Annotated in this window: 58 protein-coding genes and 1 pseudogene (1 of these 59 cut by a window edge); 38 read left to right on the forward strand and 21 right to left on the reverse strand. The window is 59.9% G+C overall.

Annotation, left to right across the window (positions count from 1 at the left end; all coding sequences use genetic code 11):
* Positions 1-66 precede the first annotated feature (66 nt).
* From PYR71_RS15835 to PYR71_RS15855, 5 genes are all read right to left on the reverse strand, one after another.
* Entirely contained in the window at positions 67-1899 is a 1833-nt protein-coding gene (locus PYR71_RS15835; protein WP_275620015.1) for a M10 family metallopeptidase C-terminal domain-containing protein, read from the reverse strand.
* Positions 1900-2672: 773 nt separating this feature from the next.
* A complete protein-coding gene (locus PYR71_RS15840; RefSeq protein WP_275620016.1) occupies positions 2673-3125 on the reverse strand; it encodes an Imm50 family immunity protein in 453 nt (150 codons plus the stop codon).
* Positions 3126-3289: 164 nt separating this feature from the next.
* The gene (locus PYR71_RS15845) at positions 3290-3622 is read right to left on the reverse strand and encodes a hypothetical protein (RefSeq protein ID WP_275620017.1); all 333 of its coding nucleotides are present in this window, start codon (positions 3620-3622) and stop codon (positions 3290-3292) included.
* A gap of 137 nt (positions 3623-3759) precedes the next feature.
* Positions 3760-4071 carry a hypothetical protein gene (locus PYR71_RS15850; RefSeq protein ID WP_275620018.1) on the reverse strand — a complete coding sequence of 104 codons (312 nt, stop codon included), beginning with the start codon at positions 4069-4071 and terminating at the stop codon, positions 3760-3762.
* 260 nt (positions 4072-4331) lie between these two features.
* Positions 4332-4775 carry a DUF3597 domain-containing protein gene (locus PYR71_RS15855; protein WP_275620019.1) on the reverse strand — a complete coding sequence of 148 codons (444 nt, stop codon included), beginning with the start codon at positions 4773-4775 and terminating at the stop codon, positions 4332-4334.
* 100 nt (positions 4776-4875) lie between these two features.
* Between PYR71_RS15855 and PYR71_RS15860 the strand changes: the two are divergent.
* Positions 4876-5186, forward strand: a pseudogene (locus PYR71_RS15860) (hypothetical protein); the annotation flags it as partial.
* 160 nt (positions 5187-5346) lie between these two features.
* Here PYR71_RS15860 and PYR71_RS15865 read toward each other — a convergent pair.
* The 4 genes from PYR71_RS15865 to PYR71_RS15880 all read right to left on the reverse strand — a co-directional run bounded on the left by PYR71_RS15865 (position 5347) and on the right by PYR71_RS15880 (position 9608).
* Positions 5347-6120 (reverse strand): amino acid ABC transporter ATP-binding protein, encoded by a 774-nt coding sequence (locus tag PYR71_RS15865; protein WP_183915851.1) that lies wholly within the window; start codon positions 6118-6120, stop codon positions 5347-5349.
* A gap of 18 nt (positions 6121-6138) precedes the next feature.
* Entirely contained in the window at positions 6139-7284 is a 1146-nt protein-coding gene (locus tag PYR71_RS15870) for an amino acid ABC transporter permease (protein ID WP_275620020.1), read from the reverse strand.
* Between the two features lies 1 nt (position 7285).
* The gene (locus PYR71_RS15875) at positions 7286-8488 is read right to left on the reverse strand and encodes an amino acid ABC transporter permease (RefSeq protein WP_275620021.1); all 1203 of its coding nucleotides are present in this window, start codon (positions 8486-8488) and stop codon (positions 7286-7288) included.
* Between the two features lie 94 nt (positions 8489-8582).
* Positions 8583-9608 carry an amino acid ABC transporter substrate-binding protein gene (locus PYR71_RS15880; protein WP_183915845.1) on the reverse strand — a complete coding sequence of 342 codons (1026 nt, stop codon included), beginning with the start codon at positions 9606-9608 and terminating at the stop codon, positions 8583-8585.
* 352 nt (positions 9609-9960) lie between these two features.
* Between PYR71_RS15880 and PYR71_RS15885 the strand changes: the two genes are divergently transcribed.
* Complete coding sequence (locus tag PYR71_RS15885) at positions 9961-11151, forward strand: cystathionine beta-lyase (protein ID WP_275620022.1); 1191 nt, start codon at positions 9961-9963, stop codon at positions 11149-11151.
* Between the two features lie 36 nt (positions 11152-11187).
* On the opposite strand, the gene PYR71_RS15890 is transcribed toward PYR71_RS15885, so the two are convergent.
* Complete coding sequence (locus tag PYR71_RS15890) at positions 11188-12336, reverse strand: FAD-dependent monooxygenase (protein WP_275620023.1); 1149 nt, start codon at positions 12334-12336, stop codon at positions 11188-11190.
* Between the two features lie 28 nt (positions 12337-12364).
* Positions 12365-12610, reverse strand: coding sequence for a zinc-finger domain-containing protein (locus PYR71_RS15895; protein ID WP_008526950.1), 246 nt, complete (start codon positions 12608-12610; stop codon positions 12365-12367).
* 158 nt (positions 12611-12768) lie between these two features.
* Here PYR71_RS15895 and PYR71_RS15900 point away from each other — a divergent pair, with 158 nt between their 5' ends.
* The 6 genes from PYR71_RS15900 (at position 12769) to clpA (ending at position 18632) form a co-directional block, all read left to right on the forward strand.
* Positions 12769-13554 (forward strand): alpha/beta fold hydrolase, encoded by a 786-nt coding sequence (locus PYR71_RS15900; RefSeq protein WP_275620024.1) that lies wholly within the window; start codon positions 12769-12771, stop codon positions 13552-13554.
* Positions 13555-13682: 128 nt separating this feature from the next.
* Positions 13683-14516, forward strand: a complete 834-nt coding sequence (cysE, locus tag PYR71_RS15905) for a serine O-acetyltransferase (protein WP_275620025.1) — start codon at positions 13683-13685, stop codon at positions 14514-14516.
* Between the two features lie 139 nt (positions 14517-14655).
* Entirely contained in the window at positions 14656-14859 is a 204-nt protein-coding gene (locus PYR71_RS15910; RefSeq protein WP_038688627.1) for a DUF3126 family protein, read from the forward strand.
* Positions 14860-15130: 271 nt separating this feature from the next.
* Positions 15131-15502 (forward strand): phasin family protein, encoded by a 372-nt coding sequence (locus tag PYR71_RS15915; RefSeq protein ID WP_183915836.1) that lies wholly within the window; start codon positions 15131-15133, stop codon positions 15500-15502.
* Positions 15503-15778: 276 nt separating this feature from the next.
* Positions 15779-16132 carry an ATP-dependent Clp protease adapter ClpS gene (gene clpS / locus PYR71_RS15920; protein ID WP_008526939.1) on the forward strand — a complete coding sequence of 118 codons (354 nt, stop codon included), beginning with the start codon at positions 15779-15781 and terminating at the stop codon, positions 16130-16132.
* Positions 16133-16142: 10 nt separating this feature from the next.
* Positions 16143-18632, forward strand: a complete 2490-nt coding sequence (clpA, locus tag PYR71_RS15925) for an ATP-dependent Clp protease ATP-binding subunit ClpA (protein WP_275620026.1) — start codon at positions 16143-16145, stop codon at positions 18630-18632.
* A 95-nt stretch (positions 18633-18727) separates the two neighbouring features.
* On the opposite strand, the gene PYR71_RS15930 is transcribed toward clpA, so the two are convergent.
* The 4 genes from PYR71_RS15930 to PYR71_RS15945 are packed head-to-tail and all read right to left on the reverse strand — an operon-like array spanning position 18728 to position 21895.
* Positions 18728-19414 carry a transporter substrate-binding domain-containing protein gene (locus PYR71_RS15930; RefSeq protein ID WP_275620027.1) on the reverse strand — a complete coding sequence of 229 codons (687 nt, stop codon included), beginning with the start codon at positions 19412-19414 and terminating at the stop codon, positions 18728-18730.
* Between the two features lie 11 nt (positions 19415-19425).
* Positions 19426-20190 (reverse strand): 4-hydroxy-2-oxoheptanedioate aldolase, encoded by a 765-nt coding sequence (hpaI, locus tag PYR71_RS15935; protein WP_275620028.1) that lies wholly within the window; start codon positions 20188-20190, stop codon positions 19426-19428.
* Between the two features lie 7 nt (positions 20191-20197).
* Positions 20198-20980 (reverse strand): 2-oxo-hept-4-ene-1,7-dioate hydratase, encoded by a 783-nt coding sequence (gene hpaH / locus PYR71_RS15940; RefSeq protein WP_275620029.1) that lies wholly within the window; start codon positions 20978-20980, stop codon positions 20198-20200.
* A 21-nt stretch (positions 20981-21001) separates the two neighbouring features.
* Entirely contained in the window at positions 21002-21895 is an 894-nt protein-coding gene (locus PYR71_RS15945) for an intradiol ring-cleavage dioxygenase (RefSeq protein ID WP_275620030.1), read from the reverse strand.
* A 251-nt stretch (positions 21896-22146) separates the two neighbouring features.
* Here PYR71_RS15945 and PYR71_RS15950 point away from each other — a divergent pair, with 251 nt between their 5' ends.
* The 10 genes from PYR71_RS15950 to PYR71_RS15995 are packed head-to-tail and all read left to right on the forward strand — an operon-like array spanning position 22147 to position 29502.
* Entirely contained in the window at positions 22147-22884 is a 738-nt protein-coding gene (locus tag PYR71_RS15950) for a GntR family transcriptional regulator (RefSeq protein ID WP_275620031.1), read from the forward strand.
* Positions 22884-23705: a sugar phosphate isomerase/epimerase family protein gene (locus PYR71_RS15955; RefSeq protein ID WP_275620215.1), complete on the forward strand. Its 822-nt coding sequence runs from the start codon at positions 22884-22886 to the stop codon at positions 23703-23705. Before PYR71_RS15950 ends, PYR71_RS15955 begins: the two co-directional genes overlap by 1 nt.
* Positions 23706-23752: 47 nt before the next feature.
* Positions 23753-24421 (forward strand): amino acid ABC transporter permease, encoded by a 669-nt coding sequence (locus tag PYR71_RS15960; RefSeq protein ID WP_275620032.1) that lies wholly within the window; start codon positions 23753-23755, stop codon positions 24419-24421.
* A gap of 10 nt (positions 24422-24431) precedes the next feature.
* Complete coding sequence (locus PYR71_RS15965; protein WP_275620033.1) at positions 24432-25082, forward strand: amino acid ABC transporter permease; 651 nt, start codon at positions 24432-24434, stop codon at positions 25080-25082.
* 40 nt (positions 25083-25122) lie between these two features.
* Entirely contained in the window at positions 25123-25947 is an 825-nt protein-coding gene (locus PYR71_RS15970) for a transporter substrate-binding domain-containing protein (protein WP_275620034.1), read from the forward strand.
* 18 nt (positions 25948-25965) lie between these two features.
* The gene (locus tag PYR71_RS15975) at positions 25966-26727 is read left to right on the forward strand and encodes an amino acid ABC transporter ATP-binding protein (protein ID WP_275620035.1); all 762 of its coding nucleotides are present in this window, start codon (positions 25966-25968) and stop codon (positions 26725-26727) included.
* A gap of 18 nt (positions 26728-26745) precedes the next feature.
* A complete protein-coding gene (locus PYR71_RS15980) occupies positions 26746-27594 on the forward strand; it encodes a shikimate dehydrogenase (protein WP_275620036.1) in 849 nt (282 codons plus the stop codon).
* Between the two features lie 15 nt (positions 27595-27609).
* Positions 27610-27978: a 5-carboxymethyl-2-hydroxymuconate Delta-isomerase gene (locus PYR71_RS15985; RefSeq protein WP_275620037.1), complete on the forward strand. Its 369-nt coding sequence runs from the start codon at positions 27610-27612 to the stop codon at positions 27976-27978.
* A 31-nt stretch (positions 27979-28009) separates the two neighbouring features.
* Positions 28010-28486, forward strand: coding sequence for a type II 3-dehydroquinate dehydratase (gene aroQ, locus PYR71_RS15990; RefSeq protein ID WP_275620038.1), 477 nt, complete (start codon positions 28010-28012; stop codon positions 28484-28486).
* Complete coding sequence (locus PYR71_RS15995; RefSeq protein WP_275620039.1) at positions 28465-29502, forward strand: Gfo/Idh/MocA family protein; 1038 nt, start codon at positions 28465-28467, stop codon at positions 29500-29502. Before aroQ ends, PYR71_RS15995 begins: the two co-directional genes overlap by 22 nt.
* Before the next feature lie 16 nt (positions 29503-29518).
* Here PYR71_RS15995 and PYR71_RS16000 read toward each other — a convergent pair whose 3' ends face one another.
* The 4 genes from PYR71_RS16000 to PYR71_RS16015 form a co-directional block, all read right to left on the reverse strand.
* A complete protein-coding gene (locus tag PYR71_RS16000) occupies positions 29519-29950 on the reverse strand; it encodes an HIT family protein (protein ID WP_183915809.1) in 432 nt (143 codons plus the stop codon).
* A gap of 54 nt (positions 29951-30004) precedes the next feature.
* Positions 30005-31195: a GNAT family N-acetyltransferase gene (locus tag PYR71_RS16005; protein WP_275620040.1), complete on the reverse strand. Its 1191-nt coding sequence runs from the start codon at positions 31193-31195 to the stop codon at positions 30005-30007.
* 77 nt (positions 31196-31272) lie between these two features.
* Positions 31273-31992, reverse strand: coding sequence for a glycerophosphodiester phosphodiesterase (locus PYR71_RS16010; RefSeq protein WP_275620041.1), 720 nt, complete (start codon positions 31990-31992; stop codon positions 31273-31275).
* Complete coding sequence (locus PYR71_RS16015; RefSeq protein ID WP_168294793.1) at positions 31989-32459, reverse strand: RidA family protein; 471 nt, start codon at positions 32457-32459, stop codon at positions 31989-31991. Before PYR71_RS16015 ends, PYR71_RS16010 begins: the two co-directional genes overlap by 4 nt.
* 136 nt (positions 32460-32595) lie before the next feature.
* Between PYR71_RS16015 and PYR71_RS16020 the strand changes: the two genes are divergently transcribed.
* The 14 genes from PYR71_RS16020 (at position 32596) to lpxB (ending at position 46954) form a co-directional block, all read left to right on the forward strand.
* Entirely contained in the window at positions 32596-33432 is an 837-nt protein-coding gene (locus tag PYR71_RS16020) for a cell envelope integrity EipB family protein (RefSeq protein ID WP_183915804.1), read from the forward strand.
* Between the two features lie 296 nt (positions 33433-33728).
* On the forward strand, positions 33729-34496 hold the full coding sequence (gene rpsB, locus PYR71_RS16025) for a 30S ribosomal protein S2 (protein WP_008526906.1): 768 nt from the start codon (positions 33729-33731) through the stop codon (positions 34494-34496).
* Between the two features lie 240 nt (positions 34497-34736).
* Positions 34737-35663, forward strand: coding sequence for a translation elongation factor Ts (tsf, locus tag PYR71_RS16030; RefSeq protein WP_183915801.1), 927 nt, complete (start codon positions 34737-34739; stop codon positions 35661-35663).
* A 96-nt stretch (positions 35664-35759) separates the two neighbouring features.
* Entirely contained in the window at positions 35760-36482 is a 723-nt protein-coding gene (gene pyrH / locus PYR71_RS16035) for a UMP kinase (protein WP_183915799.1), read from the forward strand.
* A 159-nt stretch (positions 36483-36641) separates the two neighbouring features.
* The gene (gene frr / locus PYR71_RS16040) at positions 36642-37202 is read left to right on the forward strand and encodes a ribosome recycling factor (protein ID WP_004678618.1); all 561 of its coding nucleotides are present in this window, start codon (positions 36642-36644) and stop codon (positions 37200-37202) included.
* A gap of 37 nt (positions 37203-37239) precedes the next feature.
* Positions 37240-37983, forward strand: coding sequence for an isoprenyl transferase (locus PYR71_RS16045; protein ID WP_275620042.1), 744 nt, complete (start codon positions 37240-37242; stop codon positions 37981-37983).
* Entirely contained in the window at positions 37983-38813 is an 831-nt protein-coding gene (locus PYR71_RS16050; protein WP_275620043.1) for a phosphatidate cytidylyltransferase, read from the forward strand. The genes PYR71_RS16045 and PYR71_RS16050 overlap by 1 nt, the downstream gene beginning before the upstream one ends.
* Before the next feature lie 36 nt (positions 38814-38849).
* The gene (gene rseP, locus PYR71_RS16055; protein ID WP_275620216.1) at positions 38850-39974 is read left to right on the forward strand and encodes an RIP metalloprotease RseP; all 1125 of its coding nucleotides are present in this window, start codon (positions 38850-38852) and stop codon (positions 39972-39974) included.
* A 196-nt stretch (positions 39975-40170) separates the two neighbouring features.
* Positions 40171-42510, forward strand: a complete 2340-nt coding sequence (bamA, locus tag PYR71_RS16060; RefSeq protein ID WP_275620044.1) for an outer membrane protein assembly factor BamA — start codon at positions 40171-40173, stop codon at positions 42508-42510.
* Positions 42511-42560: 50 nt separating this feature from the next.
* Positions 42561-43628 (forward strand): UDP-3-O-(3-hydroxymyristoyl)glucosamine N-acyltransferase, encoded by a 1068-nt coding sequence (gene lpxD / locus PYR71_RS16065; RefSeq protein ID WP_275620045.1) that lies wholly within the window; start codon positions 42561-42563, stop codon positions 43626-43628.
* Positions 43621-44088 (forward strand): 3-hydroxyacyl-ACP dehydratase FabZ, encoded by a 468-nt coding sequence (fabZ, locus tag PYR71_RS16070; RefSeq protein WP_064709042.1) that lies wholly within the window; start codon positions 43621-43623, stop codon positions 44086-44088. The genes lpxD and fabZ overlap by 8 nt, the downstream gene beginning before the upstream one ends.
* Entirely contained in the window at positions 44085-44903 is an 819-nt protein-coding gene (gene lpxA / locus PYR71_RS16075) for an acyl-ACP--UDP-N-acetylglucosamine O-acyltransferase (RefSeq protein ID WP_275620046.1), read from the forward strand. Before fabZ ends, lpxA begins: the two co-directional genes overlap by 4 nt.
* Positions 44904-44906: 3 nt before the next feature.
* The gene (locus tag PYR71_RS16080; RefSeq protein ID WP_275620047.1) at positions 44907-45788 is read left to right on the forward strand and encodes an LpxI family protein; all 882 of its coding nucleotides are present in this window, start codon (positions 44907-44909) and stop codon (positions 45786-45788) included.
* On the forward strand, positions 45785-46954 hold the full coding sequence (lpxB, locus tag PYR71_RS16085; RefSeq protein ID WP_275620048.1) for a lipid-A-disaccharide synthase: 1170 nt from the start codon (positions 45785-45787) through the stop codon (positions 46952-46954). The genes PYR71_RS16080 and lpxB overlap by 4 nt, the downstream gene beginning before the upstream one ends.
* Before the next feature lie 35 nt (positions 46955-46989).
* Here the strand turns inward: lpxB and gltA are convergent, their stop codons facing one another.
* On the reverse strand, positions 46990-48279 hold the full coding sequence (gene gltA / locus PYR71_RS16090) for a citrate synthase (RefSeq protein WP_008526864.1): 1290 nt from the start codon (positions 48277-48279) through the stop codon (positions 46990-46992).
* Between the two features lie 290 nt (positions 48280-48569).
* Between gltA and PYR71_RS16095 the strand changes: the two genes are divergently transcribed.
* Complete coding sequence (locus PYR71_RS16095) at positions 48570-51002, forward strand: ComEC/Rec2 family competence protein (protein WP_275620049.1); 2433 nt, start codon at positions 48570-48572, stop codon at positions 51000-51002.
* On the opposite strand, the gene lexA is transcribed toward PYR71_RS16095, so the two are convergent.
* A complete protein-coding gene (gene lexA / locus PYR71_RS16100; RefSeq protein ID WP_275620050.1) occupies positions 50983-51702 on the reverse strand; it encodes a transcriptional repressor LexA in 720 nt (239 codons plus the stop codon). The two genes, PYR71_RS16095 and lexA, sit on opposite strands and share 20 nt — an antisense overlap.
* A gap of 194 nt (positions 51703-51896) precedes the next feature.
* Here lexA and PYR71_RS16105 point away from each other — a divergent pair, with 194 nt between their 5' ends.
* The 5 genes from PYR71_RS16105 to pdhA form a co-directional block, all read left to right on the forward strand.
* Positions 51897-52793: a VOC family protein gene (locus PYR71_RS16105; protein WP_275620051.1), complete on the forward strand. Its 897-nt coding sequence runs from the start codon at positions 51897-51899 to the stop codon at positions 52791-52793.
* Complete coding sequence (kdsA, locus tag PYR71_RS16110; protein WP_275620052.1) at positions 52790-53635, forward strand: 3-deoxy-8-phosphooctulonate synthase; 846 nt, start codon at positions 52790-52792, stop codon at positions 53633-53635. Before PYR71_RS16105 ends, kdsA begins: the two co-directional genes overlap by 4 nt.
* Before the next feature lie 141 nt (positions 53636-53776).
* Entirely contained in the window at positions 53777-55051 is a 1275-nt protein-coding gene (gene eno, locus PYR71_RS16115) for a phosphopyruvate hydratase (RefSeq protein WP_183915775.1), read from the forward strand.
* 135 nt (positions 55052-55186) lie between these two features.
* Positions 55187-55507, forward strand: coding sequence for an FtsB family cell division protein (locus tag PYR71_RS16120; RefSeq protein ID WP_183915773.1), 321 nt, complete (start codon positions 55187-55189; stop codon positions 55505-55507).
* A gap of 145 nt (positions 55508-55652) precedes the next feature.
* Positions 55653-55905 carry the beginning of a pyruvate dehydrogenase (acetyl-transferring) E1 component subunit alpha gene (gene pdhA, locus PYR71_RS16125; RefSeq protein ID WP_183915771.1) on the forward strand. It continues 794 nt past the right edge of the window, so 253 of the gene's 1047 nt are visible here — the first part of the coding sequence; it begins with the start codon at positions 55653-55655; the stop codon falls past the right edge of the window.

Here is a 55905-nt window from a genome sequence, read left to right on the forward strand (position 1 = left end):
TTACTCCGCCGTCGACATATTTCCGGATTGTTGTGGCGATCGGATGACCGCCACAACGGGTATTAGTTAGAGGAGAAAATCGCCTGCCCCCAGCTGGACGTGGCCCTGCAGCTGAATCTCGAAGTCATGAACACCGTCGCCGTTCAAATCGGCCTGGATAACGGTATGGTCGTCCTCGTAGTGCCACGCAAGCGCGCCAGCCTTCTTGTCGAACAAGGCATTCTCCTGCGCCTGGAAATGGAAGGCTGCATCGCCCTGCGCAGAGCCATTCGCGTCGATCGCGGAGAGATCGATCTTATCGACGCCATGCTGGAAGTCGGTGATGAGGTCGCGGCTCCAGCCGGACCCGGTCTCCGTTGGTGCCTTGAAGGTAAAGGTATCCGAGCTGGTGCCACCGCTCATGATGTCCCTTCCGGCACCACCGATGAGGACGTCCGAGCCGGCGCCGCCCTTCAACACGTCATTGCCGCCGAGACCCTTGTAGGTTTCGTTGCCGCCGTTGGACTGACCGGTGTGTGGCAGGTAGTCGTTACCCTCGGTGCCGGTGTATACCTTCGTCGATGTGGTCGGCGTTGTCGGTTGCGTCGGCGTGGTCGGCTCTGTCGGCGCTGTCGGCGCTGTCGGCGCGGTTGGTGCTGTCGGCGCGGTTGGCGCTGTCGGCGTGGTTGGCGCTGCCGGCTGCGTCGGGGTGCTTGGCGTTCCCGATACCGGTGAGGAGCCCGATTCATAGGCACCCATATCGACAGTTCCAACGACGCGAGCGTCGCCGTCCAGATCGACCGAGTCGACGCCGTACTTGACGGTTCCGCTGTCGATTGCCGCCGAGCCGGAGGCGAGGTGGAAGTCGCCGCTCGATGCCCCCACGAAATGCGGGTCGACGCCGAGCTTGTTGCCGTTCGCCGTGCTCGGCATCGCGTTGCCGCCGTCGGTCTTGACCGATGCCTGGCCGGCCGTGCCGTTGTAGGTCATGTTGTTGGCCCAGACGACGTTGGCGTTGGTGTAGCCGCCGTACGACGTGTTGTCGACCGCAGTGTTGTTCTTATTGACCGATGGGTCCGCTACGGCCACGTTGTTGACCCAGGTGTTGTTGCTCGACTGCGCGTTGCTGAGCTCGCCGCGCCAGGTGCCGTCGTTCAGCAGGTCCTGGTTGTTGTGGTATGCGGTGTTGTTTTTCACCGTGACGGAGTCGCTCCAGGTAACTTGGATGCCTTTGCTGCCGTTCTCATAGACGAGGTTGTTGTCGACCAGGGTCTTAAACGTGTAGTTCGGATGACCGCTCGTCTGCGTGCTCTGGAAATCGTCGATGATGATGCCGTTGCCATCGGTGTGCGCACCCGTCTTCGTGACGTTATCGTGCGAGATGTTGTTCCGGATGATGTTGCGGAAGGTCCCATCGTCCGGCGCCCCGGTGATATTCCGGTTCTCGTAGAGAGAGATGCCTGAAAACCAGCCGGCACTCGCATTTTTGTAAGTCTCGTTCCCTTCGATCGTGATGAAGTCGGATCTGGCGAAGGCGATGCCGGACGCACCGTTGTCGTGGGAAACGTTATTGGCGATCTTCACATGGTGGACGCCCTCACCAACAATGCCGTGCGAATCGCTCCCGTAGACCTCGAAGCCCTCGACCGCCACATAGTTCGCAGTGATGTTGATACCATTTGCGCCGCCCGATGCTGAGTGTATCACCGCTCCACCCGGTACCTCCGACCGCAAGGTAATGTAGCCGGCCGCGGATCCATCCTTGTACATGTTCACCGACTCATTATAGACGCCCGCGCGCACCACGACCTCGTCGCCTGGCTTAAGGTCAGCCGCCATCGCCTGACCGATCGTGTGAAAGGGAGAAGTGGCACTGCCGTTGCCGCCGCTGCTGCTCGCCGATACGTAGTATGTTGTCATAGTCCTGTTCCTCAACTCTGACGTTGTGTTTGTCAGTTAATATTTTCTAGCTAATTAGCCGTTACGGCGGGGGTTATAGGACGTCATCCCGGGGAAGTGCAACAGCATCGCGACAGTAAGTACTTGAGAAGTATGGCCATATTGCTGCCATAATGTCCCGATCACTCCGGAGTTACATTTTGAAATATTTGCGGAATTTTGAGTCGCTGAAATTGTGGCAGTATTTCTATCACGCACACCGCGAATTATTCTTTCTGCAACTACAGCGGCATGCTCGGATTGAAAACATTACGAAAATTTGATGAGTGCGAGCGGATTCCTCCGGCCAAAGGCCGAATCTGCATTTTTTTGTGAATCTAGGCTTTTTGGGCAGATTCGCCCTCAAAAGTGATACTTATCGACATGGTAGGGGAGGCGCATGATCATAGAATCGCCCACACCTCGAACTTTAAAATGCCCCCCGATCAAGGGAATTGCCGCTAAGGCAATCCTCTCGTGATGAGCCCGATACAACGATCGAGATACTCGGAAAGCTGCTGCAGGCATGCCGCAGGGAACCGCGCTAGCCACTCACTCGAGCGGGGCTGAGCCAATTCCCAGCTATCCGCAGAGCAGGCGATCGCTTTGGATCGATCGTCAACATTGCAGCATGAACCGCAGCACTCGCATCACTCGGTTAATTGCTCACCGCCCAACCCGTTGCCGACTGATGTCACAGGAGAAGCGCCAGATCAGGTTAGGAGTTGGGACAAAGTCGAGAAACAAAGATTTCCTCAAGGGACCGGTGCGGCAGTTAGTCCGTCGTCAGCAGGCCGCCCCGGACGGAACGTAACGGTGACTTTCTTCGCGCTGATGTAGCCAGGCCGTAACAGGGTCGGAGCTCGATTTCGATGTCTTCCGGTCCTTTTTGGAAGGGCATAGTAGCCAGCTCGACCGCGATCCGTTGCGTAGCGGAGGATGAGACCATTGATCACGTTCTGGTGGCTGAAGCCGTCCAACTGCAGGTCCATAATATCTTCGAAGGCGAAAGTGACGACTGCATGCTTGTCAAGGATCCGGTATCCATCTTGATCAACAGCATCGGTGTCGATCCAGCCGTGAATCATCAACTCGCTGGCCCCAGTGCGATTGAGCGAGAGGCTCAGAATTGCCGCGTCATGAAAGGTCGGGTTCTGTCCGAACCAGGCCAGCAGTTCCGGACCTCCTGCTATCTTCTCGTAGATCATCTCTGACCTCACACGTCATTCGGTGCTGCCGCACGATAGCAATCTCAGACGGTGTGACAATCGGCTCCGAGTGCACGATGTCCGTCGCTTTCTGGGCGGCTTCGCTCGGATGAGTTGTCGACGGCTTGCGAGCTCGAGGCCGCAAGCGCGTCGCGCGATCTTGTTTAGCGACCTTGGAAAATTTTGATGATCTTCGGAGTAAAGCGGCGTTGTTTGACGTCGACGACATCGTCATAGGTAATGCGGCCGGAAACAACGTCGGCAACAAATCGCTCGCATGCAACCCGCGGAGCGTCTTTGTCCGAAACGTTTGTCACAAGCCCAGCGCCGCGACGTCCGCTTGCATCGAATCCCTTCGCGCAGTCTTTCACCGCTTCACTTCTTGCCCTTGCGCTGCCCTGCAGCAGTGTGACGTAGGCATCGTAGTCCTGACGCGTAGGGACGCAGGCGGTCAGAAGACCCGCGGCAACCATCATTGTTACGGCATGAGCGCGCATTTAAATAATATCCGCTTAATTGCCCACCGATAGGCGTCGGATATCTATTTCGATTCGTGCGGCGCGCGAAAGACTACAGCTCAAACCCTATGGAATGCCGAAAGGTGGAATAAATCGCTGTTAGCCGAAAGTTCTTTTCAGCGATCCAGGAAATGATCGAAGTAAACCTTGGCAATGGGGTAGGCGTAGACGCCTCGGTCGACGAAGCCGCGTCTGTAAAGGCAGTTTCTGAGCGCCGCGTTGTAATGCAGGCTTTGTGGATCCGGCGAGCCGCGTCGCCATGAACCCGCTTCCGGAACGCACCAGCGGAGTGCCTTGTCGTATCGAGCCAGGAGGACGGGATCCGTATCGACCCGAACGCCGCTATAGGATTGATAGTTTGAAGGAGATTCTGCGGCCGAAATACAGCCCAGGCCAAGTGCAACGCCAACGACTGCCATCAATCTCATTGGATTTAATTCTCCCTTGATCGATCATCGAAGTAATCGAACGGGAGGTTATTTGTTTCAACGCCTGCGGGCAAGAGGGGAGCACTGCTAGAGCATGATGCCGAAAAGTGCGAGCGATTTTCGGACGACATGATGCTTTAACTCTTTATTTTAGAAGAAGATTCGGATTTAGGCCGACCCGGCCTAAAATCATCCTGTTCCAGGTCTGGCCGGATGACGACCGCCGCAGCGTCGCGGCAGTCATCCCTCCTCTCGGTGGCTCAATCCAGGAGATCGGCCGGCACCTTGCCGCCATTTTCCGAAAGCCGCTTCATCAGCGCCTTGTGCAGCCACATATTCATTTTCGCGGAATCGTTGGTGTCGCCGGTATAGCCGAGTTCGGCGGCAAGTTCCTTGCGCTCGGCCAGGCTCGCATCCATCCCGACGGCTTTCATCAGGTCGACGATCGAGTGACGCCAATCGAGTTTCTGGCCGCTCTTTTTGACAGCGGCGTCGAGGATAGGGACGATATCGACCGCGGCGGCTGTGGCTGGGGCGCTGGGCGGTTTGCTCTGAGCGGGGGAGGCCGTAGGCGCCGGATTGGGCGCTGCCGACGGCGAAACGGGAGCCTGGGCGGGCGGCGTCTTTGGCGCGCCGGCTGCGGCCGGTTCGGCTGCTTTTGCTTCTCCGAAGATTGCATGTTTGATCTTGTCGAAAATGCCCATCCTTGAATCTCCAGTTTCACTAAATGAGAACATGCTGAAACATGGAATTCCGGACGGACTTATCCAGACGAAAGAGAAGCTATTTTCGCAGGTTCAATCGTCGGCAGACGTCAATGCCCGGCTCGGCGGTTCCGATGGAATGACGCCAATGCCATGGCTTCGATCGGACGCGGCAGCCGGGTCCATGCCAATCTCGCCCTCGGCGGGGCGGAGGACCAAGGCGGCAACAGATCCGCGGCATACGGCACCCTCAACACCTCCGAGGCGCGTATCGTGGAACTCTTCCGCAGCAGGCCCGTCGAAGAACAGCGCAAGATGATCGCGCGTTGTGTCGATCTCTCCGCGTCAGGCGGTGGCGATTCCGGTCTTGCCGGTCTCTGTAGTCTGTTGCAGGCGACGGTCTCCCGCTGAACATGAAAGACCCGTCGAACCCAAGGGCGCGGCGGGTCTTAAACAAATTATGCCTGTCGCTCGGAAGTGTGGAGCGGTTCCGGGACAACGACATGCATAAAACAAAGAGCTAAAGCGCGTCGCATGAATCAATTTGATGCGACGCGCTTTGGCGTTTCGGTCAGTGCAGGATCTGGCTCAGGAACAGCTTGGTGCGTTCGTGCTGCGGATTGTCGAAGAATTCCGCCGGCGAATTCTGTTCGACGATCTGCCCCTGATCCATGAAGATGACGCGGTTGGCGACCTGGCGGGCAAAGCCCATTTCATGCGTGACGCAAAGCATGGTCATGCCTTCCTCGGCAAGCCCCACCATGGTGTCGAGCACTTCCTTGATCATCTCGGGGTCGAGCGCCGAGGTCGGCTCGTCGAACAGCATGATTTTCGGGTTCATGCAGAGTGACCGGGCGATCGCCACGCGCTGCTGTTGGCCGCCGGAAAGCTGCCCGGGATATTTGTTGGCCTGTTCGGGGATCTTGACGCGCTTCAGGAAGTGCATGGCGATCTCTTCCGCCTGCCTCTTCGGCATCTTGCGCACCCAGATCGGCGCCAGCGTGCAGTTTTCGAGGATCGTCAGATGCGGAAAGAGGTTGAAGTGCTGGAACACCATCCCGACTTCGCGCCTGACTTCGTCGATCTTCTTCAGATCGTTGGTGAGCTCGGTGCCGTCGACGATGATCTGCCCCTTCTGATGTTCTTCCAGCCGGTTGATGCAGCGGATCATCGTCGACTTGCCCGAACCCGACGGGCCGGCGATGACGATGCGTTCGCCGCGCATGACCTTCAGGTTGATGTCGCGCAGCACGTGGAAATCGCCGTACCACTTGTTCATGTTGATAATTTCGATCGCCACTTCCGTTGCGGAAACGGTGAGCTTTTTAGCTGGAGCTTCAGCCATGATTGTTTTCCCTCATTCTTATCGTTTGTGGCCGGTGTCGAGGTGACGTTCGATGAATGCTGAATAGCGCGACATGCCGAAGCAGAAAAGCCAGAAGGCGAATCCGGCGAATATCAACCCCGTGAGCGGCGTTACCGCGGTTGCCCAGTTCGGATCGACGAAATTGAGGCGAACGATGCCGAGAAGATCGAACATGCTGATGATCGACACCAGCGAGGTGTCCTTGAACATGCCGATGAAGGTGTTGACGATGCCGGGGATCACCAGCTTGATTGCCTGCGGCATGATAACCAACCGCATCTTCTGCCAGTAGCCCAACCCGAGCGAATCCGCCCCCTCGAACTGACCCTTGGGAATGGCCTGCAGGCCGCCGCGGATGACTTCCGCCATATAGGCGGAGGCGAAGATCGATACCCCGATGATCGCGCGCAAGAGCTTGTCTACCGTCCAGCCGGCCGGCAGGAAAAGCGGCAGCATGACGCTCGCCATGAACAGGACCGTAATCAGCGGCACGCCCCGGACGACTTCGATGAAAACGACGCAGAAGGTGCGGATGACCGGCATCTGCGAGCGCCTTCCGAGCGCCAGGATGATGCCGAGCGGGAAGGAGACGGCGATGCCGACGAAAGAGAGCACCAGCGTCACCAGCAGCCCACCCCAGAGTGGGGTCTCGACGATTTCCAGGCCAAATCCGCCGTAAAGCAGAAAGAAGGAAACAATCGGCAGCACGCCGAAGAGCAGGAGGGCATTGGCGCCTTTGCGCGGCGCCGAAGGGATGAGCATCGGCACCAACAGGAGTACGAAAAGAATACCGACCAGCGTCGGGCGCCAGCGCTCGTCAAGCGGGTAACGTCCAAAAATGAACTGGTCGAATTTGGCATTGACGAAGGCCCAGCATGCACCGTTCCAGCCGTCTGGCTGGATTCCGCCCTGCACGGCAGTGGCACAGAAGGTGCGGTCTGGGCCGCTCCAGACAGCCTGCACGAAAAGCCAGTCGATCGCGTGGAGCATTGCCCAGGAGAAAAAGACCAGCGCCACGATGGTAAGAACGATGTCTTTCGGCGTCGCAAGCAGATTGCGGCGAACCCAGGCGACCGCGCCCTTTTCTCCCGGTGGAGGCGGCTCCGGCGCGAGTATGGCCGTTCTGACGAAACTGTTGCTCATCTTACCTCTCCACCAGCGCCATCTTGGCATTGAACCAGTTCATGAACAGCGAAGTCACGATACTGAGCGCGAGGTAAACGACCATCCAGATGAGGATCACCTCAATGGCCTGACCGGTCTGGTTCAACGTCGTGCTGCCGACGGCGACGAGATCGGCAAAACCGATGGCGATCGCCAACGATGAGTTCTTGGTTAGATTGAGATACTGGCTGCTCAGCGGCGGAATGATGATGCGGAAAGCCTGCGGAATGACAACCAGCCGGGTGATCGACGAGGGATGAAGCCCAAGTGCGCCTGCCGCTTCCGTTTGTCCCCTCGCCACGCCGCGAATGCCCGCACGCACGATCTCGGCGATGAAGGCTGCGGTGTAGAAGGAAAGCGCCAGGAAGAGCGACATGAACTCAGGCCCGACGACGGAGCCGCCGGTGAGGTTGAATTTACCCACGATCGGATAGTCGAAGGAAAGCGGCGCGCCTGCGAGCAGGAAGGCGATCAGCGGCAGGCCGATCAGCAGGCCGATCGAAGCCCAGATCGTGTGGAACGGCTGACCAGTGGCCGCCTGCCGGCGATGCGCCCATCGGGCCGTCGCGATGACGGCGATGATCGCAATGACGAAGGCGACGAGGACGAGCCAGAAACCCTCACCGAAAATCGGCTTGGGAAAGGCAAGGCCGCGATTGTTCAGATAGGATCCGAGCGGCAGATGCAGCGACTCGCGCGCATTCGGCAGAACCGCCAGAACGCCCGAATACCAGAAGAAGATCACCAGCAGCGGCGGAATATTGCGAAAAACTTCCACATAGACCGTGCACAGCTTGGCAATCAGCCAGTTCCGCGACAGGCGGCCAATACCGATGATGAAGCCGATGATGGTGGCGGTGATGATGCCGGTAACGGCGATCAGCAGCGTGTTCAGAAGGCCGACAAGCAGCGCGCGGCCGTAGGTCGAATCGCTCGAATAGGCGATCAGCGACTGACCGACCTCGAAGCCGGCACGGCCGTTCAGAAAGCCGAAGCCCGACGCGATGTTGGCGCGCGCCAGATTCACGGCAGTGTTGTGCGCGACCCACCAGACGAAGACGACCAGGAGGACGATGGTGAGAACCTGGAAGAAAATGCCCCGAATTGTCGGGTCGTAGAGGGCGGACTGAAAGCTCCAGCCGCTTCTGGATAAACGTGTTGAATCCAAAGCCTGATGCGTCATGCTTGGCCAATTCCCCATTATGCTCCTTTTCGGAGCTTTTTTATTGGAGGAGGAAAGGCGGTTGCCCGCCTTTCCGGCTTTCCTGCGCGGCCGGTCAGCGAACCGGCGGAGCGTACTGGATGCCGCCCTTGTTCCACAGGGCGTTAAGGCCGCGTGCAATCTTGAGCGGGCTGCCCTGGCCGATATTGCGCTCGAAGACTTCGCCGTAATTGCCGACGTTCTTGACGATATTGTATGCCCATTCGTTGGTGAGACCCAGATCGGTGCCGATCTTGGTGTCGGCCTCGACGCCGAGGAAGCGCTTGATGTCGGGGTTCGGCGAATTCTTCATGTCGTCGACATTCGCCTGAGTGATGCCGAACTCTTCAGCATTGATCATGGCATAGCCGACCCAGCTGACGATATCGAACCACTGGTCGTCACCCTGGCGAACAGCCGGCGCGAGCGGCTCCTTGGAGATGATTTCCGGAAGGATCGCATGCTCGTCGGGGTTCTTCAGGGTCAGACGCAGCGAATAGAGGCCGGACTGGTCGGTCGTGTAGACGTCGCAGCGACCGGCATCATAGGCGGCGTTAACCTCGTCCAGCTTTTCGAAGACGACAGGATTGTACTGAAGGTTATTGGCCTTGAAGTAATCGGCAAGGTTGAGCTCGGTGGTCGTGCCGGACTGGACGCAGACCGATGCGCCGGAGAGCTCGAGCGCCGACTTCACGTTCAGGCTCTTGCGAACCATGAAGCCCTGGCCATCATAATAGTTGACGAAGCGGAAGTTCAGCCCGAGAGCAGTGTCGCGATTGATCGACCAGGTCGTATTGCGGGCCAGAACGTCGATTTCACCGGACTGAAGCGCCGGGAAGCGGTTGGCGGCGCTGAGGGGGGTGAACTTCACCTTCGTGGGGTCGCCGAAAACGGCGGAAGCGACGGCCTTGCAGAAATCGACGTCGAAACCGGCCCAATTGCCGGAAGCGTCGGGTGCGGCAAAGCCGGCCAGGCCGGTATTGACGCCGCATTGTACGAAACCCTTCGCCTTGACGTCACCGAGAGTGGTGGCCGAGGCTGCCGATGCGCCAAGTGCCAAAACCGCTGCGCCGATGGCGGTGGACAGGAGCTTATTCTTCATTTTCCCAACCTTTTTCCATTGTCTTATCTTTATCTTGTGGGGAGTGCGCCCGAACGTTGCGTCGGCCTCCCCAATCGCCTCGACACCCTCCCGGCGCGAGTGGGTCTATCACAGTCGCAAATGTCACTATGGTCAAGTGTCGCCATCAATAATTGCGGCAAAATTCAGAAATTTGGTCAATTGCGCCGCATTCATGGGCGGCTGGTCAGGAAATGGGCGTCCGATTGCGGAAAAATAACGCGAAAATCATACTTTTCGATGGAATCCGCCCAAGGTCCCAAGGGGTTGACCGGAGGTGGCAGGGCGTCCAAAAGTCTCGCTTTCGCGTCCCTTGCCAAAGGCTATTCCCGACATGAAAGACAAAGACAGCTTGCTGCAGAATGCCGGCATCAACACCCGCCTGAGCCATATCGGCAACGATCCCTTCGACTATCACGGTTTCGTCAATCCGCCGGTCGTGCATGCCTCGACGGTGCTGTTTCCGAATGCCCGGACGATGGAGACGCGTTCCCAGAAATACACCTACGGGACCCGCGGCACGCCGACGACGGATGCGCTCTGCGAGGCGATCGACGCGCTCGAAGGTTCGGCCGGCACCATCCTCGTTCCCTCGGGGCTTGCGGCCGTCACCATTCCGTTCCTGGGTTTCGTTGCCGCCGGCGACCATGCCCTGGTCGTCGATTCGGTTTACGGTCCGACCCGCCATTTCTGCGACACGATGCTGAAGCGCCTCGGCGTCGAGGTGGAATATTACGACCCATTGATCGGCGCCGGCATAGAGGCGCTGTTCCGGCCGAACACGAAGATCGTGCACACCGAGGCTCCGGGCTCCAACACCTTCGAGATGCAGGATATTCCGGCTATCTCGGCGGTTGCCCACCGCCACGGCGCCGTCGTCATGATGGACAATACCTGGGCGACGCCGCTTTACTTCCGGCCGCTCGATCATGGCGTCGACATCTCCATCCACGCGGCGACGAAATATCCGTCCGGCCATTCCGACATTCTGCTCGGGACGGTGTCGGCCAATGCCGAGCATTGGGAGCGTCTGAAGGAGGCGAACGGCGCGCTCGGCATCTGCGGCGCGCCCGATGATGCCTATCAGATCTTGCGCGGATTGCGCACCATGGGGCTGCGCCTCGAGCGTCATTATGAAAGCGCGCTTGCTATCGCCGAATGGCTGGAGGGCAGGGAGGATGTCGCGCGGGTGCTGCATCCGGCGCTGCCGAGCTTCCCCTCCCATCATCTCTGGAAGCGCGATTTCAAGGGGGCCAGCGGCATCTTTTCCTTCGTGCTTGCCGCCGATGATCCCGAGCAATCCAGGGCAAAGGCGCATGCCTTCCTAGATGCACTGCGGATCTTCGGCCTCGGCTATTCCTGGGGCGGCTTCGAAAGCCTCGCTTTGCACGCCTATCTCAACGACCGCAGGGTCGCCAAGGCCCCGACCGACGGTGCGGTCATCCGCCTGCAGATCGGTATCGAGGATGTGGCCGACCTCAAGGCCGATGTCGAACGCGGCTTTGCAGCGGCAAGCGCCGTCTGAGGGGAGGCGTGGAGCGCCGCTGTCGCTTGCGGCGCTCTATGGCCGCATGGCGCGATAGCCATAGATCCAGTCGAGATCCGCCGCCAGGCTCTGCGGCGGCTTCAGCCCGAGAACGAGATCGCGGCCGATCCGGATCGGCCCTCTCGCATGATAGGCAAACCGGTTGAAGGCGCCGCGCTGGCGAAGCTTGGCGATGCGCGGCGCGCGATGCCTTTCGAAATGCGCCAGCGCTTCGGTCACGGGACGATCCGAAAGACAAGCGGCAAGTTCGTAGGCATCTTCGATTGCCATCGCCGCGCCCTGGGCCGCAAAGGGCATCATCGCGTGAGCGGCGTCGCCGATCAGAACCGCCCTGCCGTCCTGCCACGCGCCTGACGTGGTTTCGAACAGCGGCCAGAAAGTCAGCTTCCGCTGTCTTTCGAGCAGCGAGACGATGGCCGCGTTCCAGCCGGCAAGACGTGATCGCAGCTGCGCGCGCTGCTCTGCCGTCGGCTCGCTTTGCCAGGCCTGCGGCGCAATGTTGCCGTCGGTGATTGCCACCATGTTGAAGCTGCCGGTCTCCTTCAGCGGATAGCTGACCAGATGCGCCGACCCGCCGAGGAAAGCGGAAACGCTAGTCCGATCGAGGAAACCGGGCGCTTCATCCTCGGCAATGGTGAAGCGGTAGGCGATATTGCCGGAAAAACGCGGCGAGGGGCTGTCCGCAATAGATTGCCGCAGCTTCGACCAGACGCCGTCGGCGCCGATCACGACATCGGCCGGCCGTTCGGAAGGTGGCGGACCCGCTTCCATGCGCATGCCGAGATGAAGCCGGCAGAGCGGCTCGGCTTCGACCGCGGCGAGCAGCGCTTTCTGCAGCGTGGTGCGATGCAGGACGCCATAGGGCGCGCCCCAGCGCTGCCGCGCGAATTTGCCTGCCGGCACCGCCGCAAGCTGGCGCAGCGAACTGCCCGAAATCAGTCGGATGCTCTCCGGTTCGAGCCAGATCCTCGAAAGCGTGTCCAGAATGCCGAGCCCGGCAAGAATGCGGGAGGCATTCGGCGAAAGCTGCAATCCGGCGCCGACTTCGGTGAGTTCGTCCGCCTGCTCGAAAATCTCCGAGCTGATGCCCCGGCGCGAAAGCGACAGCGCAGCCGTCAGCCCGGCAATTCCGGCGCCGATGATGACGGCATGATCGACGGGCATTGCCAGTCCGTTCCGGATTCTGGTCGGGTTATGCCGCCTTCACATGGAAAACGCAGCCGGCCGGATTGGTCTGGCTGGGCTTAAGGGAAGAATTGAAGCGATAGAGCGTCGAGCAATAGGAGCAGACCTTCTCGTTGTCGTCGCCCATGTCGATGAAGATGTGCGGGTGATCGAAGGGAGCCGAAGCGCCCGTGCACATGAATTCCTTGACACCGACTTCGATGACGCGATGACCGCCGTCGTTCTGGAAGTGAGGAATGTTGTGGCCGGCCATGTCGCTCTCCGAATGCTTTCAAATTTGCGCGAACCTTATAAGCCTTCGCCGCAAATGTGTAGAGCCAAAGCGCCGCGGCAGGCACAGTTTTCAGCCACGGTTTTTGGCTTCACGCTGGCGGGCGGCTCAATTATGGTCGCGCCAAAAAGGAAGACCCGATGAACCTGAACACTCCAGTTTTTTCAAGCTTCACCCATGACGGATTGCGGTTCGCCTTTTTCGACGAAGGCGATCCCTCCGGTGTGCCTGTCCTGCTGATTCACGGCTTTGCCTCGACGGCAAACGTCAACTGGGTGCATCCGGGGTGGCTGAAGACGCTCGGCGATGGCGGCTACCGGGTGATCGCCATCGACAATCGCGGCCATGGCGCGAGCGACAAGCCGCATGATTCCGAAGCCTATCGTCCATGGGTGATGGCCGCCGATGCGATCGCCCTGCTCGACCATCTCGGCATCGCCGAAGCCAACCTCATGGGGTATTCGATGGGCGCGCGCATTTCCGTCTTTGCCGCGCTCGCCAATCCGCATCGCGTCCGATCGCTGGTGCTCGGCGGTCTCGGCATCGGCATGACCGACGGCGTCGGCGACTGGGACCCGATCGCCGATGCGCTGCTGGCTCCCTCACTGGACGTCGTGACGCATGAGCGGGGCCGCATGTTCCGCGCCTTCGCCGAACAGACAAAAAGCGATCGCACTGCGCTCGCCGCCTGCATTCGCGGATCGCGCGATCTCGTCGCCCGCTCCGATATGGCCAGACTCGATATGCCGGCGTTGATCGGCGTCGGCACCAAGGACGATATCGCCGGCTCGCCGCAGCAGCTGGCGGCACTGATGCCCGAGGCCGAGGCGCTCGACATTCCCGGCCGCGATCATATGCTCGCCGTCGGCGACAGGGTTTTCAAGCAGGCGGTGCTGGCCTTCTACGCAAGGGTCGCCGAGGGCTGACATCATCGTGATGCCGAAAAACCGTTCTAAAAAACCGTGGTGACGGCACCCATTTATGTTATTGGCGTTTTCCACTATATACTGGCATTGCGAAAACGGCATTCCTGTTGGTAACGAGGAGAGCGGCGATGGTCGCCAAGACAGACATTCGTGCTTTTGAAACAGGCCATCCATTGAAAATGATGGATCCCATCTGGGACAGCCTGCGCGAGGAAGCCCGCACTGCCGCCGAAACGGATCCGGTTCTCGCCGCCTTTCTCTATTCGACGGTGATCAATCACCGTTCGCTCGAAGAATGCGTCATTCACCGCATCTGCGAACGCCTCGATCATCCCGACATGCAGGCGATCCTCCTGCGCCAGACCTTCGAGGAAATGCTCGCCGATTGGCCGGAATGGAGCTCGATCCTGCGCGTCGATATCCAGGCGGTCTATGACCGCGATCCCGCTTGCCTGCGCTTCATGGAGGCGGTGCTCTATTTCAAGGGCTTCCATGCGCTGCAGACGCATCGTCTGGCCCATTGGCTGCTGAACCGCGGCAGGCGTGACTTTGCCCTCTATCTGCAAAGCCGCTCGTCCAGCGTCTTCCAGACCGATATCAATCCGGCCGCCCGTATCGGCAAGGGTATCTTCCTCGATCATGCCACCGGTCTCGTGATCGGTGAAACGGCTGTTGTCGGCGACAATGTCTCGATCCTGCATGGCGTCACGCTCGGCGGCACCGGCAAGGAGGGCGCTGACCGCCATCCGAAGATCGGCAGCGGCGTCATGATCGGCGCCGGCGCGAAGATCCTCGGCAACATCGAAATCGGCTTCTGCTCGCGCGTCGCCGCCGGTTCCGTCGTCCTCAAAGCAGTGCCGCCGAATAAGACGGTTGCCGGTGTGCCTGCCAAGGTCGTTGGCGAGGCCGGTTGTTCCGAACCATCGCGCAATATGGACCAGGTGATCGGCGCCGATATCTGAGCGCCTGTTGGAAAAAGGATAGGAAAAGGCGGCAGGAACCGAGCGGGAACAGCCACTGCCCAAGCAGCAGCCCGCCTTTACACCGCTGCTTTTCCTGTGCAAGAAGCGGCCAATCAAGACCGCTTACGGAGATGACAGAGTGAAGCCTGAAGAAATCAAGAAGCTCGACGCCTATTTCAAGCGCATGTTCAACCCGCAGATGATCGTCAAGGCGCGTCCGCGCAAGAATGATTCTGCGGAAGTCTATCTCGGCGAAGAATTTCTGGGCGTCGTCTATATCGATGACGAGGACGGCGACCGCTCCTACAACTTTTCGATGGCGATCCTCGACGTTGATCTTTGATCGGGCTCGAACGTTTCAAGAGGACCGGGCGGCGCATTCCGCCCGGTTTTTTTGTTTTTTTGATTCTAAAACAAATTTTTTTAAAATCTGTGGTTGCACCTATCTGATATATATTAGCAAAAACAGTTAAAGACGTACGTGCCCCGGCCCGCGGCCTTTGTTTTATTATTGTCATGCAACCTATGGGTTGTTTTGCGTCGCACAAGACTACTTGACTATTTGTGCGTTGCGGCTACCCTGCCGCCATCCCACAGCCCAACGGAGGACGGTCATGTTCAACTTTGACGATGCAAACAGGAAGAGCAAGGAGGCCGTCGATACGGCGCTGAGAACCTATACCGATACGGCGAGGGGCTTTCAGGCAATCGCCGCCGAAGCTGCTGAATATTCGAAGAAATCCTTTCAGGATGCGGTGACGCATTTCGAAACGCTGGCCGGGGCGAAGAGCTTCGAGGCGGTGTTCGAACTGCAGACCAGCTACGTCAAGTCCAGCTATGAGAGCTTTGTCTCCGAAGCGACCAAGCTCGGCGAAATGTACGCCGATCTCGCCAAGTCCGCCTACAAGCCTTACGAGGCTCCAATCGCCGCTGCCGTCGCCAAGACGGGCAGGCAGGCGCCGCAGGCAACGCCTGCTGCCGCATGAGTTGATTGCGACGGCGCAACCTGCGCGACATATTGAAATACCGGGGCCGGCTACGCATCTGTAGCCGGTCTTTTTTGTTTCCATCTTCGCCACAGCGTCCGCTTGGATCGGCCCGGGGACTTTTTTGGTCTTTCCCGTGCATGCCGGCATTTCTTGATTGCAGTGTCTGACAGGGGGCTTAAAATCGGCCTATTATGAACTAAGTTAGTGTTTCAGATATTCGGCGGGAAAAGCACCCTCCCATGCTCCGCCGGATTGATCGAGGAATGAATGACAATGATCGCAAAGCCGATCCGGATGCAGAACGACAGCGAAAGGAACGGGGACAACGGAAATCGCGGAACCTCGGTCATCACACGCACCAAGCCGAAGACCAAGAAGCCCAATCTCTATCGCGTGCTGCTTCTGAATGACGACTACACACCGATGGAATTCGTCATTCACATTCTGGAGCGTTTTTTTCAGAAGGATCGTGAAAGTGCCACCCGCATCATGCTCCATGTCCACAATCACGGCGTCGGCGAATGCGGAATATTCACATACGAGGTAGCGGAAACGAAGGTCAGCCAGGTGATGGACTTCGCCCGGCAGCACCAGCATCCGCTGCAATGCGTCATGGAAAAGAAGTGAGGATCTGAACGTGCCAACATTTTCGCCTAGTTTAGAGAAGGCGCTCCATCAGGCACTGACCTTTGCCAACGAGCGGCATCACGAATATGCGACGCTCGAGCATCTGCTGCTCGCCCTGATCGACGATGCCGATGCGGCCGCGGTCATGGGTGCCTGCAACGTCGATCTCGACGCGCTGCGCAAGACGCTCGTCGAATATGTCGATAACGAACTTTCCAATCTGATCACCGGATATGACGAGGATTCGAAGCCGACCTCCGGTTTCCAGCGCGTCATCCAACGCGCTGTCATCCATGTGCAGTCTTCCGGGCGTGAAGAGGTGACCGGCGCTAACGTGCTCGTCGCAATTTTCGCCGAGCGCGAAAGCCATGCCGCCTATTTCCTGCAGGAGCAGGAGATGACCCGCTACGATGCCGTCAACTATATCTCTCATGGCATTGGCAAGCGCCCGGGCGCCTCTGAGGCCCGCCCTCCGCGCGGCGCCGAAGAGGAAGCCGAGAGCAAGCCCACGGCACGCGGCGGCGAGGAAGAGGGCGGCCCCAAGAAGCAGCAGGATGCGCTCAAGGCCTATTGCGTCAATCTCAACGAGAAGGCCAAGGGCGGGAAGATCGATCCGCTGATCGGCCGTCACGCCGAGGTGAGCCGTACCATCCAGATCCTCTGCCGTCGTTCGAAGAACAATCCGCTGTATGTCGGTGATCCCGGCGTCGGCAAGACGGCGATTGCCGAAGGCTTGGCCAAGCGGATCGTCGAGGGCAAGGTGCCAGAGGCGCTTGCCGATGCGACGATCTTCTCGCTCGACATGGGCACGCTGCTCGCCGGCACGCGCTACCGCGGCGATTTCGAGGAGCGCCTGAAGCAGGTCGTCAAGGAGCTGGAAGAATATCCGGGTGCGGTGCTGTTCATCGACGAGATCCACACGGTGATCGGCGCCGGCGCCACTTCGGGCGGGGCGATGGATGCGTCGAACCTGCTGAAGCCGGCGCTGTCATCGGGCGCGATCCGCTGCATCGGCTCGACCACCTACAAGGAATATCGCCAGTTCTTCGAGAAGGACCGGGCGCTGGTGCGTCGTTTCCAGAAGATCGACGTCAGCGAGCCGTCGATCAACGATGCGATCGAGATCATGAAGGGCCTGAAGCCCTATTTCGAAGAGTATCATCACCTGCGTTATTCGAACGACGCCATCAAATCGGCCGTCGAACTCTCGGCCCGCTACATCTCCGACCGCAAGCTGCCGGACAAGGCGATCGACGTGATCGACGAAACCGGTGCGGCCCAGATGCTGCTGCCGCCGTCGAAGCGCCGCAAGCTGATCACCGAAAAAGAGATCGAGGCGACGATCGCCACTATGGCACGCATCCCGCCGAAGACCGTTTCCAAGGACGACGAAGCGGTGCTCGCCAATCTCGAGCAGGAACTGCGCTCGGTCGTCTATGGCCAGGATATCGCGATCGAAGCCCTTTCAACCTCGATAAAGCTGGCGCGTGCCGGCCTGCGCGAGCCGAACAAGCCGATCGGCTCCTATGTTTTCTCCGGTCCGACCGGCGTCGGCAAGACCGAGGTTGCAAAGCAGCTGGCGTCGTCGCTCGGCGTCGAGCTTCTGCGCTTCGACATGTCGGAATATATGGAGCGGCATACAGTCTCGCGTCTGCTCGGCGCACCTCCCGGCTATGTTGGTTTCGATCAGGGCGGTCTTCTCACAGATGGCGTCGACCAGCACCCGCATTGCGTGGTCCTGCTCGACGAAATCGAAAAGGCGCACCCTGATATCTACAACATCCTGCTGCAGGTCATGGACCATGGCACGCTGACCGACCATAACGGCAAGAAGATCGACTTCCGCAACGTCATCCTGATCATGACCACCAATGCGGGCGCGTCCGAAATGGCCAAGGCCGCGATCGGCTTCGGCTCGTCCAAGCGCACGGGCGAGGACGAAGAGGCGCTGACCCGTCTGTTCACGCCGGAGTTTCGCAACCGTCTCGACGCGATCATTCCCTTCGCGGCGCTGCCGACGGCTGTCATTCACAAGGTCGTACAGAAGTTCATCATGCAGCTGGAGGCTCAGCTTTCCGAACGGAACGTCACCTTCGACCTGCATGAGGACGCGATCGCCTGGCTGGCGGAAAAGGGTTACGACGAGAAGATGGGCGCCCGCCCGCTTGCCCGCGTGATCCAGGACACCATCAAGAAGCCGCTTGCCAACGAAATCCTCTTCGGCAAGCTGAAGAAGGGCGGCGTCGTCAACGTCACCGTCGGTCCCAAGGAAGACGGCAAGCCCGGCATCATGCTGGAAGCCATACCGGATACGGCGCCGATCAAGCCGAAGCCGGAAGCCGAAGTCGTGCATCCCGAAGCCGATGACGAGGGCGACGGGGAACTGAAGACGAAGACGGCCCGCAAGACCCGCGCCAAGACAATCCCGCGGGCCGAGCCCGAGGTCCGCGACGCTCCGAAAAAGGGAAGCGCGGTTCCGAAGGTTCCGCGCAAGAAATGAGATCTTGTCATTGAATTGGAAAAGGCCGCGTCATCCGCGGCCTTTTTGATTTTTCGCTTTGTATTGCTAGCTACAAGCGCACGGAGCGCATTCGCTCACACGCCACGATCATATGGAGCGCAATGTAAATGGCGTACAAAATCTGCGAAAAAAGCTGAGGCATGAACGGATCTTTTGTGCACGGCGATCGTCTGAGGGATTTCGGAGAATGTTCCCTCCACGAGCCGGAAGCCTGAAATTCGTTCCGAAGTTTGGATGAGATATTCGGTCAGTCCAGCAGCCGCAGCGCACTGCGCTCCGACAAGCAGATTGATGGCCGTTGCAGGGCTATCAGTGTGGGAGACTGAAGCTCTTTGAAGGATTCGTTCGAGCTGCTTCGTATAGGCTGCACTCCTTGCAGAGGCGATCTGGACTCCTTCGATGTCAACATCTTGGACACGCCGGAAGGACGAACTGTCAGGCACGAGATAGGTCGCTTTGACGGAGATGTACGGAGGTGAGAAGGAGAAGCGGTCGGCTCTTGATGGATCCGAGGCAATGAAAGCGATGTCCCATTCGCCGCCGTCTGCATTCGCAAGTATGTCGGCAGCCGAGCCGTACTGGATTAGAGAGAGGCCGCAATTCAATTGTTCGGCAATCTTGTGGGCTATCTGGGCGCTCGGACCGACCAGGGCGCCCGCCTTATCGTTCCATCGGACCAACGCCGCATTTGACATATTGATGGCGGCCCTGATAGGGCCGGTCGGCGCTATCTCAGCCAAAATCTGCTTCCGCGTCGACATCTTCGAACTCCCTAAGATGCGAACCTGGCCGCGAGCGCTTCGGATCCTCTTGCGAGTAGGGCGACATCTACACCGACTGCGGTAAACAACGTCCCGAGCGAAATGCAGCGGGATGCGAACTTCTCGTCGGGGGTGAGTATGCCCGTCGGCTTTCCAAGCGCCTTCAAGCGCATTATCGCGTCCTCGATAGCCACAACCACTTCAGGGTGGCCCGGTTGACCACGATGGCCAAAGCTCGCCGCGAGATCAGCCGGGCCGATGAAGATGCCGTCCACTCCATCGACAGCAGCGATGGACTCGAGATGATCGAGCGCTTCCCGGGTCTCGATTTGAAGAAGCAGGCATATCTCCTGCTCCGCGATCTGTGCGTAGTTCGAAACGCGCCCGAAGCGTGTGGCACGCGTCAAGGCGGAGACACCGCGAATCCCGCGGGGCGGATACCGTATAGCTGCTACGGCCGCCATCGCCTCCTCTTCATTCTGCACATACGGAACGAGCAGCGTCTGCACGCCGATGTCCAGGAACCGCTTGATCAGCACAGGGTCGTTGAAGGCAGGGCGCACGACGGGAGAAACGCTGTAGGGCGCGACCGCCTGCAATTGGGGCAGGACGGTGAGGACGTCGCTAGGAGAGTGCTCGGTATCGAACAGCAACCAGTCGAAGCCTGCCGGCGCCACGATTTCTGCTGCGTAGCTTCCCGGAAGGCCGCACCATAGACCGATCTGGCTTTGCCCAGCCATAAGCTTCCGCTTAAAGTGATTGACGGGGAGTTCCATTGCCACCTCACACGAACGAAACGCCGATGGAGCCGACCGGCCCGTAATCAGCGTGGATGACATCGCCCTTGGCGATATCCACGGGGCGGGTGAACGAACCGGCAAGAACGATCTGGCCCTTCTTCAAGCCGCCTCCGACAGCATGAAGCTTGTTCACGAGCCATGCGATTCCGGCGGCCGGATGCCCCATGATGGCTGCGGAAACGCCCGACTCCTCGATGACGCCATTTTTCGAAAGCGTCGCGCCGACCCACCGGATATCGACATCCATCGGCCGAACGATACGACCACCCACGACGATCGCTCCGAAAGCCGCGTTGTCGGCGATCGTGTCGGTGATCGCTCTTGGCACTTCGGTTCGATAGTCGATGATTTCGAGAGCGGGAACGACAAATTCGGTCGCCCTCATGACGTCATAGATACGGGTGCTTGGACCTTCAAGATCCTCGCCCATTACGAATGCGAGTTCGACTTCGAGACGAGGCTTGATGAACAGATCCGCTTTGATCTGCGCTCCATCATTGAAGAGAGCGTCGTCGAGAATGACGCCGTAATCGGGCTCCGTCATCTTCGAGGCCATCTGCATTGCCCGCGACGTCAGTCCGATCTTGTGGCCGACGATCCGTGCACCTTTCGCAATTCGCGCCTGCGCCCAGAGCGCTTGTATCTTGTAGGCGTCTTCGAGTTCTAGGTTCGGATATGTCCTGCTTGGCTGGATGACTGGCTTGCGTTCGACTTCGGCCCTCAGCAGCGCATCAGCTGCCTCCTGGCGTTCATTTTCCGTGATCATGATTTGGCTCTGCTGGTTTTGTTATTTGATGGGAGGGCGTGGCAGGGCGGCCTCGCCCGGCTCCATAACGTATGTGTAATCGAGCGAGAACCACGGCCCTGCGACGTCAGCGTCGGTCGGGTGCGGCTCCTCATGGTGGACGAATTCGCCGGTCAAGGCCGCGGTCACGCCAAACTGTACATCGGAGTCGATATTTGGATCGCTCGGGTCGAAGACCTGGGAGATGAGTGTCTTGTACCCGGGTTTGAAGATGAGCGCGTGCAGATGGGCGGGTCGATAGGGGTGACGGCCTTGCGCCTTGAGAAGGCGACCCACGACGCCGTCGACGGGAATCGGGTAGCCAACCATCTTGACCGTTCTGAACCAGAAACGACCTTCCTCGTCCGTAGTGAGCTTCCCCCGCAGATTCATTTCCGCCTGATCGGGATCCTGGTTCTCATAAAGGCCGACAGGCGACGCATGCCACACGTCGACCTCGGCGCCTGCTACAGGCTTGCCCTCCCGATCGATCACCTTCGCATGGACGAACAAAGGCGTGCCCGGGGTCTCGGACCGGATGATGGTTCCGCCGTTCTCGACTCGCGGTGAGTTAAGCCGCCAGAATGGCCCGAGCAACGATTGCGACGTCTCTGTCTGTCCCATGTCGCCGTTGTTGAGCAGGCAGACGAGCGAAGAGACCCCGAGCGACCCCGCCATCAGCACAAACTCGTTGTGACTGTCAGTCTGCAATTGGCCAATTTCGTTGAGGACCGCCGTGGCCTCCCGGAATTCGGCTTCCGAAAGCCTGACCTCCCGTACGAATGCGTGGAGATGCTTCACCATTGCGACGAGTATTTCACGCAGTCTGGGATCTTCGGTGCGGTTCATCACAGCGACGACCGCAGGCGTCACCTCGCTCTCAGTTCTGATTGGCATGCTGACACCTCCTCATAGCGCGGAGTATCAAAATAATCGATTATTTGTCAAGCTAAGCGAAGGCGCATCAAGCGTACCTCCTGCTTTTTCTACTGCAAATACAGAATTAAAGAATTGATTTTTAACGGAAAAAAGTTTTAAACTGGTGCATTCCCAGAAAAATAAGTCACCTTCTCTGCGGACAAGTTGACATAAATAATCGTTTATTATATCGATCATCGAAAGTTGGACAAGATTGTCTGGGAGGAGAGATGGACTCGACCGACGACGGCGCCCATGGCGCGCTGACAGAAGGAGACGCGCCGTCTGCTGCTTTCGCCGACGATGGAAAAAATACCATCGGTAGCCAGCTCGCATCGCGTCTTCGAGAGGCGATCATTTCCGGCGAACTGGAGGCGGGCAGCAAGATCAATCTCGATAAAGCCCGAAAGACGTTCAACGTCAGCCTCAGCCCGTTGCGTGAAGGCCTGGCCCGGCTCATTTCCGACGGCCTGGTTGAGTTTCAGGACAATCGAGGCTATCGCGTCGCCCCGATCTCGCTTGCCAATCTCGAAGAAGTTACGACCCTTCGGGAGGAACTCGAGGTCTTCGCACTTCGCGAATCCATTCGCATCGGTGACGTCGAGTGGGAGGGCAACATTATGCGTGCGCTCCATCGCCTGAACCGCACTGAGCGCGACGCCGCCCGTCCCGAAACGCTGGAACACTGGGAAGCGCTGCACCGCGAATTCCACCTCACCTTAATCTCGGGCTGTGGTAAGCCGCTGCTTCTCCACTTCTGCAATCTTCTGCTGAATCTGAACGACCGATACCGCCGCGCCTTCCTTGTCCGCACATCCGGGGACCGCAATGTAGGTCAGGAACACAGCGAGATTGCGCAGGGCGCCGTGGCACGTGACGTTGAATATGCTTGCGAGAAGCTGCGACAGCACATCCACCGCACCGGAACCAATCTTCGCAACCATCTTGCGACGAAAGGTGTCGTATGATGGCCGCCTCACGACCAAAATCGGCGCTCCCGATCGGCGTCGCGCATTTCTCGTCCATAATGCTGCCCCCCGCGGAGTTCGCGAAGATTGCCGGACGCGCAGGTTTCTCCAGGATCGGCCTCAGGCTCCATCCGGCCTTTCCCGGTGCGCCGTACTATGAACTGCCCGTCGGTGGCACAGCAGCCGGAGAGTTGAAGGCTGTGCTTGCCGGTGAAGAAGTAGAGGTCTTCGATATCGAATTCTTCGTGCTCGATCCCTCTTTCGAGGCGTCATCGGTGGAGGCGACCCTCGCCGCCGCTGCGAACATCGGAGCGCGACGGCTCAGCGTCTGTGGCGACGATCCGGATCATGCCAGACTGTTATCGAAGTTTTCGGATATCTGTGTCCTCGCGGGACAGTACGGCTTGGCGGTCGACATCGAAAACATGGGCTGGCGGGTGGTCAAAGCCTTTGAGGATAGCATTGAGCTTGTGACACGGGCGGGGATGGAGAATGCCGGCGTTCTCGTCGATGGCATCCATTTCTTCAGGAACGGCGCGGCTCCGGCAGACTTGCGGGCCAACCTCGACAAAGTGAAACATGTTCAACTATGCGACGTAGCCGGCCCAGCGCCGACAAAGCCAGAGGAAATGATCGCTGAAGCAAGAAGCGGCCGACTGCCTCCAGGCGAGGGGGAACTGCCGTTAAGCGATTTGGTTGCTGTGGTCGGAACCGCCGCTTCCATCTCGGTGGAGGTGCCTTTGGTTGGATCCATGGCGCCGGAGGCCCACCTTAAACATCTTTTCAACTGCGCGGAAAGAATGGTCAGGCCGGATCGATAGTCCGGCGCGGGTGCAAATTATCCGCACCGGGAGGAGGAAAATTATACATGGCTTATTCGTTCGATTTTGGTGCGGTCTTTGACCGCGCCCCGGAGTTGCTTTGGGGTTCGCTCGGTACGATAGGGCTGGCGCTCGCCGGAATGCTCCTCGCGCTCCTAATCGGCATTCTCGGAGTCGCCGCCAGAACGTCCAAGATCCCGCTCGTTCGAGCTCCCGTCATCGGGTTCGTCGAAGTCGTCCGGAACACGCCTTTCCTCGTGCAGATTTTCTTCATCTACTTCGCGCTCCCCTTGATGGGGATACGTCTAAACCCGACGGTCACAGCGATCATCGCGCTGGGCATCAACGGCGGTGCATACGCGATCGAGATCATCCGCGGCGGCGTCGAGAGCGTCAGCAAAGGTCAGATCGAGGCAGGATTCGCGCTTGGCCTCCATAAGGGCGACGTCTTCCGGCTGATCGTGCTGAAGCCGGCTCTCCGGGCAATTTACCCGTCGCTCACCAGTCAGTTCGTGATGCTGACCCTCACCACCTCAGTCTGCACCTCGATCGCAGCCTACGAGCTGACGTCGGCGGCGCAGAGAATCGAATCCGATACGTTCCGCAGCTTCGAGGTCTACTTCACCGTAACCGCCATCTACCTCGTCATTTCGACCCTGATGATGGGTATGTTCGCCCTGATCTCCCGCCACCACTTCAACTACCCAACGCGATAGGAGGCACTTTATGGGTCCCATCGGCGAAAACGAATTTCTTTTCATCTTGCAGGGTCTGAAATGGACCGTACTGCTAGCAATCATCGGCTTTGTAGGTGGAGGCCTGTTCGGGATATTGATCGCCCTGGCGCGCGCATCGAAGAACCGGACTGTGCGCGTCGCGACTTCGGGCTACATCGCGCTGTTCCAGGGCACGCCGCTCCTGATGCAGCTTTTCGTCGTGTACTACGGCGTGGCGCTGCTCGGCATTGATGTCAATGCCTGGATCGCCGTGGCCATCGCCTTCACTCTTCATGCGAGTGCCTTCCTCGGCGAGATCTGGCGCGGCTCTATCGAAGCCGTTCCGAAAGGTCAGAGCGAAGCCGCAAACGCCCTCGGCCTGCACTACGTATCGCGGATGAAGGACGTGATCCTTCCGCAAGCCCTGAGAATCTCCATGCCTGCGACCATCGGCTTCCTTGTCCAGCTCATCAAAGGAACGTCACTCGCCGCGATCGTCGGCTTCATCGAGCTGACCCGAGCTGGTCAGATTATCTCGAACCAGACCTATCGGCCGCTCCTCGTCTTCGGGATCGTCGGCCTGATCTATTTCATCATTTGCTGGCCGCTGTCGCACCTTGGAAGCGGCCTCGAGAAACGGATGGCGAAAGCAGTCCGCTAACTGCTTCGTTCGAAGCAAAACCAAAGAGGAGGAATAAGCAATGCAGATCAACCGTAGGAAATTTCTCGGAATAGCTTTTGCGACGGCCGCTTTCGCCACCATCGGCGTCGCCGCCGCATCGGCCGCCACTGTCGAAGAGATCAAAGCCCAGGGCACTCTCGTCGTCGGCATCCAGGGCGACAACGCACCATGGGGCTTTGTGAATACGAGCGGCAAGCAGGACGGCTTCGACGCCGACATCGCGACGCTGTTCGCCAAGGAGCTCGGCGTGAAGATCGAGTTCCAGCCGCTCGCCGTCGCGAACCGAATTCCCGCGCTGACGACAGGGAAAGTGGATATCCTGTTCGCCACAATGGCCATGACTGAGGAGCGCGCCAAATCGATCCAGTACAGCAAGCCATATGCGGCGAACACAATCTCGCTCTATGCCGCGAAGGCCGATGCCGCAAAGGCGCCGGCCGATGTGGCTGGCTGGGAGATCGGTGTGCCGAAGTCGAGCTCGCAGGACAAGGCTGTGACGGACGCCGTGGGATCAACTGCAACGATCCGCCGCTTCGACGATGACGCCGCCACTATCCAGGCTCTCATTTCGGGCCAGGTGAAGGCTGTCGGCGGCAACCAGTTTTACGGACAGAGGCTCGATGCCGCCAGCGCCGGGACTTACGAACGTAAGATCGACTTCCTGAAGACCTACAACGGCGTCGGAACTCGCCTTGGCGAGAAGGACTGGAACGAGGCCGCCAACAGCTTCATCGACAAGATCAAGGCAAGCGGAGAGCTGGCGACCATCACCAAGAAGTGGATGGGCATCGACCTTCCGAAATTCCCCGAATCCATCCCCAACATCCCGTTCACCGTCAAGTAAAGATACAGGGAGGGCGCCGTGCTCAATTCTTCAAACGATCAGTCAACGTTGATTTCACTCGAGAATCTGGAGAAATGGTACGGCTCCTTCCATGCTCTGAAAAACATCAGCCTATCGGTTCGCAAAGGCGAGAAGATCGTCCTTTGCGGCCCATCGGGTTCTGGCAAATCGACTTTGATCCGCTGCATCAACGCGCTTGAGACGATCCAGGACGGGAAGATCGTCGTCGAGGGACAGCTGCTGGATGGCAGCACCAAGGCAGTGGACACGATACGACGCGAAGTGGGCATGGTGTTCCAGAGTTTCAATTTGTTCCCTCACATGACCGTGCTTCAGAACTGCACGCTAGCCCCGATGCGCGTTCGCGGCACCAGCCGCGCCGAGGCCGAACGACTGGCACGAAAATATCTGGAGCGTGTCAGGATTCTTGACCAGGCGGAGAAATATCCCGCCCAGCTTTCCGGAGGCCAGCAGCAACGCGTCGCAATCGCGCGTGCGCTCTGCATGGAGCCGAAAGTGATGTTGTTCGATGAGCCCACAAGCGCGCTAGATCCTGAGATGGTCAAGGAAGTGCTGGATACAATGATCGGGCTCGCACGCGACGGCATGACCATGATCTGTGTGACCCATGAAATGGGCTTCGCCCGCCAGGTAGCAGACAGGGTCATCTTCATGGCCTCCGGTGAGATCATCGAAGAAGCTGGACCCGAGATTTTCTTCAAGTCTCCGCAGCACGAGCGCACCAAGGCGTTTCTCGGCGAAATACTTGCCCATCACTGATCCGGTAGAGCTATCAAAATGGACAATAGGAAATTTCATGTCGCGCTGATCGGAGCGGACATTCAGATGTCGAAGTCGCCGGCTCTCCACGAGACCGAAGCATATCATCTTGGACTGGAATATCGGTACGAGCTTCTCGATCTGACCGAGCGTGGTCTGTCTGCATCTGCGCTGCCAGACCTTCTCGACGAGATCGAACGCCGGGGCTTTGCGGGAAGCAACATCACTCACCCCTGCAAGCAAACTGTCATGGCTCACCTTACCGACCTGTCGGAAGATGCCCGGATGCTCGGTGCAGTCAACACGGTCGTGCTTCGCAATGGAAAGCGGATTGGGCACAACACCGATTGGTACGGCTTTTATAAGAACTTCGAGCGCGGATTACCCGATGTTGCCAAGACACATGCGGTACTGCTCGGCGCTGGCGGCGCGGGGGTCGCAGTCGCGCACGCAGCCATCAAGCTCGGAATCGAGGTGCTTTCGATCTTCGACCAGGACGCAAATCGCGCCGCCACGCTTGCCGACCAGCTCAATCAGCGCTTCTCAAAAAGGTGCGCGCATCCGATCAGGGATGTCAGCGCAACGCTCGCTTCGGCCGACGGGCTTATCCACGCCACGCCGACGGGTATGCGAAGTCATCCAGGCATTCCAATCGACCCGGAAGCGCTTCAGTCGCGTCACTGGGTCGCTGATATTGTCTACATGCCCCTCGTGACCGAACTTCTTGCCTTGGCCGAGAAGAAGGGCTGCAGAACGCTGCCCGGTGGTGGAATGACGGTATTCCAGGCCGCCGCGGCGTTCGAATTGTTCACGAGCGTGCAGCCGGACGCGGAACGAATGTCGCATCATTTCGAGCAGTTGTGCTGAGCTGGAGGACATGCGATGCCGCATATCATCATTGACTATAGCCGGGGCGCTGCCGAGCGCGTCGCTATTGACGAGCTGGCCAGGGCTGTGCATCGCCGAGTCCGCGACGGGGGCCTGGTAAAGCCTACTATAGTTCGTACATTCGCCAGAGAAGCGACTTTCTCCTGCGTCGGTGACGAACATGCCGACAATCACTTCATTCAAATAATTGTGCGCGTGGCTCCCGGACGGCCGACGGAGATCAAACGAGAACTGCTGAAAGCGGTTCTCGACGCTGCCCAGAAGGTCGCAGCACACGCACTTCACGAGGGGCGGCTTGGGATTCGCGCCGATCTCTACGAATCCGACCCGAATTTCGCATTCCAGGAAATAGCACTCGCCTGAACTCGCCGGTGCTTTCACAAGGGTAATTGCAATGAGCCTGATCTATGTTCTTAACGGCCCAAACCTCAACCTACTGGGCAAGCGCCAGCCTCACATCTATGGCCACGAGACGCTGGCCGACGTAGAGGCCTCCTGCCGGACGCTGGCATCGGAACTCGGACACGAGCTCCGATTCCTCCAGAGCAACCGCGAATATGAAATCATCGACTGGATCCACGAAGCGCGTGAGAATGGAGTCGGCATCGTGATCAATCCAGCTGCATTCACGCACACGTCGCTTGCCATCCTCGACGCTCTGAATACGTTCGAAGGTCCCGTCATCGAGATCCATATCTCCAACGTGCATAAACGCGAAAGCTTCCGCCATCACTCCTTTGTCTCCCACCGGGCAGACGGCGTAATCGCCGGCCTTGGAACGGAAGGCTACCAGCTCGGTATCCGCCGCGTCGCGACCATGCTAAAGACCCAGAAAACGACTGACGCAAAATGGTCGACCGGGTCAAACTAGCGGTCCTCGGCGCGGGGCTGATTGGAAAGCGTCATATTCGACATGTCTTGGAAGAACCCGCGGCCGACCTAATCGCCGTAGTGGATCCCACGTCGCTTGGACAGGACATCGCACGCAGCGCGGGCGTCAGATGGTTTCCGAGTTTTGGCGACATGATTACCGCCCAGCGTCCGGACGGCGTCATTATCGCGACTCCTAACCAGATGCATGTCCGGAACGGCATGGAGGCAGTGGAAGCTGGTATCCCGGCTTTGATTGAGAAGCCGATCGTCGATGATGTCGCAGCCGGCGAGAAGCTGATAAAGATGGCCGAAGCCAAGGGTATCCCGCTTCTGACGGGACATCATCGCCGGCACGCCCCAATGATGCAGAAAGCAAAGCAGATCATTGAAAGCGGAAAGCTCGGTCGGATACTGGTCGTCAACGCAATGTTCTGGCTGTTCAAGCCGGATAACTATTTCGACACGCCCTGGCGGCGCGAGCGGGGTGCGGGGCCGGTCTTCCTAAACCTCATCCACGACATCGACAATCTTCGCTACCTGTTGGGGGATATCGCGGCCGTCCAGGCGCGCGAGTCCAACGCAATGCGCGGAAACGCCGTCGAGGAGACAGCCGTGATCCTCATCGAATTCAAGAACGGAATTCTGGGCAGCGCGCCGGTTTCGGATTCTGTTGTGGCGCCATGGAGCTGGGAGATGACGACCGGAGAGAACGCGGCCTATCCGAAGACGGAAGAAGCCTGCTACATGATTGGCGGAACACACGGATCACTCGCCATTCCTTCACTCGACATATGGCGCAACCCGGCGGAGCGGAGCTGGCTGGAGCCCTTCGACCGGAAGCGCATCGACGTCGAGACCCAGGATCCGCTCGTCCTTCAGATACGGCACTTCTGCAAAGTCATAAGAGGTCACGAAGAGCCTCTGGTCAGCGGGCGAGAGGGATGGGAAACCCTGAAAGTAATCGATGCCGTCAAACGGTCCGCAGCCACGCTTCAGCGCGTTGCGCTGCCCTGAAGCACGTCACGTGCTACTATGCCAGAGCTGCCCTGATCTTTTCGGCATTGGCGGCAAGCACCGCGCCGTCCTCCATCTTGCCGGAATGCGGCTTCAGCGCCACGCCTTCATGACGGGGAATGACGTGGAAATGTAGATGGAACACCGTCTGCCCGGCGGCCGGTTCGTTGAATTGGGCGATAAATACACCATCGGCATCAAAGACCTCTTCGAGCGCTTTGGCGACCTTTTGAACGACGGTGATGGCATGGGCGAGGGTAGCGGGATCGGCATCGAGGATATTGCGGGAAGGCGCTTTCGGAACGACGAGCACATGGCCCGGCGCCTGCGGCATCACGTCCATGAAGGCGACCGTATGCTGATCCTCATAGATACGGTGTGAGGGAATTTCGCCGCGCAGGATCTTGGCGAAGATGTTGTTGTCGTCATAGGCGGCCGGATTGGTCATCGCGAAATCTCCTCGTTTCCTCATTGCTCGGGTAGCGCGGCCGGCAGGGCGGCGTCAATCCTCCTGCTGGCGCTCGCCCTTGCGGAAGGGGCTGTGCTCGGCCAGCAGCTCACCCATCTGTTCGACATCGGCGCGCTCGCGGGCGAGATAGTCGCCGATTGCCCGACGAAGCCCGGCATGGGCGACATAATGGGCCGAATGCGTCGTCACCGGCAGGTAGCCGCGAGCGAGCTTGTGTTCGCCTTGGGCGCCGGCCTCGACCCGCTTCAACCCTTTCGAAAGGGCAAAATCGATCGCCTGGTGATAGCAGACCTCGAAATGCAGGAAGGGATGATCCTCGATGCAGCCCCAGTGACGGCCGTAGAGCGTCTCGCCGCCGATGAAGTTGATCGCGCCGGCGACATAGCGTCCGTCGCGCTTGGCCATGACGAGCAGGATGTCGTCGGCCATGCGCTCGCCGATCAGCGAGTAGAATTTGCGGGTGAGGTAGGGCCGGCCCCATTTGCGCCCGCCGGTATCCATATAGAATTTGAAGAACTGGTCCCAGATGCGTTCCGTCAGGTCGCTGCCGGTCAGCCAGTCGATGCTGATGCCGTTTTCGAGTGCGGCCCGGCGCTCCTTGCGCAATGCCTTGCGTTTGCGCGAAGCAAGCGTTTCGAGGAATTCCTCGTGATTGGCATAGCCGTCATTGATGAAATGGAACTGCTGGTCGGTGCGGTGCAGATAGCCGTCCATCTCGAAGACGCCGATCTCTTCATCAGGCACGAAGGTGACATGGGCCGAGGAGATGCCGAGCCGGCGCACGACCTCCTTCAGGCTTTCGGCGATCGCGCTCTGGATCGGCAGCCGCTGCAGCCCCTCGGCGACGAGAAGCCGCGGACCCGTCGCCGGGGTGAACGGAATAGAGCATTGAAGTTTGGGATAATAGCGCCCGCCGGCCCGCTCGAAGGCATCGGCCCAACCATGATCGAAGACATATTCGCCCTGGCTGTGGCTCTTGAGGTAGCCGGGCAGGCCGCCGATCAGGTCGCCGCGATCGGTCTCGAGCAACAGGTGATGGCCGAGCCAGCCGGTCTCAGCGGTGGCCGAACCCGATTCTTCCAGCGACGACAAAAAGGCGTGCGAGACGAAGGGATTGTAAGCGATCGTGGTGCCGCCCTTCGATGCCCCGGAAAGCCTGGACCAGCTCTCCGGGGAAATTGCTGTGAAGGAGCGTTCTACGCGAATGGTGAGGTTATCGGTCATGGGGCAAAATGCGAAGCCTGTGGAGTGCGGTTCGGCTTTCCCTCAATCTGCGCATGATCTTGGCCAAAAAGCGAGCGTCAAACCGCCACACGCGGGTCGAAGCCTTCGAAGGTCATCTGGTCCGCATTGGCGAAGGTCCGCCGCCGCGCCTCTTCGTCGCGCACCGTCCAGGTGATGACGGGAATGCCCTTTTCGCGTTCGCCTGATATGAAGGCATTCGGCAGGTCGTCGTAATAATAGGAGATGAAATCGAGACCGATCTCCATCGCCTGGGCGTGCTCTGCGAACTCCTCGGGCGTGTTGCCGTTGGCGGTCAGCCCGAGCGGGTAGGGGGAGCCAAGCGCCTTCAAATCGCGCAGCAGCCAGTGGTCGAAGCTCATCAGCGCCACCTTGCCTTCATAGCCTTCCAGCACTTCGAGAACAGATTCGGCAAACCCTTCGTCATCAGCCTCGCGGCCCTTCAGCTCCAGTACCAGCGGCACCTTGCCGCGGACGAGATCGAGAAGCTGGCTGAGCGTCGGCACCTTGTCGCTGGTGCCGCCGACAGCGATCAGTCCGAGCTCGCGGGAGGTGCGCTCCCTGATATCGCCGGTGAGATTGCAAAGGCGCTGCAGGTCCTCGTCGTGAAAGATGATCGGCACGCCGTCGGAGGCGTAATGCAGATCGCATTCGATCGCAAAGCCCGCTTCGACGGCGCGCGAAAAGGCCGAAAGCGTGTTTTCCCAGACGAGCTTATTGAGGTCGTGAAAGCCGCGATGGGCGACCGCCACGTCCTTGATCCAGGCTGCATTCGTCATTCCGCGATTTCCATGATAGCATCGATCTCGACCGCGGCGTTCAGCGGTAGGGCTGCCATGCCGACGGCGGCACGCGCATGTTTGCCGGCCTCGCCGAGCACGCCGGCAATCAGGTTCGACGCGCCGTTGATGACGAGATGCTGCTCGACAAAGTCGGGCGCCGAGGCGACGAAGCCGTTCAGCTTGATGACGCGCCGGATGCGGCCGAGATTGCCGCCAAGTGCTGCCTTCGCCTGGGCGAGGATGTTGATCGCGCAGAGTTCGGCGCCGCGCTGGCCGCTTGCAACGTCAACGGTCTTGCCGAGATGGCCGGCGACGGCGATCTTGCCGCCTTCGAGCGGCAGCTGGCCGGAGATGTAGAGAAGATTGCCGCTGATGACATAGGGAACGTAATTTGCGGCTGGGGCTGCGGCTTCGGGTAGGGTTATCCCCATCTCAGTCAGGCGCGCTGCAATTTCATCGGACATTTTCGTCTCCGCTTTTGTTGTCAATGTTTCAAAAATTATGCATCAAGACTAGAATCTTTATTATGACAGCTTCGAGCCTCGATTTGGCCGAAAGAGTTCATATAACATCGCGGCCGAGTCCAACAGGAGTGAATGAATGTTCCGATCGTCGCTTGCCGCTCTGCTTCTCGCCAGCGTATCCGCCAACGCATGGGCGGGTGCGCCTGCGGCAAGCGCTGCGGCCGCGACCGGCCTCATCGCCCATCGCGCCGTCTACGATCTCGAATTGAAGGATGCTTCGGACCGCTCCGGCATCGCCGGCATGTACGGCCGCATGGTCTATGAGTTCGACGGCAGCTATTGCCAGGGCTTCACCACGAATTTCCGCTTCGTGACGCAGATCAATACCGGCGACAGCGTGCGCGTCAGCGACCAGCAGACGACGACCTTCGAGAACCTGAAGGACGGCAAGTTCACCTTCGACACCAAATCCTTCACCGACGATCAGCTCGACAAGGAAGTCAACGGTGCCGCTCAGGACCAACCCGATGGCGTCAAGGTCGATCTCAAGCAGCCGGCGAACCGCGTGCTGCAGCTGGCCGAAAGCCGCTTTCCCACGGAACACATGCTCGACGTGATCCAGAACGCCAAGGACGGCAAACGCTTCTTCGAGGCGCGCGTTTTCGACGGCTCCGATGACGGCGACAAGGCGCTGGTGACGACGACGATCGTCGGCAAGCAGCAGACGCCGGTTGCCGAGGAGGCCGATGCCGGCAATGCCGGCGCCTTCTCCAAGACCGCGTTCTGGCCGGTGACGATCGCCTATTTCAACGAGAATGCGAAATCGGATGCGCTGCCGGTCTATCGCATGTCCTTCAAGCTCTATGAGAACGGCATCACCCGCGACCTGACGATGGATTACGGCGATTTCGTCCTGACCGGCAAGCTTGCCAAGCTGGAACTGCTTGAGCGCAAGGCCGAGGCTTGTCATTAAGCTGCGGCTTTTCCACCGTCATAAAACGGTGTCGGGCGTCATGCTGTCGACGCTGGCGAGCTGAGCGGCGGCATTGCAGGGCAGGGCAGCCGGGCAGATGTTCGGCCGAATCCGTGTTTTTATGCCGAATGGAATGTTTTCCTTGCTTTTATGCCGAACGGAATGTATGGGCACCGGCATTCCACACGTAAGGCATGGGATCGTCCGGGAGAAATCCGGGCTGTTCCGCCGGTGGCATCCTCGACGAGGGTGCTGTTCGTCTTGCGGAGGTTCAACCGGAAAAGGAGTAACAAGGCATGGCATTGCCTGATTTTTCTATGCGCCAGCTTCTTGAGGCAGGCGTCCACTTCGGCCACCAGACCCATCGCTGGAACCCGAAGATGAAGCCGTATATCTTCGGCGACCGCAACAACATCCACATCATCGATCTGGCCCAGACCGTTCCGATGCTGTCGCGCGCCCTTCAGGTTGTCAGCGACACCGTTGCCCGCGGCGGCCGCGTTCTCTTCGTCGGCACCAAGCGCCAGGCGTCGGAGATCATCGCCGACAGCGCCAAGCGTTCGGCCCAGTACTACGTCAACTCGCGCTGGCTCGGCGGCATGATGACGAACTGGAAGACGATCTCCAACTCGATCCAGCGCCTGCGCAAGCTCGATGAGATCCTCGGCGGCGAAGCCCAGGGCTTCACCAAGAAGGAACGCCTGAACCTCGAGCGCGAGCGTGAAAAGCTCGACAAGGCTCTCGGCGGTATCCGTGATATGGGCGGCACCCCCGACCTGATGTTCATCATCGACACCAACAAGGAAAAGATCGCGATCGACGAAGCCAAGCGCCTCGGCATCCCGGTTGTCGCCATCATCGATTCGAACTGCGATCCCGACCTGATCGACTATCCGATCCCGGGCAACGACGACGCATCGCGCGCGATCGCTCTTTACTGCGAGCTGATCTCCCGCGCTGCCATCGACGGCATCGCTCGCCAGCAGAGCTCTTCCGGCCGCGATCTCGGCGCATCCTCCGAAGTTCCGGTCGAGCCGGCTCTCGAAGAAGCAGCCGAAGGCTGATGAAAGCGGGCGGATCGAAAGTTCCGCCAAAGCTTGCATGGACTGGGGAAGGCCGCTCGCGACTCATCGAAGTTCGGCGGCCTTGCCTGTTTCAGGGCGAAGGCGTCAGATGCCTCGCCAGATAAATTTCGTTATGGCGCGTCTTCATCACGCTGTCATACATACAGGTACATTTCGTGCCTCAATCCGGTGCCGCGCCGCGCTTTGCGGCCCACCGTTTGAACCGATAAGAGGAAGATAATGAGCGAGATTACGGCTGCAATGGTGAAGGAACTGCGCGAAAAGACCGGCGCAGGCATGATGGACTGCAAGAAGGCGCTTGCCGAAACCAATGGCGACATGGAAGCGGCGATCGACTGGCTGCGCGCCAAGGGCATCGCCAAGGCCGACAAGAAGTCCGGCCGTACGGCTGCCGAAGGCCTCATCGGCGTTTCGAGCCAGGGCACCAAGGCCGTCGTCGTCGAAGTCAACTCCGAAACCGATTTCGTCGCCCGTAACGACGCCTTCCAGGATCTCGTCCGCGGCATCGCCAAGGTCGCCGTCTCCACGAACGGCAGCGTCGAGGCCGTTGCGGCCGCCACCTACCCGGCATCCGGCAAGTCGGTTTCCGACACGATCAAGGATGCGATCGCAACGATCGGCGAGAACATGAACCTGCGCCGCTCGGTCGCACTCTCGGTCGAGGACGGCGTCGTCGCAACCTATATCCACAATGCCGTTTCCGACGGTCTCGGAAAGCTCGGCGTTCTCGTCGCGCTGAAGTCGACCGGCGACAAGGAAGCCCTGAACGCAGTCGGCCGCCAGGTCGCCATGCATATTGCCGCGACCGCGCCGCTGGCGATCCGCCCTGAAGAAGTCGATGCCGCTGTCGCTGAGCGCGAGCGCAACGTCTTCATCGAGCAGTCGCGCGCTTCCGGCAAGCCGGACAACATCATCGAGAAGATGGTGGAAGGCCGCATGCGCAAGTTCTTCGAGGAGGTCGCCCTTCTCTCGCAGGCTTTCGTCATCAATCCTGATCTGACCGTCGCAGCCGCCATCAAGGAAGCTGAAAAGGCCGTCGGCGCTCCGATCGAAGTTGCCGGCATGGCCCGTCTTCTGCTCGGCGAAGGCGTCGAGAAGGAAGAAACCGATTTCGCAGCCGAAGTCGCGGCTGCCGTCAAGGGTTGATCTTCCAGCCATAATTCTGAAAACAAGAAGGGCATCGCGTGACAACGCGGTGCCCTTCGTGTATCGGGCATTCACGGCAATTTACGAGGAGCCAAGATGTCTTTAGAGCCTGTCTATAAACGCGTTCTGCTCAAGGCTTCCGGCGAAGCACTCATGGGTGCCCAGGGTTTCGGGATCGATGTTGCGGTGGCGGACCGCATTGCATCCGATATCGCCGAGGCAAGGCATATGGGCGTGGAAGTCGGCGTCGTCGTCGGTGGCGGCAATATATTCCGCGGTGTCGCGGTGGCATCCAAGGGCGGCGACAGGGTGACCGGCGACCATATGGGCATGCTCGGCACCATCATCAACGCGCTGGCGCTGGCGACCTCGCTGCGCAAGCTCAACATCGACACTGTGGTACTTTCGGCCATCTCCATGCCGGAGATCTGCGAGAGCTTTTCGCAGCGTGCGACCCTCTATCATCTGTCGATGGGACGCGTGGTGATCTTTGCCGGCGGCACCGGCAACCCCTTCTTCACCACCGATTCCGCCGCCGCGCTGCGCGCTGCCGAAATGGGTGCGCAGGCGATCTTCAAGGGCACGCAGGTCGACGGCATCTATTCCGCCGATCCGAAGAAATATCCCGACGCAACGCGCTTCGACCGGCTGACGCACCAGGAAGTACTGGACAGGGGGCTTGCGGTGATGGACGTTGCCGCCGTGGCGCTCGCCAGGGAGAATTCCATCCCGATTATCGTCTTCTCGATCCACGAGAAGGGCGGTTTTACCGAAATCTTGGCGGGCGGTGGCCTCAAGACCATCGTCTCCGACAACTGATACACGCTGCGCCTTTTGGGGGTGCAGGTCTCGCTAGAACATGATGATGTCGGGCCCGGTTGGCCTCAGATCTGAATTATGTTCTATATTAGATAGTTAGAGCATGATGTCGTCACCGCTGACACGTTTGGGCATCATGCTTTCGACGGGAGCATCGACATGAGTGAAGGTATCGATATCAAGGAACTGAAGCGCCGCATGGATGGCGCAGTTTCCGCATTCAAGAGCGACATCGCATCGCTGCGCACCGGCCGTGCCTCGGCCAACATCCTCGATCCGGTGACGATCGAGGCCTACGGTTCGCGCGTGCCGCTGAACCAAGTCGCCAACATCACGGTGCCCGAGCCGCGCATGCTGACGGTTTCCGTCTGGGACAAGTCGATGGTCAGCGCCGTCGAGCGCGGCATCCGCGAATCCAACCTCGGCCTCAACCCGATCGTCGATGGCCAGAGCCTGCGCATCCCGCTGCCGGAGTTGAACGAGGAGCGTCGCAAATCGCTCGTCAAGGTGGCTCACGACTATGCCGAAAAGAGCAAGGTCGCGATTCGCCATGTCCGCCGCGACGGCATGGACGGCCTCAAGAAGGCCGAAAAGGATGGTGTAATCGGCCAGGACGAGAGCCGTGCGCAGTCGGAACGTGTACAGAAGATGACGGACGAGACGATTTCCGAAATCGACCGCTTGCTTGGGGAGAAGGAAAAGGAAATCATGCAGGTCTAGTGGATCTGTGCCTTTGCCTGGAAAGACCGGACGGGAAATGTCGGAATCTGTATTTTTGACTGTGCCAGAGCATGTTGCCATCATCATGGATGGCAATGGCCGCTGGGCCAAGCAGCGTGGCCTGCCGCGCACGATGGGCCATCGCAAGGGCGTCGAGGCGGTGCGCGAGACAGTGCGCGCCGCCGGCGCGGCCGGCATAAAATATCTGACCCTCTTTGCCTTCTCCTCGGAGAACTGGCGCCGGCCCGAAGCCGAAGTCTCCGATCTGCTTGGTTTGCTCAAGGCTTTCATCCGCCGTGACCTGGCCGACCTTCATCGCCAGAATGTGCGCATCAGGGTGATCGGCGATCGCCACAGCCTGCGCAGCGATATCTTCGGCCTGCTGCTCGAGGCGGAGGAGACGACCAAGGACAATGCGGCGCTGACGCTGGTCATCGCCTTCAATTACGGCTCGCGTGATGAAATTTCCCGCGCTGTGGTGAGCCTGGCCAATGACGTCGAGGCAGGTCGCCTCAGGGCGCAGGACATCACGCCCGCGCTGATCGACGCCCGTCTCGACACGGCGGGTATCCCCGATCCGGATCTCATCATCCGCACCAGCGGCGAGGAGCGGCTTTCCAATTTCCTGCTGTGGCAGGCCGCCTATTCGGAATTCATCTTCGTTCCGGAATATTGGCCGGATTTCAGCCCCGAAATCTTCCGCTCGGCGCTTGAAAAATTTGCCTCCCGCGACCGGCGCTTCGGCGGCCTGTCGTCGCAGGCTGCTGCGGTTGGCACCTGATGCAGCCGGAACTGAAACTGCGCATCGCTTCAGGGCTGGTTCTCGCAGTCATCGTTCTTGCCGCCACCTGGTATGGCGGCGTTGCCTTTCGCATCCTGGCGGCCGTGATCGGCCTGCTGATCTATTATGAATGGTCGAAAATATCAGGCGTCGCGCGTGACTGGGTTGCCAACGTCGTCGGCTGGATCGGCGAGGCGGCGATCGCTTTCCTGGTGCTTGTCGGCAATTTCGAATTCGCCGGAGGCATGCTGGCCGGCGTCACCGCTGTCGGCATAGCCCTGGTCATCCTGCACGGCACCAGCCGCTGGTTTCCGGCGGGTCTGTTTTACGCCGGCGCCACCGGCGTGGCGCTCGCCGGGATCAGAGGCGACGATCAGCCGGGCCTTTATGCGATGCTCTTCGTCTTTGCCGTCGTCTGGGCAACCGATATCCTCGCCTATTTCGTCGGCAGGGCTCTTCGCGGACCTAAGCTTGCCCCGTCGATCTCGCCCGGAAAGACGTGGTCCGGCGCCATCGGCGGCGCCGTTTCGGCGGTGGGAGCCGGCGTCGTCCTCATGCATTTTCTTCTGCCGGGCGCAGAACTCGCCGCCGCCGTCGTGGCGCTCGTTCTGTCGGTTTGCAGCCAGGCCGGCGATCTGTTCGAATCTTTCATCAAGCGAAAATTCGGGGTCAAGGATTCAAGCCACCTCATTCCAGGTCATGGCGGCGTCATGGATCGTGTCGACGGACTGATTTTCGCCTGTTTTTCGGCGTTATTGCTTGCTGGGCTTTTTTCCCTGATAAAGGGAGGCGAGATGACGTCGCTCGGCGCGGCATTGTTCGGCCCCTGATGAAGCGAAGGCTGACGGAAGGAACTCAAGAAAGTGATGAGCGGCCTATATACATTTTTGATGGGGAACGTCGTCACCTTCGTTCTTGTGCTGTCGCTGCTCGTCTTCGTGCATGAGATGGGGCATTATCTCGTCGGGCGCTGGAGCGGCATTCGCATCCTCGCCTTTTCCGTCGGTTTCGGCCCGGAGATATTCGGCTTCACCGACCGCCATGGAACACGCTGGAAGATTTCGGCAATCCCGCTTGGCGGCTACGTCCGCTTCTTCGGCGACGAGGATGCTTCGAGCAAGCCCGACAACGACCAGGTCGCTGCCATGTCCGAGGAGGACAGGGCGCGCTCCTTTGCCGGCGCCAAGCTGTGGAAACGCGCCGCGACCGTCGCCGCCGGCCCGATCGCCAACTTCCTGCTGGCAATCGCAATTTTCGCGGTTCTTTTCTCGGTTTATGGCCGCATGATCGCCGATCCAGTCGTTGCCGAAGTTGCGCCGGACGGAGCGGCTGCTGCCGCCGGCATCCTTCCCGGCGATCTGCTGGTTGCCATCGACGGCAACAAGGTCGAGACCTTCGACGACGTGCGCCGCTATGTCGCCATTCGTCCAAGCCAGAAGATCATCGTGACGGTCGAGCGCGGTGGCCAAAAGCTCGAGGTGCCGATGGTGCCGCAGCGGACCGACCGGACAGACCAATTCGGCAACAAGATCGAACTCGGCCAGATCGGCATCATCACCAACAAGGAAGCCGGCAATTTCCGCCTGCGAACCTACACCCCGCTTGAGGCGGTGCGGGAAGGGGTGATCGAAAGCGCAGGCATCGTCACCGGCACCTTCAAATATATCGCCAATATCTTCGCCGGATCGATGCGGGCCGATCAATTGGGCGGACCGATCCGCGTGGCGCAGGCGTCCGGCCAGATGGCAAGCCTTGGTATCGGCGCAGTGCTGCAGCTTGCTGCGACACTTTCAGTTTCGATAGGATTGCTTAACCTGATGCCGGTTCCGGTACTTGATGGCGGCCACCTGATGTTCTATGCGGTGGAGGCGGTGAGGGGCAGGCCCCTGGGCTCCAAGGCTCAGGAAATCGCGTTTCGCATCGGCTTGGCAATGATACTAACATTGATGGTTTTTACGACCTGGAACGACATAAGCGTGAGCTCAGGGTAAACGCGCAAGGTAAGGGAATTACTATTTATTTACGATGTTTCAAGGCTGTAGTGGCGAATGGGTCACGCTTCGAAATGAAGTAAACAGAAATTAACACCCTCCCTTGCTTGTATGTCAAAAGCGGGTAAAACGACACACGTGACCGGAATCGGGTTCTCCCGGGGACGGGGACGAGGGAAAAAAGGTAATAGGTGAAATGAAGGCTGGTTCAAAGTTTTTGAACGCAGTATCGGCGGTTGCGCTGTCTGCTAGTGTTGTTGCTTCGGGCGCAGGCGCTTTGACGTTCGTTTCCGCTACGGCCGCCGAGGCCGCGGTCATCCAGCGCATCGATGTGCGCGGCGCCAGCCGCGTCGGCGCGGAAGCTGTCCGGTCGAACCTGACCATCACGCCCGGCAAGAGTTTTTCGAACACCGACATCGATGACTCGGTCAAGCAGCTCTACGGCACCGGTTACTTCTCCGACGTCAAGATTTCGGTCTCCGGCGGCACGCTCGTCGTCAATGTCCAGGAGGCCCAGCTCGTCAATCAGGTCGTCTTCAACGGCAACCGTAAGATCAAGGACGACAAGCTCGCGACGATCGTGCAGACCCATGCTGCCGGTCCCTACAGCGACACGCAGATCCAATCCGACATCCAGGCGATCAAGGATGCCTACGCCGCCACCGGCCGCAGCGAAGTCGAAGTAACGACGCAGGTGGTGCCGCTCGGCGAAGGTCGCGTCAATCTCGCTTTCGTCATCAACGAAGGTGATCGCACGAAGATCGATTCGATCAATTTCGTCGGCAACAATGCCTACAGCGCCGGCCGTCTGGCTGCCGTCATCAACACCAAGCGTTCGAACTTCCTTTCGTTCCTGACCCGCAAGGATGTCTACAACGAAGACAAGCTTCACGCCGACGAAGAAGCGCTACGCCAATTCTATTACAACCGCGGCTATGCCGATATGCGCATCGTCTCTTCCGATGCGAGCTTCGACGAGGCAACCAACAAGTACACGCTCACCTTCAATATCGAGGAAGGTCAGCGTTACGACTTCGGACCGGTGACTGTCCAGTCGACCGTCGAAGGCGTCGGCTCGGATCAGCTGCTGCCGCTGGTGCGCACGAAGGAAGGCCATGTGTACAGCGCCAAGGAGGTGCAGAAGTCGATCGAAGCGATCTCCGATCAGGTGGCCTCTGCCGGTTATCCCTTCGCGCGCGTCACGCCGCGCGGTAACCGCGACCTCAACAACAACACCATTGGCGTCGAATATCTGGTCGACCAGGGCGAGCGCGCCTATGTCGAGCGCATCGAAATCCGCGGCAACAGCCGTACGCGCGATTACGTCATTCGCCGCGAATTCGACATGAGCGAAGGCGACGCCTTCAACCAGCAGATGATCACCAAGGCCAAGCGCCGCCTCGAAGCGCTCGGCTATTTCTCCTCCGTCAATATCTCCACTCAGCCGGGCAGCTCGCCGGATCGCGTCGTGGTGGTCGTCGACGTGCAGGATCAGTCCACCGGTTCGTTCGGCGTCGGTGCCGGTTATGCCGCCGGCGGCGATGGCCTGCTGCTCGAAGCGTCGATCGAAGAGAAGAACTTCCTCGGCCGCGGCCAGTATATCCGCATCTCGGCCGGCGGTGGTCAGGAAGGTTCGCGCGCCTACGGCGTCAGCTTTACCGAGCCCTATTTCCTTGGCTACCGTCTGGCGGCGGGCTTCGACGTCAATCACAGCGAGACGTCGAGCAACGACAACTACGATTACGAGGAAACCAGCGTCGTCCTGCGCGTCACCGCGCCGATCACCGAAGATCTGGCGACGACCTTCCGTTATAACTACAAGCAGATGAAGTATGACGCTGACAACGGCGATCTTGCCGACCTGTCGGCTCCATATCAGCACCTCGTCGAGGACAGCCCGTGGACGCGGTCTTCCATCTCGCAGACGCTGACCTACAATACGCTCGACGACACAGTCCTGCCGCGCGAGGGCATCTACGCGACGGCGACGCAGGAAATTGCCGGTCTCGGCGGTGACTCGCAGTTCTACAAGATCTACGGCAAGGCCCGTTACTACCACCTGCTCGCTGACGATGCCGATATCATCGGCTCGGTTTCGGCCTCGGCTGGTTATGTTGTCGGCTTCGGCGAGCACCTGAACGTCTTCGACCAGTTCACGCTGACCAACGGCGACATTCGCGGTTTCGAAAACAAGGGTATCGGCCCGCGTGTTGCCGGCACCAACGACGATCCGCTGGGTGGCACGACGTATTTCACGGCATCGGCCGAAGCGACCTTCCCGATGCCGGGCTTCCCGCGTGACTTCAATCTGCGCGGCGCGGTCTTCGCCGATGCGGGCACGCTGTTCGGCAACGACGTCGACCTCAGGGGTGACGGCATCGAGGGCGAAGACGCCTCGCTGCGCGCTTCCGTCGGCGTCGGCGTCGTCTGGCAGTCTCCGTTCGGTTCATTGCGTCTGGATTATGCAATCCCGGTCCTCAAGGAAGACTTCGACAAGACGCAAAACTTCAAGTTTGGCATCAACAACCAATTCTGATATCGGCAGTCCGGAACTGTAAGACTCAATTCCGTTCTGGAGCGTTGCCGATGGAGCAAAACGTTTTTTTTCTGCCCCATGAAGGTCTGAAGCTCGCTGAGCTGGCAGAGTTTCTTGGGGCGGAACTGGCCAATTCCGATCATGCCGATGTCATCGTCCGCTCCGTCGCTCCCATCAACCGGGCGCGGGCGGGCGACGTCTGTTATATCCTGTCGCGCCGCACCCGGGACGAGCTGCTGACCTGCCAAGCCTCGGCGGTGATCTGCGACAAGGGGCTCGCCGACCTCGTACCTCAGCATATCCCGATCATCTTGTCGTCCAATCCGCATGCGGCTTTCGCCATGGCAGGCGGCCTGTTCTACCCGGCAGCACTGCGCCCGGTCACCATTTCGCCGGGCGAAGGCGAGATCGCCCCGAGCGCGGTGATCGATCCGAGCGCCAAGCTGGAAAAAGGCGTGATCGTCGAGCCGTTGGCGGTTATCGGCGCGCATGCCGAGATCGGCGAGGGCACCCGCATCGGCGCGCACAGCATCATCGGCCCAGGCGTCAAGATTGGCCGGGGTTGTTCGATTGCTGCCGGCGCCAGCATTCTCTGCGCGCTGATCGGCAACGGCGTTATCATCCACAACGGCGTTCGTATCGGCCAGGATGGTTTCGGGTATGCGCCGGGTCCGCGCGGCATGATCAAGATTGTCCAGATCGGCCGGGTGATCATCCAGGATAATGTCGAGATTGGCGCCAATACCACGATCGACCGCGGCGCCATGGACGATACCGTGATCGGCGAGGGCACCAAGATCGACAACCAGGTCCAGATCGGCCACAACGTCCAGATGGGCCGCCATTGCGCCATTGTTGCGCAGGTCGGCATCGCCGGCAGCACGAAGATCGGCAACGGCGTGCAGATCGGCGGCCAGGCCGGCATCAAGGGCCATGTGACGATCGGCGACGGCGTGCAGATCGCAGCCAAAAGCGGTATCATGACCGATCTTGCCGCTGGCGGGCAATATGGCGGCATACCGGCTCGTCCGCTGAAAGACTATCTGAGAGAGGCGGCGCAACAAGTGTCAAAATCCAAGTTGCGCGGGCGGAACCCTGGAGGCAAGGAAAATGACTGAGGAAGCCACGACGACGCTTTCTTCGGCTGACATCATCGAGATCATGAAGCTGCTGCCGCATCGCTATCCCTTTCTGATGGTCGACAAGATCATTGAGATCGATGGCGACAACACGGCGATCGGCATCAAGAACGTCACGGTGAACGAGCCGCATTTCACCGGCCATTTTCCGGAGTCACCGATCATGCCGGGCGTGCTGCTGATCGAGGGAATGGCGCAGACGGCGGGTGCGATCTGCGCCAAGAAGGAAGGCCAGCCGGGCAACCTTGTCTACTTCATGACCATTGAGAATGCGCGTTTCCGCAAGCCGGTTGTGCCTGGCGATCGCGTCGAATTCCACGTCAAGAAGCACAAGCAGCGCGGCAATATCTGGAAATTTCATTGCGACGCCAAGGTTGACGGCGCGCTTGTCGCCGAGGCCGATATCGGCGCGATGATCGTTCGTAAGGATCAGGCATGAGCACGATTGCCGAAAGCGCCCGTATTCACCCGATGGCCGTCGTCGAAGACGGAGCCACGATCGGTGAGGGCGTGAAGATCGGTCCCTTCTGCCATGTCGGGCCGCACGTCGTCCTGCATGACAATGTCGAGCTCCTGGCCCATGCGATTGTCACCGGCCGCACCGTAATCGGCAAGGGCACGCGCATCTTCCCGATGGCGGTCGTCGGCGGCGATCCGCAGAGCGTGCATCACGCCGGTGAAGAGACGACGCTTTCGGTTGGCGCCAACTGCACGATCCGTGAAGGTGTGACGATGAACACAGGCACCGCCGATTTCGGCGGCCAGACGATCGTCGGCGACAACAATCTGTTCCTGGCCAATTCCCATGTGGCTCATGACTGCCGGGTCGGCAACCACGTCATCATGTCGAACAATGTCATGCTCGCCGGCCACGTCGTCATCGAGGATCGCGTCATTCTCGGCGGCGGCTCGGCCGTTCATCAGTTCACCCGCGTCGGCCGCCAGGCCTTCGTCGGCGGGCTGTCGGCAGTGAGTTACGACGTCATTCCCTACGGCATGTTGAACGGCAACCCCGGTCTGCTGGGCGGTCTCAATGTCGTGGGCATGACGCGCGCCGGCATCGACCGCGCCGTCATCCACAGGGTGCGCCGCGCCTACAAGGCGATCTTCGAGGGAACGGCCTCCGTGCGTGAGAACGCCGCGGCCATCCGAGAGGAATATGCCGATTGCGCAGAGGTGATGCAGATCCTGGATTTCATCGCCGCCGATAGCGACCGCGCCCTGTCCTCGCCGACCCGAGGTCAGAAGGGCTAGTCCGTGGCTTTATCAGGCGACACCGCGGCGGGCCGGCTGGCGATCATCGCCGGCGGCGGCCTTCTGCCTTCCTATGTCGCGGAAGCCGCACGCGCCGCTGGCGAAAATCCTGTTATCGTCGCCCTGAAGGACGAAAGCGACCGGCGTTGGGAAGGCTACGACCACGCCATTATCGGCATCGGCGATTTCGCCGCCCTCGATAGTCTTCTCAACCGTTATGGCATCGGCCGCGTGGTGATGTCGGGCAGCGTGCGCCGCCGGCCGGAATGGCGTGAGGTACGCCCGACGCTTCGTATTCTGATGAAGGTGCCGGCCGCGATCCGCACCCTGCTCTCCGGCGGCGACGATACGGTCCTGCAGATGGTGATCCGGCTGATCGAGGGAAATGGCCGGCGCGTCGTCGGCGCCCATGAGATCGCCCCCGACCTTCTGGCTGCCGTCGGTCCGCTTGGCGCCGTGACACCCGGTGACGAAGATCGGCGCGACATCAGTCGTGCTGCCGAAGCCGCCGAGACGCTCGGCCGGCTGGATGTCGGGCAGGGCGCTGTCAGCATCGGCGAGCGGGTTGTCGCGCTGGAAGGTCTTGAGGGCACCGATGAAATGCTCGACCGCGTCGCCGGCCTCAGAGCCGCCGGGCGCATCTCGGCGCGCCGCCGCGGCGTGCTCGTCAAGCTCTGCAAGCCGCAGCAGGATATTCGCGCCGACCTGCCGGCGATCGGCGTTTCCACGGTGTTGAACGCCGGCAAAGCCGGCCTTGCCGGCATCGCCGTCGAAGCCGGCCGCTCGCTGGTGCTTGATCGTGCCGCGGTCATCCGCGCCGCCGACGAGGCCGGGCTTTTCGTCTGCGGCATCGATCGCGGCCTGCCGGGATGGGGGCTAAAATGAACGGCGCGCCGCTGAAGATTGCCGTCATAGCCGGTGAGGTGTCGGGCGATCTCCTCGGCGCCGACCTCATCGCCGCGCTGAAGCGGATCCACGACGGACCGGTGGAACTAGTCGGCGTCGGCGGCGAGGGGCTGCAGGCGGAGGGCCTGCGATCCCTGTTCGATTTTTCCGAACTGTCGATCATGGGCATCACCCAGGTGCTGAGCCGGCTGCCGAAGCTGTTTGGCCTGATCCGCCGGACAACGGCTGAAATCATCGCCGCAAGGCCTGACATTCTGCTCATCATCGACAGCCCGGATTTCACCCATCGCGTGGCGAAGCGCGTCCGCACGGCGCTGCCGGATTTGCCTGTCGTCGATTACGTCTGTCCGAGCGTCTGGGCCTGGAAGGAATATCGCGCCGAGCGCATGCTTGCCTATGTCGATCACGTGCTCGCCGTCCTGCCTTTCGAACCGGCGACGATGCAGCGCCTCAACGGCCCGACAACGACCTATGTGGGGCATCGCCTGACCGCCGATCCTGCACTCCTGGAGACCCGACGCCTGCGCGCCGGAAGACGGCCCGGCAACGGCACCATCCTGCTTCTGCCCGGCTCACGGTCCTCGGAAATCCAGAAGCTCCTGCCGCATTTCGAGGTGGCGGTGAGCGAACTTGTCGCCCGCAACGGGCCGATGCGCTTCATCCTGCCGACGATGCGTCACAAGGAAGGGCTTGTGCGCGAATTGACGGCGAAATGGGCGATAACGCCGGAGATCGTTGTCGGCGCGGAAGCAAAGTGGAAGGCTTTTGTCGAAGCCGACGCCGCCATGGCGGCATCCGGAACCGTCATTCTCGAACTGGCGCTAGCCGACGTTCCCGTCGTCTCGGCCTACAAGGTCGACTGGATCATGCGGCTGCTGACATCGGGCATCAAGACCTGGACAGGGGCGCTGCCGAACCTGATTGCCGATTACGCGGTCGTGCCGGAATATCTGAACGATGTCGTTCGGGGCGCAAGCCTCGCACGCTGGATGGAAAGGCTGTCGGCCGATACCTACCAGTTGAAGGCGATGAAGGAAGGCTATGAGCTGATCTGGCAGCGCATGCAGACTGAAAAGCCGCCGGGCGAATATGCTGCCGAAATCCTGCTCGACGTGCTGAAAAACAAAAAACCCGGTCGTTTCTGACCGGGTTTTCGTTTGAGCCGATTGGTGTGAAGCGATCAGCGCTTCGAAACAGGGATGTAGTCGCGCTTCGGTTCGCCGACATAGAGTTGGCGCGGACGGCCGATGCGCTGTTCCGGATCCTCGATCATCTCGTTCCACTGCGCGATCCAGCCGACGGTGCGGGCAAGCGCGAAGAGGACGGTGAACATGGTCGTGGGGAAGCCCAGCGCCTTCAGCGTGATGCCGGAATAGAAGTCGATGTTCGGATAGAGCTTCTTCTCGATGAAATATTCGTCGGTAAGCGCGATGCGCTCGAGCTCCATCGCCACTTCGAGCAGCGGATCGTCCTTGATGCCGAGTTCGCCCAGCACTTCATGCGTCGTCTTCTGCATGATCTTGGCGCGCGGATCGTAGTTCTTGTAGACGCGGTGGCCGAAGCCCATCAGGCGGAACGGATCGTTCTTGTCCTTGGCGCGGGCGATATATTCCGGAATATGATCGACGGTGCCGATCTCGTTCAGCATGTTGAGTGCTGCTTCGTTTGCGCCGCCATGCGCCGGGCCCCACAGGCAGGCGATGCCGGCCGCGATGCAGGCGAACGGGTTGGCGCCCGACGATCCGGCGAGGCGGACGGTCGAGGTCGACGCGTTCTGCTCATGATCGGCATGCAGGATGAAGATGCGGTCCATGGCGCGGGCAAGCACCGGGTTGACCACATATTCCTCGCAGGGAACGGCAAAGCACATGCGCAGGAAGTTCGACGCATAGTCGAGGTCGTTCTTCGGGTAAACGAAGGGCTGGCCGATATGGTACTTGTAGGCCATGGCGGCGAGCGTCGGCATCTTGGCGATCATCCGCAGGCTGGCGACCATGCGCTGGTGCGGATCGGTGATATCGGTCGAGTCGTGATAGAAGGCCGACAGCGCGCCGACGCAGCCGCACATAACGGCCATCGGATGCGCATCGCGGCGGAAGCCGGTGAAGAAGCGGCTCATCTGCTCGTGCACCATGGTGTGATGCGTGACCCGATAGTCGAAGTCCTTCTTCTGCGCGGCCGTCGGCAGTTCGCCGTAAAGCAGGAGGTAGCAGACCTCTAGGAAGTCGCCATGTTCGGCGAGCTGCTCGATCGGATAGCCGCGGTGCAGCAGCACACCTTCGTCGCCATCGATATAGGTGATCTTAGATTCACAGGATGCGGTCGAGGTGAAGCCCGGATCGTAGGTGAAGGAAGCGGTGTTCTTGTAGAGAGCACCGATATCGATGACGCTTGGACCGATCGTGCCGCTTTTGACGGCGAGGTCGACTGATTTGTCACCGATTTTTATTGTTGCGCTTTGATCCGTCATGCTGATCCTCCGAAATGTCGGTGGCGCCACAAAAGCGCCATAGGGGTTAAGCGTCCTTTGCGATAGCTATATGATCGCGAGGCTAATGCCAAGTTACCGTGACGGCATTTTGTGCATTGCGGCATCACCTTTTAGGCACTGCAGCGATGAGCAGCACGCATAGCGGAAACCGATGATTCGACTGGCCTTTTCGCACTTGCGATTTTCGCTCGCATTTCAATCGATTATGCTTGCCGGATTTGCTCGGAGGTTGCATTCTGGCTGCTTGGAAGGGTGAGTTCGGGCGGCGCATGCAGGAATTGACGACAGTCGAATTGCGGCCGCAAGCGGGCGTCGGTCTTGCCGATCCAGCCGATCTTCCTGCCCCTGCCGCGGTGATGCGGCCGGCAAGAACCCAGTCCGCGATGTCGTTGCGCCATCGGCTGCCGGTGGCAATGACACAAGCACTCCATGCTTGCGGCCGGATGCTAAGCGAGGAGGCCGACCATGGCCGCCTGCTCTTATTCTCGCCGGTCTTCCTCGGTGCCGGCGCCGCATTCTGGTTTCTTGCTGCAACGGATTTTCCTCTCCTTCCATCGTTGCTCTGCCTCTCGGTGCTGATGCTTGCCGTGCTCGTCGCCGGCCGCAGCCGGCCGGGCTTGCGGGCGACGCTTATGGCGCTTGCCCTCGTGGTATGCGGCATGCTCTGCGCGCAGCTCGAAAGCTGGCGGGCCTCGACTGTCATCCTCGATTCATCCGTGACGACGACGGTGACCGGTCGCGTCGAGCGGCGCGAAGGCGATGATCGTGGGCGGTGGCGCTATGTTCTTACTGTCACCGGCACCGAGGCGCCACAGGTGAAGCGGCCTCCAAGGCGCATAACTGTGATCGCCCGCGGCGCCGATGCGCCATTCGAGATCGGTGACATCATCACCGGCCGAGCACGGTTGACGCCGCCGGCGGGGCCGGCACTTCCCGCGCTCAACGACTTTTCCTTCGGTGCTTATTTCGATGGCATCGGCGCCAACGGTTTCTTCTACGGTGCGCCGGAGAAAGTCGATTCGCAGACGGGCCCGCAGCCTGCGAGATCGCCGCCCGAAGCTCTGCTCGAATGGCTTTACCAGTTGCGCAGCCGCATCGGCGATCGCATACGCTCGATTCTGCCCGGCGACACGGGCGCTTTTGCCGCTGCTCTGGTGACCGACGAGCGGCGCGCAATTTCAAAGGAAACGACGGAGGCGCTGCGCCAGTCCGGCCTTGCGCATATCGTGGCGATCTCGGGCCTCAACATGGCGTTATCGGCCGGCATCTTCTTCGTCGGGTTCCGGATGCTGCTCAGCCTTGTTCCGGGTGTCGCTCAAGCCTACGCGACAAAGAAGATCGCCGCTGGCGGCGCGCTCGTCGCCGTTACAGCCTACTTCCTGATCTCAGGATTCGGGGTTTCGGCCGAACGCGCCTTCATCATGATGGCGATCATGCTGATTGCCGTCTTCTTCGATCGGCCGTCGATCAGTCTGCGCAATGTCGTTCTCTCCGCGCTCGTCATCATCGCCATTTCACCCTCAGAAGTACTGGGTCCGAGCTTCCAGATGTCCTTTGCCGCGACTTTGGCGCTGGTGTCGGGCTACCAGCTTTGGAAGGACCGGCGTGTGCGGGAAAACCCGTTGCTGAAGCTGCCTGCCCTGCGGCCGGTCGTGGCGGTCGCCGGCTTCTTCGGCGGCGTCTTCCTGACCTCGTTGATCGGTGGCTTTTCCACGGCGTTGTTTGCTGTTGAGCATTTTCATCGCCTGACAGCTTATGGCCTGCCGGCGAACCTTGCGACGATGCCGATCATCTCCTTCATCGTCATGCCGGCGGGGCTGCTGGCGATGTTGCTCATGCCGTTCGGCCTGGACGCTCCGCTCTGGACGGTGGTCGGCTTCGGCCTCGATCTGGTGATTACGGTCGCCAAGACGGTGTCCGGCTGGGGCGGCAATATCGACCTCGGCCGTTTGCCCGGCTGGTATTTCGCCGTCGCCGTGGCAGGCTTTCTGCTGTTAACGCTGCTCCGCACCCGATTGCGCCATGTCGGCACGTCGATCCTCGCCGTCGCGACGCTCATTGTGTTGATACTGCCGGGTTCCCGGCCGCCGGATCTGGTGATATCCGAGGATGGTGGTTTGGTCGCGCTCATCGCGCCGGCGGCGATGGCTTCCAACCGTGAAAACCCGCCGGACTTCATCTTCGACCAGTGGCAGAGAGCGCTGGTGCTGCCGACGCACCACCCGCCGAAGATGCTGGATGGGCCTGCCATCCCGGCGCAGGGTGATGACCGCCGGGTCAGGCTTTCCCGCGATCAGCAGAATGAAGCGAGGACGGCAATGGTGGCCGCCGCAGCCGGCGGTGAGGCAAATCGGTTTTCTTGCGTGAAGAAGGCTTGGTGTATAGCCAGGCTCGGCAATGGCCATGTCGTCGCCGTCATCGACAATGCCGCCTATCTCGGCCCGGCCTGCGACGCCGGCGTGGTTGTCGTGACCTCGGTGCGCCTGCGGTTCGACCGCTGCCGCTCGGGTGCGACACTCTTTACCGGCGAGACGCTGCGCAGGACCGGTTCCGTTGAATTGCGCTTTGCGCAGACGGGATTCGAGGTCGCAACCGCATTCAGCGCCTTGTCGCGTCCATGGATGCGCCACCGCGCCTATGATTGGCGCAAAGACGGTTTTACCGAATCCGGACCGTCTGCTGTCAGTGATAACGGCGAATGAGGCCGACCAGCTTGCCCTGCACCTTGACCCGGTCGGGCCCGAAGATTCGGGTCTCGTAAGCCGGGTTGGCGGCTTCGAGGGCGATCGAGGCACCCTTGCGGCGAAAGCGCTTGAGCGTCGCTTCCTCGTCGTCGACCAGGGCAACGACGATATCGCCGGGACTTGCGGTGCTGCCGTTGCGGATGATCACCGTGTCGCCATCGAAGATTCCGGCGTCGATCATCGAATCGCCCTTGACCTCCAGCGCATAATGCTCGCCTGAGCCGAGCATATCCGCAGGAACGATGATGTCGTGCGTGTTATTCTGGATCGCCGAGATCGGAACGCCGGCTGCGATCCGGCCCATTACCGGCACGGACACAGAGTTGCCGTTGTCGGCGATCGGCTTTGCGGCAGCTGGGGCGGCGACCGGCTGGGGCTTGCCGAGGCTGCCTTCGATAACGCTCGGCGAAAAACCGCGGCGCGGCTGAAGACTGGGGCTATAGGCCTCCGGCAGCTTGATCACTTCCAGGGCCCGGGCGCGGTTCGGTAGGCGGCGAATGAAACCACGTTCCTCGAGCGCCGTGATCAGGCGATGAATGCCGGATTTCGAGGCGAGATCCAGGGCATCCTTCATCTCGTCGAAAGAGGGCGGAACGCCGGATTCCTTCATGCGCTCATGAATGAAAAGGAGAAGCTCCTGTTGTTTGCGCGTGAGCATCGACGTAGACCCCGTGATTGAAACAAATCCAGAACAGACACTATATGTTCCATATGTGTTCCGCAAGTAGCTAAATTTCCGTAAAACTTCGCGCCAACTCGTCGAGATTTTTGTTTTCATTCGCCGGATTGGCGCACATGTCTTGCATTGGGGGTGGTGCTGTCGCACATCTCTGGCGTGTCAGGAGGGATATCATGATCGCACATTCCGCCAAACCGCACCCGCTGGATCATGTCGTCCTACCAGTCGTCAATATCGACCTGGCGCGCGAAAGGCTCGGCAAGCTCGGCTTTACCGTCGCCGCCGATGCGCGCCATCCGTTCGGAACGGAAAATGCCTGCGTTTTTTTCGCCAACAAAACCTATATCGAGCCGCTCGGCGTGGCGAGTGTCGAGGAGAGCGAGACAGCGGCCCGCCAGGGCAATGTCTTCATCGCTCGCAATCGCGCCTTCCGCTTCCGCTGCGGCGAGGAGGGACTTTCGGCGCTGGCCTTTCTCACCGAGGATGCCGGCCTCGATCATCGGCGGTTCGTCGGCAACGGCGCGAGCGCCGGCGAGATGCTGCAGTTCAGCCGGTCGATGCGGATGCCGGACGGTTCGGAAAGCGTCGGCAGCTTCAAACTGGCTTTTTCAGGAGATCTGCGCGCGCCCGACTTCTTTCTCTTCACCTGTCAGCGCATCAATGCCTTCCCGGCCGGTCGCGCCGCCCTGGAGACGCATGCCAATGGCGTAACCGGCATTGCCGAGATCGCGCTTTGTACGCCGGAGCCGGCGGCGTTTGCCGCGTTCGTTGGTCTTGCCGCCGGGCAAACGGCGGTGGAGAAAACCGGTTTCGGCATGAAGATCGCCGCCTCGAATGCCAAGATCAGCCTGATGACGCCGGAAGGGCTGGAGGCATATTTCGAGCTTGTCGTTTCCGCCGCCGATCGTGGCCTGCGCGGCCGGGCAATCCTCTTCACCGTCACCGATCTTGCCGTGACAGAAGCGCATTTGGCTGCTAACGGAGTGACATACACACGCAAGAACAATCGCATTCTGGTGAAGCCCACGCCCGGGCAGGGCGCGCTTTTTGCCTTCGAGGAACCACGATGAGCACTGATACCAATTCCGAGGTCAAGATCGGCGAAGGCGAAGGCCAGATCACCTTTTCCAATACCGGCCGCTTGTCGCTGATTGCCGGCCCCTGCCAGATGGAGAGCCGCGATCACGCCTTCATGGTTGCCGGCACGCTGAAGGAGCTCTGCGCAAAGCTCGGCATCGGCCTCGTCTACAAGAGTTCCTTCGATAAGGCGAACCGCACCTCGCTCTCGGCCGAACGCGGCATCGGGCTTGAAAAGGGCATGGAGGTCTTTGCTGACCTGAAGAAGGAATTCGGCTTCCCCGTCCTGACCGACGTTCACACCGCCGAGCAATGCGCCGAGGTGGCGGAGGTGATCGATGTTCTGCAGATCCCCGCCTTCCTCTGCCGCCAGACCGATCTTCTGATCGCCGCCGCCAGGACCGGCCGCGTCGTCAACGTCAAGAAGGGTCAGTTCCTCGCCCCCTGGGATATGAAGAACGTCCTGAAGAAGCTCAATGCCAGCGGCAATCCGAACGTGCTGCTGTGCGAGCGCGGCGCTTCCTTCGGCTACAACACGCTGGTTTCCGACATGCGCTCGCTGCCGATCATGGCGGCGATGGGCGCGCCCGTCATTTTCGATGCGACCCATTCCGTCGCCCAGCCGGGCGGGCAGGGCGATTCCTCCGGCGGTCAGCGCGAATTCGTGGAAACGCTGGCGCGGGCAGCCGTGGCGACGGGAATTGCCGGCGTCTTCCTCGAAACCCATCAGGACCCCGACAACGCACCGTCCGACGGCCCGAACATGGTCTATCTCAAGGACATGCCGCGACTGCTCGAGAAGCTGCTTGCCTTCGACGCGATCGCCAAGGCCTGACTTTCAACAGGCTGACATGATCGTGGTTTAGGCCACGACGGAATGCTGGTTCGGAGGCCGGAAATTGCGGCATTGTAATTTGCTCGCCTTCGATTATGACAGGCTTCGAACGATTGATCACCCACCGAGCAGGAAGAACCCATGACTGCAATCACCGATATCATCGCCCGCGAGATCCTCGATAGCCGTGGCAATCCCACCGTCGAAGTCGACGTCTATCTCGAAGACGGCAGCATGGGCCGCGCGGCCGTTCCCTCGGGCGCTTCGACAGGCGCCCATGAGGCGGTCGAGCTGCGCGACGGCGGCAAGCGCTACCTCGGGAAGGGCGTCGAGAAGGCGGTCGAGGCCGCCAACACCGAGATATTCGACGCCATTGGCGGTATCGACGCCGAAAACCAGATCCAGATCGACAACATCATGATCGAACTGGACGGCACGCCGAACAAGTCGCGTCTCGGCGCCAACGCCATCCTCGGCGTGTCGCTTGCCGTCGCCAAGGCTGCCGCCCAGGCCTCCGGCCTGCCGCTTTACCGTTATGTCGGCGGCGCTTCGGCGAGCCTGCTGCCGGTGCCGATGATGAACATCATCAACGGCGGCGCCCATGCCGACAATCCGATCGACTTCCAGGAATTCATGATCCTGCCGGTCGGCGCCGATTCGATCGCCGAAGCCGTGCGCATGGGTTCGGAAGTGTTCCATACGCTGCGCAAGGAGCTTGCAGCTCAGGGTCACAACACCAATGTTGGCGATGAAGGCGGTTTCGCGCCGGGCCTGAAGAGCGCTTCGGAAGCCCTCGACTTCATCGTCAAGTCGGTTGAGAAAGCCGGCTACAAGCCTGGTGAGGACATCTACCTCGGCCTCGACTGCGCCTCGACGGAATTCTTCAAGGACGGCAAATACGTGCTCGAAGGTGAAGGTCGCACGCTCGAATCGGGCGCCATGGCCGAATATCTGGCTGAACTTGCCGCCAAGTACCCGATCATTTCAATCGAAGACGGCATGGCCGAAGACGACTGGGACGGCTGGAAGGCGCTGACCGATCTGGCCGGCAAGACGATCCAGCTCGTCGGCGACGATCTCTTCGTCACCAACTCCGCCCGTCTTCGCGACGGTATCCGCATGGGTGTCGCCAACTCGATCCTGGTCAAGGTCAACCAGATCGGTTCGCTGACGGAAACGCTCGATGCGGTCAATACGGCGCATAAGGCAGCCTACACCGCCGTCATGTCCCACCGCTCCGGCGAGACCGAGGATTCGACCATCGCCGATCTCGCGGTTGCCACCAACTGCGGCCAGATCAAGACTGGCTCGCTGTCACGTTCCGACCGCCTCGCAAAGTACAACCAGCTGATCCGCATCGAGGAGGGCCTCGGGCCCCAGGCTCAATACGCCGGCCGCTCGATCATCCGCGGCTGATCGATCTGACGTCAATTGCTTGACCCGCGCCGGCCCGGCGCGGGTTTTTTATCGCCTGATTTTTACGGTCAACGAACGGTTAATCTCTGCGCACTATGCTGAACGAATTGGTAATGCGTTCAAGAGCATACGTGTATGTGGACAAAGCATCATAAGAAGAGAAAGCTCGGCCGCTTCGTCATTCCGGCCATGACGGTCGCCTTCCTTTCCTATTTCGGTTATCATTGTGTCCATGGCGATTACGGCCTGCGGGCGACGGAGACGTTCGAGCGTCAGCGTGTCGCGCGCGAAAAAGAGCTTGCGGTGTTGAAGGCGAGGCGCGAACATCTGGAAAACCAGGTCGCGCTTCTCAGTGACGGTTCGCTCGACAAGGACATGTTGGACGAAAAGGCGCGATATCAGCTGAATATGTCGCGTGCGGACGAGATCGTCATATTCAACCATTACTCCAATTAACCTGGATTCGGTTAACGACAATTTATGTTTTGTTTCCAACGGTTTAACGCCGAATACGAGCCATGCAATTATGGCATTGCTGTGGTCAAATTTCTTCCCTATGGTACGCGCCACCGAGAAACGACAAACCCATAGGGAGGGTTGAATGGCGCCGCGAAAGACCGCGACCGTTTCCAGCCGCAAAACTGCAGCAAAACCAGCAGCCAAAGCATCGAATGGAGGCCCGGTAGCCGACTTCGATCGGGATGAGGAACTCAAGGCCTATCGCGAGATGCTACTGATCCGCCGCTTCGAGGAGAAGGCTGGTCAGCTTTATGGCATGGGCTTCATCGGCGGCTTTTGCCATCTCTACATCGGTCAGGAAGCTGTTGTGGTCGGCATGCAGATGGCGCAGAAGG

The sequence above is a fragment of the Rhizobium mulingense genome, from assembly GCF_029194105.1.
Classification (GTDB): domain Bacteria; phylum Pseudomonadota; class Alphaproteobacteria; order Rhizobiales; family Rhizobiaceae; genus Rhizobium; species Rhizobium mulingense.

Excerpts from the sequence above, each read along its gene's own strand:
- PYR71_RS16050 (WP_275620043.1), top strand. The coding sequence starts at position 37,983 with ATGCAGCCGGAACTGAAACTGCGCATCGCTTCAGGGCTGGTTCTCGCA.
- rpsB (WP_008526906.1), top strand. The coding sequence starts at position 33,729 with ATGGCATTGCCTGATTTTTCTATGCGCCAGCTTCTTGAGGCAGGCGTC.
- PYR71_RS16120 (WP_183915773.1), top strand. The coding sequence starts at position 55,187 with ATGTGGACAAAGCATCATAAGAAGAGAAAGCTCGGCCGCTTCGTCATT.
- PYR71_RS16015 (WP_168294793.1), bottom strand. The coding sequence starts at position 32,459 with ATGTCCGATGAAATTGCAGCGCGCCTGACTGAGATGGGGATAACCCTA.
- lpxD (WP_275620045.1), top strand. The coding sequence starts at position 42,561 with ATGGAGCAAAACGTTTTTTTTCTGCCCCATGAAGGTCTGAAGCTCGCT.
- PYR71_RS15890 (WP_275620023.1), bottom strand. The coding sequence starts at position 12,336 with ATGCCCGTCGATCATGCCGTCATCATCGGCGCCGGAATTGCCGGGCTG.
- tsf (WP_183915801.1), top strand. The coding sequence starts at position 34,737 with ATGAGCGAGATTACGGCTGCAATGGTGAAGGAACTGCGCGAAAAGACC.
- fabZ (WP_064709042.1), top strand. The coding sequence starts at position 43,621 with ATGACTGAGGAAGCCACGACGACGCTTTCTTCGGCTGACATCATCGAG.
- PYR71_RS15980 (WP_275620036.1), top strand. The coding sequence starts at position 26,746 with ATGGACAATAGGAAATTTCATGTCGCGCTGATCGGAGCGGACATTCAG.
- frr (WP_004678618.1), top strand. The coding sequence starts at position 36,642 with ATGAGTGAAGGTATCGATATCAAGGAACTGAAGCGCCGCATGGATGGC.
- PYR71_RS15840 (WP_275620016.1), bottom strand. The coding sequence starts at position 3,125 with ATGATCTACGAGAAGATAGCAGGAGGTCCGGAACTGCTGGCCTGGTTC.
- lexA (WP_275620050.1), bottom strand. The coding sequence starts at position 51,702 with ATGCTCACGCGCAAACAACAGGAGCTTCTCCTTTTCATTCATGAGCGC.
- PYR71_RS16000 (WP_183915809.1), bottom strand. The coding sequence starts at position 29,950 with ATGACCAATCCGGCCGCCTATGACGACAACAACATCTTCGCCAAGATC.
- PYR71_RS16105 (WP_275620051.1), top strand. The coding sequence starts at position 51,897 with ATGATCGCACATTCCGCCAAACCGCACCCGCTGGATCATGTCGTCCTA.
- PYR71_RS16045 (WP_275620042.1), top strand. The coding sequence starts at position 37,240 with ATGTCGGAATCTGTATTTTTGACTGTGCCAGAGCATGTTGCCATCATC.
- PYR71_RS15865 (WP_183915851.1), bottom strand. The coding sequence starts at position 6,120 with ATGGCTGAAGCTCCAGCTAAAAAGCTCACCGTTTCCGCAACGGAAGTG.
- aroQ (WP_275620038.1), top strand. The coding sequence starts at position 28,010 with ATGAGCCTGATCTATGTTCTTAACGGCCCAAACCTCAACCTACTGGGC.
- PYR71_RS15850 (WP_275620018.1), bottom strand. The coding sequence starts at position 4,071 with ATGAGATTGATGGCAGTCGTTGGCGTTGCACTTGGCCTGGGCTGTATT.
- PYR71_RS15835 (WP_275620015.1), bottom strand. The coding sequence starts at position 1,899 with ATGACAACATACTACGTATCGGCGAGCAGCAGCGGCGGCAACGGCAGT.
- PYR71_RS15995 (WP_275620039.1), top strand. The coding sequence starts at position 28,465 with ATGGTCGACCGGGTCAAACTAGCGGTCCTCGGCGCGGGGCTGATTGGA.
- hpaI (WP_275620028.1), bottom strand. The coding sequence starts at position 20,190 with ATGGAACTCCCCGTCAATCACTTTAAGCGGAAGCTTATGGCTGGGCAA.
- PYR71_RS16010 (WP_275620041.1), bottom strand. The coding sequence starts at position 31,992 with ATGACGAATGCAGCCTGGATCAAGGACGTGGCGGTCGCCCATCGCGGC.
- PYR71_RS15955 (WP_275620215.1), top strand. The coding sequence starts at position 22,884 with ATGGCCGCCTCACGACCAAAATCGGCGCTCCCGATCGGCGTCGCGCAT.
- PYR71_RS15965 (WP_275620033.1), top strand. The coding sequence starts at position 24,432 with ATGGGTCCCATCGGCGAAAACGAATTTCTTTTCATCTTGCAGGGTCTG.
- PYR71_RS15960 (WP_275620032.1), top strand. The coding sequence starts at position 23,753 with ATGGCTTATTCGTTCGATTTTGGTGCGGTCTTTGACCGCGCCCCGGAG.
- kdsA (WP_275620052.1), top strand. The coding sequence starts at position 52,790 with ATGAGCACTGATACCAATTCCGAGGTCAAGATCGGCGAAGGCGAAGGC.
- PYR71_RS15880 (WP_183915845.1), bottom strand. The coding sequence starts at position 9,608 with ATGAAGAATAAGCTCCTGTCCACCGCCATCGGCGCAGCGGTTTTGGCA.
- PYR71_RS15855 (WP_275620019.1), bottom strand. The coding sequence starts at position 4,775 with ATGGGCATTTTCGACAAGATCAAACATGCAATCTTCGGAGAAGCAAAA.
- PYR71_RS15870 (WP_275620020.1), bottom strand. The coding sequence starts at position 7,284 with ATGAGCAACAGTTTCGTCAGAACGGCCATACTCGCGCCGGAGCCGCCT.
- PYR71_RS15900 (WP_275620024.1), top strand. The coding sequence starts at position 12,769 with ATGAACCTGAACACTCCAGTTTTTTCAAGCTTCACCCATGACGGATTG.
- gltA (WP_008526864.1), bottom strand. The coding sequence starts at position 48,279 with ATGACGGATCAAAGCGCAACAATAAAAATCGGTGACAAATCAGTCGAC.
- PYR71_RS15885 (WP_275620022.1), top strand. The coding sequence starts at position 9,961 with ATGAAAGACAAAGACAGCTTGCTGCAGAATGCCGGCATCAACACCCGC.
- PYR71_RS15970 (WP_275620034.1), top strand. The coding sequence starts at position 25,123 with ATGCAGATCAACCGTAGGAAATTTCTCGGAATAGCTTTTGCGACGGCC.
- rseP (WP_275620216.1), top strand. The coding sequence starts at position 38,850 with ATGAGCGGCCTATATACATTTTTGATGGGGAACGTCGTCACCTTCGTT.
- lpxA (WP_275620046.1), top strand. The coding sequence starts at position 44,085 with ATGAGCACGATTGCCGAAAGCGCCCGTATTCACCCGATGGCCGTCGTC.
- PYR71_RS15930 (WP_275620027.1), bottom strand. The coding sequence starts at position 19,414 with ATGTCGACGCGGAAGCAGATTTTGGCTGAGATAGCGCCGACCGGCCCT.
- PYR71_RS15945 (WP_275620030.1), bottom strand. The coding sequence starts at position 21,895 with ATGCCAATCAGAACTGAGAGCGAGGTGACGCCTGCGGTCGTCGCTGTG.
- PYR71_RS16020 (WP_183915804.1), top strand. The coding sequence starts at position 32,596 with ATGTTCCGATCGTCGCTTGCCGCTCTGCTTCTCGCCAGCGTATCCGCC.
- eno (WP_183915775.1), top strand. The coding sequence starts at position 53,777 with ATGACTGCAATCACCGATATCATCGCCCGCGAGATCCTCGATAGCCGT.
- PYR71_RS15915 (WP_183915836.1), top strand. The coding sequence starts at position 15,131 with ATGTTCAACTTTGACGATGCAAACAGGAAGAGCAAGGAGGCCGTCGAT.
- PYR71_RS15845 (WP_275620017.1), bottom strand. The coding sequence starts at position 3,622 with ATGCGCGCTCATGCCGTAACAATGATGGTTGCCGCGGGTCTTCTGACC.
- PYR71_RS15950 (WP_275620031.1), top strand. The coding sequence starts at position 22,147 with ATGGACTCGACCGACGACGGCGCCCATGGCGCGCTGACAGAAGGAGAC.
- PYR71_RS16095 (WP_275620049.1), top strand. The coding sequence starts at position 48,570 with ATGCAGGAATTGACGACAGTCGAATTGCGGCCGCAAGCGGGCGTCGGT.
- bamA (WP_275620044.1), top strand. The coding sequence starts at position 40,171 with ATGAAGGCTGGTTCAAAGTTTTTGAACGCAGTATCGGCGGTTGCGCTG.
- lpxB (WP_275620048.1), top strand. The coding sequence starts at position 45,785 with ATGAACGGCGCGCCGCTGAAGATTGCCGTCATAGCCGGTGAGGTGTCG.
- pyrH (WP_183915799.1), top strand. The coding sequence starts at position 35,760 with ATGTCTTTAGAGCCTGTCTATAAACGCGTTCTGCTCAAGGCTTCCGGC.
- clpS (WP_008526939.1), top strand. The coding sequence starts at position 15,779 with ATGATCGCAAAGCCGATCCGGATGCAGAACGACAGCGAAAGGAACGGG.
- PYR71_RS15895 (WP_008526950.1), bottom strand. The coding sequence starts at position 12,610 with ATGGCCGGCCACAACATTCCTCACTTCCAGAACGACGGCGGTCATCGC.
- hpaH (WP_275620029.1), bottom strand. The coding sequence starts at position 20,980 with ATGATCACGGAAAATGAACGCCAGGAGGCAGCTGATGCGCTGCTGAGG.
- PYR71_RS16005 (WP_275620040.1), bottom strand. The coding sequence starts at position 31,195 with ATGACCGATAACCTCACCATTCGCGTAGAACGCTCCTTCACAGCAATT.
- cysE (WP_275620025.1), top strand. The coding sequence starts at position 13,683 with ATGGTCGCCAAGACAGACATTCGTGCTTTTGAAACAGGCCATCCATTG.
- PYR71_RS15985 (WP_275620037.1), top strand. The coding sequence starts at position 27,610 with ATGCCGCATATCATCATTGACTATAGCCGGGGCGCTGCCGAGCGCGTC.
- PYR71_RS15875 (WP_275620021.1), bottom strand. The coding sequence starts at position 8,488 with ATGACGCATCAGGCTTTGGATTCAACACGTTTATCCAGAAGCGGCTGG.